General features: G+C 71.2%; 58 protein-coding genes (2 of these 58 running past the window's edge). 37 read left to right on the top strand and 21 right to left on the bottom strand.

The features are described 5' to 3' along the window. Positions 1-1,030, bottom strand: the 5' portion of a protein-coding gene (locus tag RPQ07_RS34830) for an aromatic ring-hydroxylating dioxygenase subunit alpha (RefSeq protein WP_313948245.1). The gene continues 191 nt to the left of window position 1, outside the view; the window shows 1,030 of its 1,221 coding nt (coding positions 1-1,030); its start codon is at positions 1,028-1,030; the stop codon falls past the left edge of the window. 366 nt (positions 1,031-1,396) lie between these two features. Between RPQ07_RS34830 and RPQ07_RS34825 the strand changes: the two genes are divergently transcribed. The 8 genes from RPQ07_RS34825 to RPQ07_RS34790 all read left to right on the top strand — a co-directional run bounded on the left by RPQ07_RS34825 (position 1,397) and on the right by RPQ07_RS34790 (position 9,516). Further along, positions 1,397-1,885: a hypothetical protein gene (locus tag RPQ07_RS34825; protein WP_313948244.1), complete on the top strand. Its 489-nt coding sequence runs from the start codon at positions 1,397-1,399 to the stop codon at positions 1,883-1,885. Beyond that, complete coding sequence (locus tag RPQ07_RS34820; RefSeq protein WP_313948243.1) at positions 1,882-3,168, top strand: NADH-ubiquinone oxidoreductase-F iron-sulfur binding region domain-containing protein; 1,287 nt, start codon at positions 1,882-1,884, stop codon at positions 3,166-3,168. Before RPQ07_RS34825 ends, RPQ07_RS34820 begins: the two co-directional genes overlap by 4 nt. Then, on the top strand, positions 3,165-3,356 hold the full coding sequence (locus RPQ07_RS34815) for a ferredoxin (protein ID WP_313948242.1): 192 nt from the start codon (positions 3,165-3,167) through the stop codon (positions 3,354-3,356). The genes RPQ07_RS34820 and RPQ07_RS34815 overlap by 4 nt, the downstream gene beginning before the upstream one ends. A gap of 1 nt (position 3,357) precedes the next feature. Next, positions 3,358-5,418, top strand: coding sequence for an acetate--CoA ligase family protein (locus RPQ07_RS34810; RefSeq protein WP_313948241.1), 2,061 nt, complete (start codon positions 3,358-3,360; stop codon positions 5,416-5,418). A gap of 34 nt (positions 5,419-5,452) precedes the next feature. After that, complete coding sequence (locus RPQ07_RS34805; protein ID WP_313948240.1) at positions 5,453-6,625, top strand: acyl-CoA dehydrogenase family protein; 1,173 nt, start codon at positions 5,453-5,455, stop codon at positions 6,623-6,625. Positions 6,626-6,678: 53 nt separating this feature from the next. After that, positions 6,679-7,848: an acyl-CoA dehydrogenase family protein gene (locus tag RPQ07_RS34800; protein ID WP_313948239.1), complete on the top strand. Its 1,170-nt coding sequence runs from the start codon at positions 6,679-6,681 to the stop codon at positions 7,846-7,848. An 85-nt stretch (positions 7,849-7,933) separates the two neighbouring features. Then, positions 7,934-8,797 carry a 3-hydroxybutyryl-CoA dehydrogenase gene (locus RPQ07_RS34795; RefSeq protein WP_313948238.1) on the top strand — a complete coding sequence of 288 codons (864 nt, stop codon included), beginning with the start codon at positions 7,934-7,936 and terminating at the stop codon, positions 8,795-8,797. 113 nt (positions 8,798-8,910) lie between these two features. After that, entirely contained in the window at positions 8,911-9,516 is a 606-nt protein-coding gene (locus tag RPQ07_RS34790; protein WP_313948237.1) for a TetR/AcrR family transcriptional regulator, read from the top strand. A 28-nt stretch (positions 9,517-9,544) separates the two neighbouring features. Here the strand turns inward: RPQ07_RS34790 and RPQ07_RS34785 are convergent, their stop codons facing one another. Then, positions 9,545-10,036: an MSMEG_6728 family protein gene (locus RPQ07_RS34785; protein WP_313948236.1), complete on the bottom strand. Its 492-nt coding sequence runs from the start codon at positions 10,034-10,036 to the stop codon at positions 9,545-9,547. 243 nt (positions 10,037-10,279) lie between these two features. On the opposite strand from RPQ07_RS34785, the gene pgm reads away from it, so the two are divergent. From pgm to RPQ07_RS34750, 7 genes are all read left to right on the top strand, one after another. After that, on the top strand, positions 10,280-11,920 hold the full coding sequence (gene pgm / locus RPQ07_RS34780; protein ID WP_313948235.1) for a phosphoglucomutase (alpha-D-glucose-1,6-bisphosphate-dependent): 1,641 nt from the start codon (positions 10,280-10,282) through the stop codon (positions 11,918-11,920). Between the two features lie 336 nt (positions 11,921-12,256). Beyond that, positions 12,257-13,207, top strand: a complete 951-nt coding sequence (locus tag RPQ07_RS34775) for an alpha/beta hydrolase family protein (protein WP_391841058.1) — start codon at positions 12,257-12,259, stop codon at positions 13,205-13,207. A gap of 213 nt (positions 13,208-13,420) precedes the next feature. Next, positions 13,421-16,435 (top strand): helix-turn-helix transcriptional regulator, encoded by a 3,015-nt coding sequence (locus RPQ07_RS34770; RefSeq protein ID WP_313948234.1) that lies wholly within the window; start codon positions 13,421-13,423, stop codon positions 16,433-16,435. 105 nt (positions 16,436-16,540) lie between these two features. Further along, on the top strand, positions 16,541-17,809 hold the full coding sequence (locus RPQ07_RS34765; protein ID WP_313948233.1) for a helix-turn-helix domain-containing protein: 1,269 nt from the start codon (positions 16,541-16,543) through the stop codon (positions 17,807-17,809). A gap of 278 nt (positions 17,810-18,087) precedes the next feature. Beyond that, the gene (locus tag RPQ07_RS34760; RefSeq protein ID WP_313948232.1) at positions 18,088-18,855 is read left to right on the top strand and encodes a hypothetical protein; all 768 of its coding nucleotides are present in this window, start codon (positions 18,088-18,090) and stop codon (positions 18,853-18,855) included. A 175-nt stretch (positions 18,856-19,030) separates the two neighbouring features. Then, entirely contained in the window at positions 19,031-19,735 is a 705-nt protein-coding gene (locus tag RPQ07_RS34755; protein WP_313948231.1) for a class F sortase, read from the top strand. Between the two features lie 188 nt (positions 19,736-19,923). Further along, entirely contained in the window at positions 19,924-20,088 is a 165-nt protein-coding gene (locus tag RPQ07_RS34750) for a hypothetical protein (RefSeq protein WP_313948230.1), read from the top strand. Between the two features lie 127 nt (positions 20,089-20,215). On the opposite strand, the gene RPQ07_RS34745 is transcribed toward RPQ07_RS34750, so the two are convergent. Next, positions 20,216-21,184 carry an SDR family NAD(P)-dependent oxidoreductase gene (locus RPQ07_RS34745; protein WP_313948229.1) on the bottom strand — a complete coding sequence of 323 codons (969 nt, stop codon included), beginning with the start codon at positions 21,182-21,184 and terminating at the stop codon, positions 20,216-20,218. A gap of 138 nt (positions 21,185-21,322) precedes the next feature. Between RPQ07_RS34745 and RPQ07_RS34740 the strand changes: the two genes are divergently transcribed. Then, positions 21,323-21,814 carry a peptidylprolyl isomerase gene (locus tag RPQ07_RS34740; protein ID WP_313948228.1) on the top strand — a complete coding sequence of 164 codons (492 nt, stop codon included), beginning with the start codon at positions 21,323-21,325 and terminating at the stop codon, positions 21,812-21,814. 195 nt (positions 21,815-22,009) lie between these two features. On the opposite strand, the gene RPQ07_RS34735 is transcribed toward RPQ07_RS34740, so the two are convergent. Together RPQ07_RS34735 and RPQ07_RS34730 are read right to left on the bottom strand one after the other, a co-directional pair. After that, on the bottom strand, positions 22,010-22,324 hold the full coding sequence (locus RPQ07_RS34735) for an AzlD domain-containing protein (protein ID WP_313948227.1): 315 nt from the start codon (positions 22,322-22,324) through the stop codon (positions 22,010-22,012). Next, complete coding sequence (locus tag RPQ07_RS34730; RefSeq protein ID WP_313948226.1) at positions 22,321-23,115, bottom strand: AzlC family ABC transporter permease; 795 nt, start codon at positions 23,113-23,115, stop codon at positions 22,321-22,323. Before RPQ07_RS34730 ends, RPQ07_RS34735 begins: the two co-directional genes overlap by 4 nt. Positions 23,116-23,172: 57 nt before the next feature. Here RPQ07_RS34730 and RPQ07_RS34725 point away from each other — a divergent pair, with 57 nt between their 5' ends. Together RPQ07_RS34725 and RPQ07_RS34720 are read left to right on the top strand one after the other, a co-directional pair. Then, a complete protein-coding gene (locus RPQ07_RS34725; protein ID WP_313948225.1) occupies positions 23,173-23,796 on the top strand; it encodes a CGNR zinc finger domain-containing protein in 624 nt (207 codons plus the stop codon). 16 nt (positions 23,797-23,812) lie between these two features. Beyond that, positions 23,813-24,610 (top strand): glycosyl hydrolase family 95 catalytic domain-containing protein, encoded by a 798-nt coding sequence (locus RPQ07_RS34720; RefSeq protein WP_413777863.1) that lies wholly within the window; start codon positions 23,813-23,815, stop codon positions 24,608-24,610. A 72-nt stretch (positions 24,611-24,682) separates the two neighbouring features. Here RPQ07_RS34720 and RPQ07_RS34715 read toward each other — a convergent pair whose 3' ends face one another. Further along, positions 24,683-24,922: a DUF2630 family protein gene (locus RPQ07_RS34715; RefSeq protein ID WP_313948224.1), complete on the bottom strand. Its 240-nt coding sequence runs from the start codon at positions 24,920-24,922 to the stop codon at positions 24,683-24,685. A gap of 310 nt (positions 24,923-25,232) precedes the next feature. Between RPQ07_RS34715 and RPQ07_RS34710 the strand changes: the two genes are divergently transcribed. Continuing rightward, on the top strand, positions 25,233-27,122 hold the full coding sequence (locus RPQ07_RS34710; protein ID WP_313948223.1) for an ABC transporter ATP-binding protein: 1,890 nt from the start codon (positions 25,233-25,235) through the stop codon (positions 27,120-27,122). 16 nt (positions 27,123-27,138) lie between these two features. On the opposite strand, the gene RPQ07_RS34705 is transcribed toward RPQ07_RS34710, so the two are convergent. Beyond that, complete coding sequence (locus RPQ07_RS34705; RefSeq protein WP_313948222.1) at positions 27,139-27,429, bottom strand: SCO0607 family lipoprotein; 291 nt, start codon at positions 27,427-27,429, stop codon at positions 27,139-27,141. A gap of 199 nt (positions 27,430-27,628) precedes the next feature. On the opposite strand from RPQ07_RS34705, the gene RPQ07_RS34700 reads away from it, so the two are divergent. The 3 genes from RPQ07_RS34700 to RPQ07_RS34690 all read left to right on the top strand — a co-directional run bounded on the left by RPQ07_RS34700 (position 27,629) and on the right by RPQ07_RS34690 (position 28,972). Beyond that, positions 27,629-27,988 carry an STAS domain-containing protein gene (locus RPQ07_RS34700; RefSeq protein WP_313948221.1) on the top strand — a complete coding sequence of 120 codons (360 nt, stop codon included), beginning with the start codon at positions 27,629-27,631 and terminating at the stop codon, positions 27,986-27,988. A gap of 158 nt (positions 27,989-28,146) precedes the next feature. Beyond that, the gene (locus RPQ07_RS34695) at positions 28,147-28,602 is read left to right on the top strand and encodes an ATP-binding protein (RefSeq protein WP_391842024.1); all 456 of its coding nucleotides are present in this window, start codon (positions 28,147-28,149) and stop codon (positions 28,600-28,602) included. A gap of 142 nt (positions 28,603-28,744) precedes the next feature. Beyond that, positions 28,745-28,972 carry a DUF5133 domain-containing protein gene (locus RPQ07_RS34690; protein WP_313948219.1) on the top strand — a complete coding sequence of 76 codons (228 nt, stop codon included), beginning with the start codon at positions 28,745-28,747 and terminating at the stop codon, positions 28,970-28,972. A 16-nt stretch (positions 28,973-28,988) separates the two neighbouring features. On the opposite strand, the gene RPQ07_RS34685 is transcribed toward RPQ07_RS34690, so the two are convergent. After that, positions 28,989-29,543 carry a cysteine hydrolase family protein gene (locus RPQ07_RS34685; RefSeq protein WP_413777806.1) on the bottom strand — a complete coding sequence of 185 codons (555 nt, stop codon included), beginning with the start codon at positions 29,541-29,543 and terminating at the stop codon, positions 28,989-28,991. 208 nt (positions 29,544-29,751) lie between these two features. Between RPQ07_RS34685 and RPQ07_RS34680 the strand changes: the two genes are divergently transcribed. Next, positions 29,752-30,240 carry a hemerythrin domain-containing protein gene (locus tag RPQ07_RS34680; protein WP_313948218.1) on the top strand — a complete coding sequence of 163 codons (489 nt, stop codon included), beginning with the start codon at positions 29,752-29,754 and terminating at the stop codon, positions 30,238-30,240. A 180-nt stretch (positions 30,241-30,420) separates the two neighbouring features. Here the strand turns inward: RPQ07_RS34680 and RPQ07_RS34675 are convergent, their stop codons facing one another. After that, positions 30,421-30,870: a hypothetical protein gene (locus RPQ07_RS34675; protein ID WP_313948217.1), complete on the bottom strand. Its 450-nt coding sequence runs from the start codon at positions 30,868-30,870 to the stop codon at positions 30,421-30,423. A gap of 415 nt (positions 30,871-31,285) precedes the next feature. Here RPQ07_RS34675 and RPQ07_RS34670 point away from each other — a divergent pair, with 415 nt between their 5' ends. The 5 genes from RPQ07_RS34670 (at position 31,286) to RPQ07_RS34650 (ending at position 34,754) form a co-directional block, all read left to right on the top strand. Continuing rightward, the gene (locus RPQ07_RS34670) at positions 31,286-31,489 is read left to right on the top strand and encodes a cold-shock protein (protein ID WP_030228921.1); all 204 of its coding nucleotides are present in this window, start codon (positions 31,286-31,288) and stop codon (positions 31,487-31,489) included. A 337-nt stretch (positions 31,490-31,826) separates the two neighbouring features. Continuing rightward, a complete protein-coding gene (locus RPQ07_RS34665; protein WP_313948215.1) occupies positions 31,827-33,359 on the top strand; it encodes a DEAD/DEAH box helicase in 1,533 nt (510 codons plus the stop codon). Positions 33,360-33,592: 233 nt separating this feature from the next. Beyond that, the gene (locus tag RPQ07_RS34660; RefSeq protein ID WP_313948214.1) at positions 33,593-33,898 is read left to right on the top strand and encodes an SCO5918 family protein; all 306 of its coding nucleotides are present in this window, start codon (positions 33,593-33,595) and stop codon (positions 33,896-33,898) included. A gap of 11 nt (positions 33,899-33,909) precedes the next feature. Continuing rightward, the gene (locus RPQ07_RS34655; RefSeq protein ID WP_313948213.1) at positions 33,910-34,287 is read left to right on the top strand and encodes a hypothetical protein; all 378 of its coding nucleotides are present in this window, start codon (positions 33,910-33,912) and stop codon (positions 34,285-34,287) included. A 224-nt stretch (positions 34,288-34,511) separates the two neighbouring features. Beyond that, on the top strand, positions 34,512-34,754 hold the full coding sequence (locus RPQ07_RS34650) for a DUF6411 family protein (RefSeq protein WP_313948212.1): 243 nt from the start codon (positions 34,512-34,514) through the stop codon (positions 34,752-34,754). Between the two features lie 239 nt (positions 34,755-34,993). Here RPQ07_RS34650 and RPQ07_RS34645 read toward each other — a convergent pair whose 3' ends face one another. Beyond that, positions 34,994-35,356 carry a MerR family transcriptional regulator gene (locus tag RPQ07_RS34645; RefSeq protein WP_313948211.1) on the bottom strand — a complete coding sequence of 121 codons (363 nt, stop codon included), beginning with the start codon at positions 35,354-35,356 and terminating at the stop codon, positions 34,994-34,996. Between the two features lie 849 nt (positions 35,357-36,205). Between RPQ07_RS34645 and RPQ07_RS34640 the strand changes: the two genes are divergently transcribed. Continuing rightward, positions 36,206-36,631, top strand: coding sequence for a VOC family protein (locus RPQ07_RS34640; RefSeq protein ID WP_313948210.1), 426 nt, complete (start codon positions 36,206-36,208; stop codon positions 36,629-36,631). A gap of 69 nt (positions 36,632-36,700) precedes the next feature. Here RPQ07_RS34640 and RPQ07_RS34635 read toward each other — a convergent pair whose 3' ends face one another. Continuing rightward, positions 36,701-38,062 (bottom strand): NAD(P)/FAD-dependent oxidoreductase, encoded by a 1,362-nt coding sequence (locus RPQ07_RS34635; RefSeq protein ID WP_313948209.1) that lies wholly within the window; start codon positions 38,060-38,062, stop codon positions 36,701-36,703. 258 nt (positions 38,063-38,320) lie between these two features. Continuing rightward, positions 38,321-38,524 (bottom strand): cold-shock protein, encoded by a 204-nt coding sequence (locus RPQ07_RS34630; protein WP_313948208.1) that lies wholly within the window; start codon positions 38,522-38,524, stop codon positions 38,321-38,323. A 200-nt stretch (positions 38,525-38,724) separates the two neighbouring features. On the opposite strand from RPQ07_RS34630, the gene RPQ07_RS34625 reads away from it, so the two are divergent. Both RPQ07_RS34625 and RPQ07_RS34620 read left to right on the top strand, forming a co-directional pair. Then, complete coding sequence (locus RPQ07_RS34625) at positions 38,725-39,654, top strand: oxygenase MpaB family protein (protein ID WP_313948207.1); 930 nt, start codon at positions 38,725-38,727, stop codon at positions 39,652-39,654. 76 nt (positions 39,655-39,730) lie between these two features. After that, positions 39,731-40,447, top strand: coding sequence for a PH domain-containing protein (locus tag RPQ07_RS34620; RefSeq protein ID WP_313948206.1), 717 nt, complete (start codon positions 39,731-39,733; stop codon positions 40,445-40,447). 98 nt (positions 40,448-40,545) lie between these two features. On the opposite strand, the gene RPQ07_RS34615 is transcribed toward RPQ07_RS34620, so the two are convergent. The 3 genes from RPQ07_RS34615 to RPQ07_RS34605 all read right to left on the bottom strand — a co-directional run bounded on the left by RPQ07_RS34615 (position 40,546) and on the right by RPQ07_RS34605 (position 43,711). Beyond that, positions 40,546-41,274, bottom strand: coding sequence for a beta-glucanase (locus RPQ07_RS34615; protein ID WP_313948205.1), 729 nt, complete (start codon positions 41,272-41,274; stop codon positions 40,546-40,548). 185 nt (positions 41,275-41,459) lie between these two features. Continuing rightward, a complete protein-coding gene (locus tag RPQ07_RS34610) occupies positions 41,460-43,124 on the bottom strand; it encodes an RICIN domain-containing protein (protein WP_313948204.1) in 1,665 nt (554 codons plus the stop codon). A 230-nt stretch (positions 43,125-43,354) separates the two neighbouring features. Beyond that, on the bottom strand, positions 43,355-43,711 hold the full coding sequence (locus RPQ07_RS34605; RefSeq protein ID WP_313948203.1) for a VOC family protein: 357 nt from the start codon (positions 43,709-43,711) through the stop codon (positions 43,355-43,357). 153 nt (positions 43,712-43,864) lie between these two features. Between RPQ07_RS34605 and RPQ07_RS34600 the strand changes: the two genes are divergently transcribed. Further along, positions 43,865-44,065 carry a DUF4236 domain-containing protein gene (locus RPQ07_RS34600; RefSeq protein ID WP_313948202.1) on the top strand — a complete coding sequence of 67 codons (201 nt, stop codon included), beginning with the start codon at positions 43,865-43,867 and terminating at the stop codon, positions 44,063-44,065. 108 nt (positions 44,066-44,173) lie between these two features. On the opposite strand, the gene RPQ07_RS34595 is transcribed toward RPQ07_RS34600, so the two are convergent. Both RPQ07_RS34595 and RPQ07_RS34590 read right to left on the bottom strand, forming a co-directional pair. Continuing rightward, entirely contained in the window at positions 44,174-45,073 is a 900-nt protein-coding gene (locus RPQ07_RS34595) for an alpha/beta hydrolase (protein ID WP_313948201.1), read from the bottom strand. A 98-nt stretch (positions 45,074-45,171) separates the two neighbouring features. Continuing rightward, the gene (locus tag RPQ07_RS34590; protein ID WP_313948200.1) at positions 45,172-45,678 is read right to left on the bottom strand and encodes a mycothiol transferase; all 507 of its coding nucleotides are present in this window, start codon (positions 45,676-45,678) and stop codon (positions 45,172-45,174) included. A 243-nt stretch (positions 45,679-45,921) separates the two neighbouring features. Here RPQ07_RS34590 and sigK point away from each other — a divergent pair, with 243 nt between their 5' ends. From sigK to RPQ07_RS34565, 5 genes are all read left to right on the top strand, one after another. Beyond that, a complete protein-coding gene (sigK, locus tag RPQ07_RS34585) occupies positions 45,922-46,512 on the top strand; it encodes an ECF RNA polymerase sigma factor SigK (RefSeq protein ID WP_313948199.1) in 591 nt (196 codons plus the stop codon). Beyond that, positions 46,509-47,249: an anti-sigma factor gene (locus RPQ07_RS34580; protein WP_313948198.1), complete on the top strand. Its 741-nt coding sequence runs from the start codon at positions 46,509-46,511 to the stop codon at positions 47,247-47,249. Before sigK ends, RPQ07_RS34580 begins: the two co-directional genes overlap by 4 nt. A gap of 292 nt (positions 47,250-47,541) precedes the next feature. Continuing rightward, positions 47,542-48,822: a lycopene cyclase family protein gene (locus tag RPQ07_RS34575; RefSeq protein ID WP_313948197.1), complete on the top strand. Its 1,281-nt coding sequence runs from the start codon at positions 47,542-47,544 to the stop codon at positions 48,820-48,822. A gap of 12 nt (positions 48,823-48,834) precedes the next feature. Further along, the gene (locus RPQ07_RS34570; protein WP_313948196.1) at positions 48,835-49,569 is read left to right on the top strand and encodes a class I SAM-dependent methyltransferase; all 735 of its coding nucleotides are present in this window, start codon (positions 48,835-48,837) and stop codon (positions 49,567-49,569) included. Between the two features lie 56 nt (positions 49,570-49,625). Continuing rightward, positions 49,626-51,119, top strand: coding sequence for an FAD-dependent oxidoreductase (locus tag RPQ07_RS34565; RefSeq protein ID WP_313949123.1), 1,494 nt, complete (start codon positions 49,626-49,628; stop codon positions 51,117-51,119). Positions 51,120-51,243: 124 nt separating this feature from the next. Here RPQ07_RS34565 and RPQ07_RS34560 read toward each other — a convergent pair whose 3' ends face one another. The 4 genes in view from RPQ07_RS34560 to RPQ07_RS34545 are tightly spaced (at most 12 nt apart) and all read right to left on the bottom strand, a layout consistent with a single transcriptional unit that may run on beyond the window. Further along, positions 51,244-52,269, bottom strand: coding sequence for a DUF5914 domain-containing protein (locus RPQ07_RS34560; RefSeq protein ID WP_313948195.1), 1,026 nt, complete (start codon positions 52,267-52,269; stop codon positions 51,244-51,246). Further along, entirely contained in the window at positions 52,266-53,297 is a 1,032-nt protein-coding gene (locus tag RPQ07_RS34555) for a phytoene/squalene synthase family protein (protein ID WP_313948194.1), read from the bottom strand. Before RPQ07_RS34555 ends, RPQ07_RS34560 begins: the two co-directional genes overlap by 4 nt. Positions 53,298-53,309: 12 nt before the next feature. After that, positions 53,310-54,857 carry a phytoene desaturase family protein gene (gene crtI, locus RPQ07_RS34550; protein WP_313948193.1) on the bottom strand — a complete coding sequence of 516 codons (1,548 nt, stop codon included), beginning with the start codon at positions 54,855-54,857 and terminating at the stop codon, positions 53,310-53,312. Further along, on the bottom strand, positions 54,854-55,036 hold the end of the coding sequence (locus RPQ07_RS34545) for a polyprenyl synthetase family protein (protein ID WP_313948192.1). 1,005 nt of this gene lie beyond the right edge of the window; the window shows 183 of its 1,188 coding nt (coding positions 1,006-1,188); its start codon lies off the right edge, out of view; it ends in the stop codon at positions 54,854-54,856. The genes crtI and RPQ07_RS34545 overlap by 4 nt, the downstream gene beginning before the upstream one ends.

Genomic DNA, 55,036 nt, shown 5'->3' with positions numbered 1-55,036 from the left:
CCTCGTCGTTGGTGATCCAGCCGATGTGGATGTTGAGCCGCCGGGCGAGGCGGGTGCGCAGTCCGGTGCCCCGGCGGGTGTAGAAGGCGCCGGGCACGGCCACCTGGTCCACCGCCGTGGGGATCGCGGTCCAGGCAAGCACATGGTCGGGGTAGAAGTCGATGAGTGTGTTGGGGTAGATCACGGCGTACCGCCACACCCTGCGGTCGGCCTCGGCGAGACCGGGCATCGGGGCGGCGATCCGCTGGTAGAGGCGTTCCGCCCAGTTCGAGGACGGCTTGTCGCGCAGGGGTGAGGCGAAGAGTGCGTACGCGTCCTCGATCTCGCAGGTGTAGCCCTGGTAGTCGAGGAGGCGCATCAGGCCCGGGTGGGCCACGGGTACGTGGTAGCCCTCCAGGTAGTTGTCGACGGCCACCTTCCAGTTGGCGTTCTGGACCTCGGCGCCTTCCAGATCATGGATCCGGCTGCGGCCCACGGGCACCAGGTCGGTGCCGGCGTAGTGGCCGACCGCTTCGGCGAGTCCGGCGCACTGCTTGGCCAGCGGTACGGCGTCCCGGTCGAGGTTGACGAAGACGAACCCGAGGAAGGACTCGACGGCCACCGAGTGGAGGCCGAGCTTCGGCTTGTCCAGGCAGGGGATCTGCCGTGCCTCGGGAGCTCCGACGAGGCGTCCGTCGAGCTTGTAGGTCCAGCCGTGGTACGGGCAGCGGATGGCTTTGCCACTGGGCTCGGGGGCCGTGACCAGCCGCGTTCCGCGGTGCCTGCACACGTTGAGATGGGCGGCGAGAGAGCCGTCCTCGGTCCTCACCACGAGGACTTCGCGTCCGGCGACGGACGCGGCGAGACGGGCGCCAGGTCCGGGCAGATCGGATTCATGACACGCGAGCTGCCAGGACCTGGCGAAGATGTTCCGGGTCTCGGCGGCTGCCGTGTCGGGATCCGTGTAGTAGCGGGCCGACAGCGCCTGACCCGGGCTTTCCTGGGTCTGACGGGTCGGCGGTGTCATGGTGACGGGAATGTCGGGCTGCATCGGCTGTCTCCTCCATGCCACGGGTGCGGCGATCGGTGTTGAGGCGGCCCACAGGCGGTCAGTGGGCCGGGGCGGGGGACGCCGGAACCGCACTAACTAATTGGTCAGTCAGGTTGCTGGCGGGTTTCCGCAAAGTCAAGGCTTGCGGACTGACTAATTGGTTAGTTAGTTTAGTGGGTGTCGCCGGGTCCGGCATGTCACCGGCCCTCGCAGCGACCGCCCGGTGGCGCACCGGGCCCCTATCACCGGAGTCGCACGGCGTTCTCGCCCTGCACCGAGCCCCGCCGGACAGCACTTCGTCCCCGAGGCTCCCCGCCGCCCGGTCACGCCGGGCCGGCTTCCCTTCCCTCTCCCCCGGAGGCACGCATGAGCGGTCGTCGGAGTCTGGTCTGGCTCGGGCTCACCCCCGAACCCGAACGGGAACTGCCCCGCAGCGTGGCTGCCCTGCGCGCTCCCCGGCGCGATACGGCCGCCGTACCGCCGGAGCTGGCGGACGCCGAGCACCGCAGGGTGCAGCGCCTGATCCTGCGCGGTACCCGCCGCAGCTGGCTGCGCTACCTGGCCGAGGTCACCCATCTGGTGACCGCTGTCGCCGACGGCTCCCGGCCGGGCGACAGGCGCGCGGCACTGCTCGCGGGCGAGGTCGTGCTCGACCACCACCACATGCTCATCGGTCTCCCCGGTCCCGGCTACGACAGCACGGCCGCGGACCGGAGTGCGCTGGAGGAAGCGGTACGGGCCCTGCGGACGGGCACCACGGCCGGGACCGACAGCACCGGCACCAGCCGCACCGGCATACCGGCGTCCGTCACCGGCGCGGAGACCACGCACGGCACAGCAAGGGGACGCGCATGACAGCGACGACCATCCTCTCCCTGATGGCGGAGCTTTCGGGCACCGTGCTGGGAACAGCGCCCCACACCACCGAGAGCGCCGACGACTACCTGTCCGCGGGCGGCTATCAGGAGCTCGCCCACCCGGACCGGCTGCTGGAGCACATCGCGGACTCGGGTCTTCGCGGCCGCGGCGGCGCCGGCTTTCCGGCCGCCGTGAAGCTCCGTGCCGTCCGGGACGGCGGCGCACCCCCGGTCGTGGTCGCCAACGGCGAAGAAGGTGAACCCGGCTCGGTCAAGGACCGTTGGCTGCTGCGCGCCCGGCCGCATCTCGTACTGGACGGTCTGGCCCATGCCGCCGCCGTCACCGGAGCCACCCGCGGCTGCGTCTATCTCTCCGACCCCGTGGCAGGTGACGCCGTACGGCGGGCGCTCGCCGAACACGAGCAGCCCCTGCCCATCGAGATCGTCGAGACCCCGCACACCTACGTCGCCGGTGAGGAGAGCGCGGTCGTCCGCAGGATCAACGGCGGCCCCGCCCTGCCCACCGCGAAGCCGCCGCGCCCCTTCGAGCGCGGCGTCGAGGACCGGCCGACCCTGGTGTCCAATGTCGAGACACTCGCCCGGATCGCACTCATCGCGTCCCGGCCCGACGTACGACGGCGCACGGCAGGCTCCACCCTCGTTTCGCTCTCCGGCGGCGACGGTGCCGCTGTGCTCGCCGAAGTCCCCTACGGCGTCACCCTCCGCAGCCTCGCCACCCTCCAGGGCACGCACGAGCCGTCGGGGGCACTGATGGGCGGACTGTTCGGCGGCCTGGTCGGTGCCGCGTCCCTCGATCTGCCGCTCGAACCCGAAGCACTCACCGCCGCGCGGACCGCGGTGGGCTGCGGCGCGATCCGCTTCCTCGGCGCCGGTGAGTGCCCGGTGTCCGTCGCCTCCGATGCCGTGGGCCATCTCGCTGCCGAGAGCGCCCGGCAGTGCGGCGTCTGCGTGGCCGGTACCGGCTCGATCCGCGACACCCTGCACGCGCTGCACCTCGGCACAGCGGCTCCCGACGCCCTGGCCAAACTGCTCCGCTGGTCGGAGGGACTGCCGGGACGCGGAGCGTGCGGCCTGCTCGACGCGGCCGCCGGCAACGCGGGCAGCCTTCTGCGCACCTTCCCCGACATCACGCGGGCCCACCTCGACTCCCCCTGCCCGGCCTGCGCCGCCGCCCCCGGCGGCCGCGGTCTCTCGGTGCCCCTCCCCGAGATCGCCCCCTCCCCCGCCACGCCCGTGCCCGCACTGAAAGGAACACCGTGAAACTCCTCCTCGACTCCACGCTCTGCCAGGGCTACGGGCTCTGCCAGGAAGAAGCCGCCGACCTCGTCGAGCTCGACGAGTGGGGCTACGCCGCGGTCATCGCCGTCCCGGTGCCCTCCGGCCGCGAAGATGCCGCCCGCGTCTGCGCCGATGCCTGTCCCAACGCCGCCCTTCGCCTGGAGAAGTGACATGGCACGTGATCTGAGCGCACTCTTCGACCCGAAGTCCGTCGCCGTCGTCGGCGCCAGCGACGATCCGGCGAAATACGGCCACTCGGTCGCCGCACAGGCACTGCGTGCCCCCGACAGGCGACCGGTCCATCTGGTAAACCGCCGCGGCGGCACCGTCCTCGGCCGCAAGGCGGCCACCAGCCTCCTCGAGATCGGCGAGCCCGTCGACCTGGTGGTGATATCCGTACCCGGCCCCGGCTTCGAGGCCGCCGTCGACGACGCACTCGCCTGCGGGGCCCGCGCCATCGTCGGCATCACCGCGGGCTTCGCCGAAACCGGTCCCGCCGGCCTCGCGCGCCAACAGGCCGTCGCCGCCCGTGTGCACGAAGCGGGAGCCGTGCTGGTTGGACCCAACTGCCTGGGGATCGCGGACAACACGACCGAGCTGTACCTGGCGTCCGACAGCTTCGCCCCCGGCGGGATCGCCCTGCTGAGCCAGAGCGGCAACCTCGCACTGGAGCTCCAGATCCGGTGCGCCCCGCACGGACTGGGCTTCTCCCGCTTCGTCTCCCTGGGCAACCAGGCCGATGTCACGCTGGTCGACCTGGTCGAGGACTGCGCCCGGCACGACGCCACATCGGCCATCGGCGTGTACGCGGAGGACTTCGGCGACGGCCGCGCGTTCGCCCGGGCGGCGGCAGCCGCGGGCAAGCCCGTCGTCCTGCTCACCGCGGGCCGCGGCACCGCGTCCGCCCGCAGCGCTCAGTCGCACACCGGCGCCCTGACCTCGTCGTCGGACGTGGTGGCAGCCGCCTGCCGGGACGCCGGGGTCCACCTGGTCACCACACCACGGGAGATGACCGTGGTCCTCGCCGCGTTGCACTCCGACTCCCGCGGCAGGGGCGTGCGCACCGCGGTCCTCACCGACGGCGGCGGCCACGGTGTCATCGCCGCCGACGCGGCCGAGGCATCGGGACTCGACGTCCCCGAGCTGACCGCCGGCACCCAGGCGCAGCTCAAGGACTTGCTGTGGGAACAGTCGGCCGTGGGCAACCCGGTCGACCTGGCCGGAATGGGCGAGCAGAACCCTCTCTCGTACGCCACGACCGTCGGCGGGCTCCTCGCGGCCGACGAGGTCGACACCGTCCTGCTGACCGGGTACTTCGGCGGCTATGCGGCCTCCGGCGGCGGACTCGGTGGCGGGGGCGCCGCGCTCGGGGCCGGTGAGGCCCAGGCGGCGCGGGAGATCGTCACCCGCTGGCGGGCGAAGCCCAAGCCCCTGGTCGTCCAGTCGATGTATCCGCAGTCACCGAGCTGCCGGACACTGGCCGAGGCCGGAATACCGGTCTTCGCCGCCACGGAGGACGCCGCCCGCGCGCTGGCGGCGACGACGGTGCGCCCCGTCGGCGGCCCACCCGGTGTGGCACCGCTGCCACCGGCCGCGCCGCCGCTGGTTGATGCCGGGTACTACGGCATCCGGTCCGTTCTCGGTGCGGCAGGTGTGCCCTTCCCCGCATCGCGCGAGATCACGGACGAGCACCAACTCCTCGCGGCAGCCGACGCGTTCCCGGGCCCGTACGTCCTGAAGGCCTTGCACGTCCTGCACAAGTCCGACGCGGGCGGGGTGGCGCTGCGGCTCCACGACAAGGCCGCACTGCTCGCCGCGTTCCGGGAGATGGACGCCCGTCTGGGCGCGGCCGCCTACTCGGTCGAGGCGATGGCCGACCTCTCGGACGGCGTCGAGCTGATCGTGGGCGTCAACCGCGACCCCCGCTTCGGTCCCGTCGCGATGGTCGGGCTCGGCGGCATTTTCACCGAGACCTTCCACGACGTCGCCTTCTCCCTGGCACCGGTGCCCGCGGAACGCGCCGAGGCCCTGCTGCGGAGCCTCAGAACGGCCGCGCTGCTCTCCGGCGTCCGTGGCCGGCCGGCCGTCGACATCGCCGCGGCGGCAGCCGTCATCGAACGGATCACCGGCGTCGCCGCCGCGCACCCCGAGATCGCCGAACTCGAGGTCAACCCCCTACTGGTCCGCCCGGACGGCGTGCTCGCCCTCGACGCCCGAGCCGTACTCGCCTGACCTCCCGCACCCACCCCTCCCGGAGGACACCACCATGGAGTTCCGCTACACCCCCGAACAGGCCGACCTCAAGGCCCGGTCCGCCGCCTACTCCCGGCTGCTGATGCAGTACGAGGACCAGTCCGAGCAGGCCGGCGGGCCGCTGCCCGCCGAGACCGTCCGCGAACTGACCCGTGCCGCCATCGACGCCGGCGTCTACGCGATCAACATGCCCGCCGAATGGGGCGGTGCGGGACTGTCCCTGCTCGATCAGGTCATCGTCGAGGAGGAGTTCGGGAAGGTCACCAACTGCCTCTGGGACATTCCCTGGCGGCCCGCCAACGTCCTCGCGTACGGCACCGAGGCACAGCGGGAGAAGTACCTGCTCCCCGTGATCCGTGGTGAGCGCTTCGACGCGTTCGCGGTGACCGAACCAGGGGCGGGGTCGGACCCTGGCTCGGGCACCAGCACCGCCGACCGTACCGACGGCGGCTGGTTGCTCAACGGCGAGAAGTGGTTCGTGACCTGCGGCGACATCGCGGACTTCCTGTTGGTGCAGGCGGACGCGGGCCCCGAACGTGCGCCCACGCTCTTCTTCGTGGACAAGCAGGCGCCGGGGGTGAAGATGACACGGGTGCCGCGCTTCATGCACTCCGCGGTCAACGGCCACCCCGAGTTCGTCTTCACCGATGTCTTCGTCCCGGACGAGGACGTGCTCGGCGGGGTGGGCAACGGATACGACCTGACCAAGGAGTGGTTCACCGACGAGCGGCTGATGATCGCGGCGCGCACGACGGGGGCGGCGGAACGTGCGCTCGAACTGGCCCGGGACTGGGCCGTCGAACGCCGCCAGTTCGGCTCCCGCATCGCCGACTTCCAGTTGATCCAGGGCATGCTCGCCGACTGCGCCGTCGACATCGCGGTCTGCCGTGCGTACACGCACCAGGTGGCCTGGGAGGCCGACCAGCCGCTCACCGACCGCAAGACGCTGCACGCCAAGGCGTCGACGGCGAAGCTCGCGGCGAGTGAAGCGGCGGGACGTGTCATCGACCGCTGCGTCCAGATCTTCGGCGGACGCGGCTACGACCGCTCCTACCCCGTCGAACGCCTCTACCGCGAACTGCGCGTCGACCGCATCTGGGAAGGCACCTCCGAGATCCAGCGCCTCATCATCGCCAACGAGCTGATCAAGCGCGGTACCCAGGCGCTCGCCCTTCCCCTGCACTGACGCCCCCCGCTTCTGCCCGCGTACGCACCGACCGCCGAACACAGAGGAACACCATGGACTTCCGTCTCACCGCCCGTCAGGAGGAGCTCAGGAGCTCCGCGCGAGGGCTCACCGAGTTCATCATGAAGTACGAGCTCGACTGCGAGGCGAACAACGGCCTGCCCGCGCAGGCCCACGCGGAGATCCGCGACGCCGTGCTGGACTGCGGTCTTCAGGCGGTCAACATGCCGGCGGAGTGGGGCGGGGCCGGGCTCACGATCCTGGAGCAGGCCACCGTGCAGGAGGAGCTCGGCCGGCTCACCGGCGCCTTGTGGGACATGGTGTGGCGTCCCGCCAACGCGCTGCGTTTCTGCACGCCCGAGCAGCGCGAGCGCTACCTCGTGCCGGTGATCCGGGGTCAGCGCCGTGACTGCTACGCGGTGACCGAGCCGGAGGCCGGGTCGGACCCGCAGAACCTCAGGACGACGGCAACGCGCACGGCGGACGGCTGGGTGCTGAACGGCGAGAAGTGGTTCGTCACCGTGGGCGACCACGCCGACTTCATCATCGTGCTGGCCGCGGCCGGCGAGGACGGCGCTCCGACGCTCTTCCTCGTCGACAAGGAGACTCCGGGCGTCGAGATGACGCGGGTGCCGCGCTTCATGCACACCTTCGTCTACGAGCACCCCGAGTTCACCTTCTCCGATGTCCGCGTCTCCGAGGACGCCGTGCTCGGTGGCATCGGCGAGGGGTACGACATCACCCGGTCCTGGTTCACCGAGGAGCGGCTGATGATCGCGGCGCGCACGACGGGCGCGGCGGAGCGTGCGCTCGAACTGGCCCGGGACTGGGCCGTCGAACGCCGCCAGTTCGGCTCCCGTATCGCCGACTTCCAGCTCATCCAGGGCATGCTCGCCGACTGCGCCGTAGACATCGCCGTCAACCGGGCCTACACGCACCAGGTGGCCTGGGAGGTGGACCAGGGTCTGGCGGACCGCAAGACCCTGCACGCCAAGGCGGCCATCGCCAAGCTGTCGGCCAGTGAGGCGGCCGGTCGTGTCATCGACCGGTGCGTCCAGATCTTCGGCGGACGCGGTTACGACCGCTCCTACCCCGTCGAACGCCTCTACCGCGAACTGCGCGTCGACCGCATCTGGGAAGGCACCTCCGAGATCCAGCGCCTCATCATCGCGGGCGAACTCATCAAGCGCGGCACGGGCGTTCTCCAGATCCCGTCCGCCTGACGGCCCGGGGAGGTCCCGTGTCCGACGGCACGGGACCTCCTCCGCACCCCGAGAGATCTCGCATCCCCGAGAGAAGTGAGGACAGATGGACGGCATCGAGCGGGTCGGGATCGTCGGCTGCGGTCTGATGGGCTCCGGTATCGCCGAGGTGTGCGCACGCGCCGGCCGGGACGTCGTCGTGGTCGAGTCGGACGACGCGGCCGCCGATGCCGGGCGACGGCGCATCATCGCCTCGCTGGACCGGGCCCTGGCCGCCGGAAAGACCGACGCGGAGGGCCGGGACACGGCACTGGCGCACATCACCACGACCGCGGACATGGACCGGCTGGCGGACCGGGACCTGGTGGTGGAAGCGGTGGCCGAGGACGAGGCCGCCAAGCTGGCGGTGTTCGCACGCCTCGACGCGACCGTGCTGCGCGAGGACGCGATCCTGGCGACCAACACCTCCTCCATCCCCGTCATCCGGCTCGCTGCGGCCACCACCCGCCCGGAGCACGTCGTCGGCCTGCACTTCTTCAACCCGGTGCCGGTGCTGCCCCTGGTGGAGCTGGTGCCGTCCCTGCTGACGGCCGGGAGCACCGCGCTGCGTGCGGAGGAGTTCGCCTCGGAGGTACTCGGCAAACAGGTCGTCCGGGCGAGGGACCGGGCCGGGTTCATCGTCAACGCCCTGCTCGTCCCGTATCTGCTGGCCGCCGTGCGCATGGTGGAGTCGGGCACGGCGTCGGCCGAGGACATCGACCGGGGTATGACGCTGGGCTGCGCTCATCCCCTGGGGCCGCTCGCGCTGACCGACCTCATCGGGCTGGACACCACCCAGGCCATCGCGGAGTCGATGTACGACGAGTTCCGGGAGCCCCTCTACGCACCGCCCCCGCTGCTGGCCCGGATGGTGGAGGCGGGCCTGCTCGGCCGGAAGTCGGGCAGGGGGTTCCACACGTACCGCCCATGACGGCCCGGCCCCGGGCGGTCATGCTCGGCCGTACGCGAAGATGGAAGCCGGCGCGGCCGACGGGCGGCCCGCCGGGACCGGCACCGGACGACGCGGGGAGCAGCAACGTGGCCATGGCAGAACGCACGCGGGAAACACGTGAGCGGATTCTCGCCGCGGCGTGCGAAGTGATCGCCGAGGTCGGTTTCGAGAAGATCCGGATGCGCATGGTCGCCGAGCACGCTGGTGTCTCGACGGCGCTGCTGCACTACCACTTCGAGAACCGCGAGAAGCTGTTCACGGAAGCGATGACGCACTCCTTCGCCCAGACGGGCACCGAGCTGGAGCGGGACGCCGATTCGGTGCCCGCATCGGTCGTGCTGGCGCGGATTCTGCACAGCCTGCTCCCGACGGATCCGGAGCTGCGGCAGGACTGGCGGCTGTGGCAGGAGCTGTGGGTGAGGGCCCTGCGGGACGAGGCGGCGCAGCACCTCGCCGTCGACCTCTACGACCAGTTGCACACCTGGGTCGGCCAGGCGATCAAGCGCGGTATCGACTCCGGAGAGTTCACCGACTGCGACATCGACGCGACGAGCACCCTGCTGCTCGCGCTGTGCGACGGTTTCGGCATCCGGCTGATGCTGGGTGACCCGAAGGTCGATCTGGACAGCGCACAGGCGACGATCTGGGGAGCGGCCGCCGCCGCGCTCGGAACGGGCCCGGAATTCCCGGCGCTCTGACGCCGTCGCGGGTGCCTCGGTCCGGTCCTCAGGTCGGCGGCTGATCGGTGGCTTCGGGGTCGCGGTCGGAGCTCGGCCATACGTACGGCAGGTCGTCCGGCACGTCCGGGAACAGCTCGCGGTAGAAGTCGGGGTCCTTGCGCAGCAGCGCCGAACGATGGCTGCGGTGGAACGCCTCATTCCCGAGCCAGGGCGGGAGATCGCCCTCCGAGGCGAGTTCCTCCTGGGAGCGTACGGCGGCATCCGGGCGTACGGCGTGGAAGTCGTCGACCATGGTGACGGCACAGGTGTCGTTCCGTCCCGCGTCGGTCCACACGCGGCACATCTCCAGTCCGTACCGGACGAGGGCCTCCTCGTACCCCGTCCACATGCGCACGGCAGGGTGGTGCCGCCATCCGTAGCCCGGCACGGTGAGCCCGCGCAGGACCTGGAGCGCCTCGACGCGCTGTTTGCCGAGGCGCCGCTGGTCGAGAGCCTCGGCGGACTCCGAGAATCCGGGATGGGGCAGGAAGGTCTGCATAGAAGGTGCATACCGTGCGGGGCCACGCCTTCACGCACCGCGCGCTGATCTCCTCCCCCGGCGACGGAGGCGCAACCGGCCACCGGCCCGCCCGAGCGCCGGCAATCGCCGTGCGGAACGGATGTCCCGGCGCGCGCTGGGCATGCCCCACATGAAGGACCGGGCCGAGCCGCAGCCGGAGGAATCGCCCTCCGCGCGCGATCATGGCCCGTAGGACACCGGTCGACATGGAGGAGTGGGCGAATGCCGAACGAGCGCGCGGGACAGCCGGCGCGGCCGGAGGATCTCATCGACGTGGCCCGGCTGGTGACCGCCTACTACGCCCTGCATCCCGATCCGGCCGATCCGGCCCAGCGGGTCGCCTTCGGGACGTCGGGGCATCGCGGGTCCTCCCTCTCGACCGCGTTCAACGAGGACCACATCGCCGCGACGAGCCAGGCGATCTGCGAGTACCGGGCCCGGCAGGGCATCGACGGGCCGCTGTTCCTCGGCACGGACACCCACGCGCTGTCGGAACCTGCGCGGGTGACCGCGATCGAGGTCTTCGCGGCCAACGACGTGACGGTGCTCCTCGACACCGCGGACGGATACACCCCCACCCCGGCGGTGTCGCACGCGATTCTGGCGCACAACGCCGGACGCACCTCGAAGATCGCCGACGGTGTGGTGGTCACGCCCTCGCACAATCCCCCGGCGGACGGCGGCTTCAAGTACAACCCGCCCAATGGTGGTCCGGCCGGCTCCGAGGCGACCGGATGGATCCAGGAGCGCGCCAACGAGATCATCACGGGGGGCCTGAAGGACGTCCGCAGGATCCCCTACGCCCGGGCGCTGGCGGCTCCGACGACGGGACGGTACGACTTCCTGGGGTCCTATGTGCGCGATCTTCCGTCGGTGGTCGACCTGGACGCCGTGCGCGCCGCGGGGGTGCACATCGGCGCCGACCCCCTGGGCGGCGCGTCGGTCGCCTACTGGGGCCGCATCGCCGAGGAGCACCGCCTCGATCTGACGGTCATCAACCCGCGGACGGATCCCACCTGGCGGTTCATGACGCTGGACTGGGACGGCAAGATCCGGATGGACTGCTCGTCGCCCTACGCGATGGCGTCGCTGATCGAGGGACGCGACCGGTTCGGGATCGCGACGGGCAACGACGCCGATGCCGACCGGCACGGCATCGTCACCCCGGACGGTGGGCTGATGAACCCCAACCACTACCTGGCCACAGCGATCTCGTACCTCTACGCCAACCGCGAGCAGTGGCCGGCCGGCGCGGGCGTGGGCAAGACGCTGGTCTCGTCGAGCATGATCGACCGTGTGGCCGCCGAACTCGGCCGCGAACTGGTCGAGGTACCCGTCGGGTTCAAGTGGTTCGTCGACGGACTGGCCGACGGCAGCATCGGCTTCGGCGGCGAGGAGTCCGCGGGCGCTTCCTTCCTGCGCCGCGACGGCTCGGTGTGGACCACCGACAAGGACGGCATCATCCTGGCGCTGCTGGCGTCCGAGATCCTTGCCGTGACGGGGCGTACGCCGAGCGAGCACTACGCCGCGATGACGGAGCGGTTCGGTGAACCGGCCTACGCACGGGTCGACGCGCCCGCGACCCGGGAGGAGAAGGCGGTGCTCGGCCGGCTCTCGCCCGAGCAGGTGACCGCCGACTCGCTCGCCGGCGAGCAGATCACCGCCGTGCTGACCGAGGCGCCCGGGAACGGCGCGCCGATCGGCGGCATCAAGGTGACCACGGAGAACGCCTGGTTCGCCGCCCGCCCTTCGGGCACGGAGGACGTCTACAAGGTGTACGCCGAGTCGTTCCTCGGCCCGGACCACCTCGCCCGTGTCCAGGAGGAGGCCCGTTCGGTGGTGTCCGCGGCTCTGAACAGCTGATGTCCCTGCGGGGTCAGCCGCGTCCCTGCGGCTGATCCCCCGGGTCGATCCCCTCCGGCGCTCCGACGAGTCTGCTGCAAGCGCCGTCCCTCCACTTCGGCGGTCGGCGCCGCCTGCGATGGTCCGCCATGCCGGCAGAGCCCGGACCGGCGCCCGGCCGAGGACGCCAAGACCGGTGATTACACCGATGCCGCACGGGTGGAGACGCCGTGACAGTGGCACCGCCAGCGAATACGGCGATGCCACGCGGACCCACCGGCAGCCGCACCCGGCCCGGCGCCGGGTCCCGGAGAGGTCCGCCTGAGCGGTCGCCACGACCGAGAGGACGACTCCGTCGTGCAGCAGAGCAACCGCGCCACCCCCCACCCGCACCTCGGCCGCGCCCCGTCCGGGGCTCCCCACCAGGACGGCAGGCCCCGCTCCCGTCGGTGGACGGCCGCCCTGGCGGCCCTGGTCGCCGTAGGACTCGGCACCGCCCTGACCCCGGGCGCGCAGGCCGCCGACAATCCCTACGAACGCGGTCCCGCCCCCACCACCGCGAGCATCGAGGCATCGCGCGGGTCGTACGCCGTGTCGCAGACCACCGTGTCGTCGCTGAGCGTCAGCGGATTCGGCGGCGGCACCATCTACTACCCGACGTCCACCGCCGACGGGACGTTCGGCGCCATCGCCATCTCCCCCGGCTACACCGCAAGCCAGTCGTCCATCGCCTGGCTGGGCCCGCGCCTGGCCTCCCAGGGCTTCGTCGTCTTCACCATCGACACCCTGACGACCCTCGACCAGCCCGACAGCCGCGGCCGGCAACTCCTCGCGGCCCTCGACCACCTGACCCAGCGCAGCACCGTCCGCACCCGGATCGACAGCAGCAGACTCGGTGTCATGGGCCACTCGATGGGCGGCGGCGGCACGCTGGAGGCGGCCAAGAGCCGCCCGTCGCTTCAGGCCGCGATACCGCTCACCGGCTGGAACCTCGACAAGTCCTGGCCCGAGCTCAGGACGCCCACGCTCGTCGTGGGGGCGGACGGCGACACGATCGCACCGGTCTCCTCGCACTCCGAGCCGTTCTACACGTCCCTGCCGTCCTCGCTCGACAAGGCGTATCTGGAGCTGAACAACGCCTCCCACTTCACGCCGAACTCGTCCAACACGACGATCGCGAAGTACAGCATTTCGTGGCTCAAGCGCTTCATCGACAATGACACCCGCTTCGAGCAGTTCCTCTGCCCGCTCCCCCGTCCGAGCCTGACCATCGAGGAGTACCGCGGCAACTGCCCGCACACCTCCTGACGGACACCACCGGTGGCGGCCGCGTCCCTCGGCCGCCACCGGCCTGTGCCGCCGCACAGCCGTGGCGCGACATCCTTGGGAGCCGCCCCACGGATGGAGCCGGCCGATGCCGTCCCGGCGTACCGTTCTTGCAGCTCAGAGGGCCGAAGCGGGAGCGAGTGGCCCGCGGACTCACGGTTTCCGCCCTGGGTGACACGGCCGTAACGTGACGGTGTGACCGGAAGGACGCCCGCACGACACTCTCTGCGGCTCTACGGCCGCACCACCGAACTGGCGGCCCTGGCCGCCCTGGCGGACCGGGTCCGGTCCGGGCGAGGCGCGGCGCTGGTGCTTGCCGCGGAGCCGGGTCTCGGGCGAACCGCCCTGTTGGAGCGGGCCGTTCGCGACACCGATGCCGGGACGGTACTGCAGGTCCGGGCGGCGCGGGCCGAGCGCGACCTCTCGTACAGCGGGGTGAATTCGCTCCTGGCCGGCGCTCCCCCGCAGCTCGACCCACCGGGCGAGGTACCGCCCGCGTGCACCTCGCCCACCGGGCTCCTCGATGCCCTGCGGCGCGGCGATGCCCGTGAACCCCTCCTCGTCTGCGTCGACGACGCACATCTGTGGGACGCCGCATCGCGCGCGGCTCTGGGATACGCCGCCCGGCGCGCCGGTTCGCTGCCGGCCGTCGGGCTGCTGATGTCGGTGGCCGCACACCGGGCGGACGCCGCGGACTTCGCGGGTCTCCCGGTCGTTCGCCTCGGTCCTCTGGCGGAGGAGGCCGCGGCGACCCTGGTGGACGAGCTGGCGGAGGAACTGACCGGTGGCCCTGCCGACCCGGACGTACGGGCGGCGGTGCTGCACGAGGCGATGGGCAATCCGGCCCTGCTCTTCGCCGTCGTCCGGCGGCTGTCCGCGGCTCAGCTCGCGGGGCACGCCCCATTACCGAGGCCGCTCGCCGACGGCGCCGCGCTGGTGCATGTCGTCGGCAGCAGACTGGATGAACTGCCCTTAGCAACAAGGCAGTTGCTTCTTCTGGTCGCCGCCGCGCAGGAGCAGGATCCGGACGGTGCCGGGGCGGACGCGACACTGCTGATGCGAGCGGCCCGGGCCGCGGGCCTCGACCCCGCTGCCCTGGATGCCGCCGAGGCAGCCGGGGTGACACGCAGCGCCGGGAATCGGATCCGGTTCGACGACCCGCTGCTGCTTCGTGCCGTGCTCAGCGGTGCGGCCCTCTCCCGGCGCCGTGCCGCGCATCGCCTGCTGGCGGCCGTGCTCGGCGGCGAACGCCACCGGCTGCCGCGCCTGCTGCACCGCGCCCTGGCCGCCGACGGTCCCGACCCCGCTCTCGCCGCCTGTCTCGCGGCCGCCGCCGACTCCCCCGATGTACGGGCGACGCCCCTCGAACGGTCCGTCGCCTTCGGCCGCGCGGCCCGCCTCACGCCTCCCGGCAGTGCCCGCACGTCCCGGCTGACCGCCGCCGCCGAGCATGCGTGGTTCGCCGGAGACCCGGGCAGAGCCCGCGATCTGCTCGCGGCGGGGCGGCAGGAGTCGGCGCACGACGCCGTGCGGGGCTGCGCCGAACTGGTGCGCGGCACCCTGGCATTGCACGACGGGCCGGTGGGGGACGCGTACGAGATCCTGATGCTGGCCGCCGCGCTGCTCGGCCCGTACGACCAGGAGCGCATGCTGACGGCGAGGCTCGGCGCGACCGAGGCGGCGTGGTCGGCGGGTGACGTTCCGGCCTGCCTCGTCGCGCTGGGCGGCGCCCCTCGAACGGCGCCCGCGCCCGGCGAGGAGAGCCCCACCGGAGAGCGTGCGCACCCCGAACTGCCGGCACGGTGGCGGAACGTCCGGCAGTCTGCGGAGACCGTCCCGGACACCGCGGGCCCGGACGGTCTCGGGGCGAACCCGTCGCCGCTGTCCCGGACGTCCTCGGCCGACTCCCGCGCGGCCGCCGGCTCCTCGCCGACGGAGTTCCGCACGCCGGCAGCCTGGGCGCCCGGTGACCGTGCCGAAAGGCCCGGCGGCGACGGCGACCTGTTCCAGGACTACCGGGCGGGCATGCTGCACGCGCTCGGCGCACGCCTCGACGAGGCGCGGCGGCCGCTGCGGCGCGTACTCGACCGTGCCGCCACCGATCACGACCCGGCGCGGCTCGTACGGGCCGGTGTCGCGGCCCTCGTCCTCGGGAACATCGCCGCCGCGTGCCATGTCAACGCCCGTGCGCTGGCGGCAGCGCGGGCACGCAACCTCGTACCCCTCGTCCCGCAGATCCTCGAACACCTCGCCTACGCCGAGCTGCGGGCCGGACGGCACGCCCGCGCACGGGCCCACGCCGAGGAGGGGCTGCGCGCCGCCCACCGCACCGGCCGGCGCAACTCGGTCGCCCATCACCACGCCATCCTGGCTCTGGCCGCATCGGTCGAGGGGGACGGCGAAGCGGTCGCCGCGCATGCCGAAGCCGCCTTGGCCATCGCAGGCCCGCACGGACTCGCCCAGGCCGCCACGCTCGCCGAATGGGCTCGCGCACGGGCCGATCTGGGACGTGGCAGGGCCGCCGACGCCGCCGCCCGGCTGGGTCCGCTGGTGCGGCCGGGCCACCGGCGCGGCCACTTCGCCGTACGCATGCTCGCGGTGCCTTGTTACGTCGAGGCCGCCGTGCTCGCCGGGGAGCCGGAGGACACCGCCACGGCGGTCGAGGAGTTCGCCGTGTGGGCGGCCCAGGGAGCGGATCCGCAGGCACCCGCCCAACTCTCGCGCTGCCGCGCCCTGCTGGCCTCGGCGCAGGAGACCGAGGCGCTGTACGAGCACGCCCTGGTCCGGCACGAACTGGCGGGCGGCGACTTCGAACGCGCCCGCACCCTGCTGCTGTACGGGAAGTGGCTGCGGCGACGGCGCCGATTGCGGGAGGCCAGGGGCCGGCTCAGGGACGCGCTGTTCGCCTTCGAACGCTCCGGTGCCCTGCTCTGGGCCGAGCAGACGCGGGCGGAGCTGCGGGCGACCGGCGGCGCGGGCCCGCGGGAACAGCAGCCCGGTCCCCTGGCGGGTCTGACACCGCAGCAGCTGCGGATCGCCCGGTGCGTCGCGGACGGCGCGACCAACCGTGAGGTGGCTCTCCAGCTCTCCGTCAGCCCGCGCACGGTGGACCACCATCTGCGCAATGTCTTCGCTCTTCTCGGGGTCCGATCCCGTGTCGAGCTGTCCCGCCTCGTGGACCAGGCGGAAAAGAATCGTCCGGACCCCTAGGGACCGACCGGACGGTATGCCATTCTTCGGACTCAACGAACGTCCCGGCCACGGAGCGGTTCCGCTGCGTGTGCCGGACGGAGTCGACCTTGGCGGAGGGCCGCGATGCAGCACATCGTACGAACCCGGATCCAGGTACCCACGGCAGTTCCGGCCACGGCCGCGCGAGGCACGGTCCGGGTCCGATCGCAGGTCGACAAGGAGGCACGCGACGTGCTCCACCGCGCCGCCCGGGTGCTGCTGGACGGCCTGCCGGAACTCACCGACCAGCTGCTGGCCGCGCTGCGGGAGCAGGAGCCCGCCTACCGGGCGGCGATCGAGGCGGACGCCGCCGATGTGTGGCAGGAGACCCACCGGTCGCTGCGGCACAGTGTCCATTCGCTGCTCGATCCGCGGGAGAACCGGGAGGCGGCCCACCGCTGCTCCCGGAAGATCGGCGCGGCCCGCGCCGAACAGGGCCTGCCCCTGGACGCGTTGCTGCACGCCTTCCGGCTCGGCGGCGGCATGGTCTGGCAGGGGCTCGTCGACGAGACGACCCGTCACTGTCCCGACGACGTCCGGCTGCTCGTGCATGTGGCGGCCGATGTCTGGAACTTCGTCGACGAGCACTGCGCCCTGGTCGCCGAGGCCTACCGGCAGGTGGAGCGCCGGCTGACCTGGCGGCGCGAGAACCGGTTGCGGGTGATGACAGCGGCGCTGCTCGACGGCACCACCCGCATCGGCGACCTGCCGGAGGTGGCCGACGCCCTCGGCCTCCCGGAGGACGGCAGGTACGCGGTCGTCCTGATCGACGGCGGGCAGAGCTCCGCCTACGCGGGGGCGCGGCCGGCGGCCCGGGCTCCCGGCAGTCGGACGGTGTGGCACACCGGCGCCGACGCCGAGCACGCGATCGTGCTGATCGGCGACGGCGGTCTCGCACGGCTGACCGAGGACATGACCGGTCCGCCCGGCGCCCGCATCGGTATCAGTTCGGCCGTCGACGGCCTGGCCGCCGTCGGTGACGCCCGTCGTCTCGCTCAGACAGCGTTGCGCGCCTGTCCCGCGAGCGGCGGCACCGTACTGCTCGACGAACATCTGCCGGCCGCTCTCGTCGTCTCGAGCCCGGCGCTCGGCACGGCGCTCGCCGACCGAGTCCTCGGTCCCCTGCTGCGGCTCGACCCGTCCGACCGCGACCTGCTGCTGGACACACTCGCCGTCTGGCTCGACTGCGAAGGATCGGCCCAGCGCGCGGGCGCCCGGCTCTACTGCCACCGCAACACCGTGCTCAACCGGCTGCGCCGCTGCGAGCAGCTCACCGGACGGTCCCTCACCCGTCCTGCCGACGTCGTCGAGTTCACGCTGGCCCTCACGGCACGGCGCCTGCTGCGCGACTGAGGACAGACAGGGTCGGGGGGCGGGACCGCTGAGGGCGCCGAAAAGGAGGCAGCGCCCCATAGGGCGTCACGAACGGCGAAACATGCCCTCGGCGTGGCGTGCCGCCCACCGGGTGAACATCGGGCCCACTCCACTCGAAGGGGTCAAGAAGCGGCTCCCGAACCGATCTCTCCAGTGGTGGGAATGCCGCATTCGTCTGACGGTAGATCATGTCGCCACTGCGGACCCCTGAGCGGACGATGTGTCAGCCTACGTAGTAGCGGCGGAAGGACCCTCTCATGCGCTCTGCCCGCATTCTGCTCGCCTCGGCCGCTGTCACGGCGGCCCTCTCGATCTCGGCGCCGTCCGCGTACGCCATGACGTTCGGCGACGACTGGGAGAAGGACAAGGGCTCCTCCTCGAGCAGCGACCACCACGACGACTCGTCCAAGCACGACGACGAGGACTCGGGCAAGCACGACAAGCCGAAGGGCGGCGTCCACACCGGCGGCGGCGCGCTCGCCACGGTGTCGAACGACGACTGGGAGAAGGACAAGGACAAGGACAAGGAGAAGGACAAGGACTACGACTCCTCCTCCAAGCACGACGACGACGACTCCGGCAAGCACGACAAGCCGAAGGGCGGCGTCCACACCGGCGGCGGCGCGCTCGCCACGGTGTCGAACGACGACTGGGAGAAGGACAAGGACAAGGACAAGGACAAGGACTACGACTCCTCCTCCAAGCACGACGACGACGACTCCGGCAAGCACGACAAGCCGAAGGGCGGCGTCCACACCGGCGGCGGCGCGCTCGCCACGGTGTCGAACGACGACTGGGAGAAGGACAAGGACAAGGGCGAGGAGAAGGACAGCGGCTACAGCAAGAGCGACGAGGACAAGTCGTGGAAGCACGACAAGCCGCAGGGTGGCGTGCACACCGGCGGTGGCGGCCTCGCGGTCTCCGGCAGTGGCGCGGCCGCGGGCACGGTTCTGCTCCTCGGTGGTCTCGGTGCCGGCGCGTACATGCTGCGTCGCCGTGGCTCGATCGGCGCCAACGCCGCCTGATGGTATGACTCGCACGTGAAGTAGCGCGCTGCCGTGGCCGGCTGGAAAGGCGGCCACGGCAGCGCCGTATCCCGTTTCACCGTCACCTCTCTCGTACCACCGTCTCCCGCATCACCCGTTCGTCTCCGTATCAGTGCGTTCAGAACGTCCGCCGCACAAGGAAAGGCGCTCCGTCATGGCCGGTCAGTTGTCCCCGGTTGAGGGTTCGTCCTGGTCCGATCGCGCGTCACGCAGCGTCGTCCGCCGGCTGATGTGGCCGGCCGCCGCGATCGGACTCGGCCTGGTCCTGATCACCGGCTCCTTCGATACCTCGGCGCAGACCACGGCCCAGGGCATCACGCAGGGCACGACGAGTGCCGTCCCGCCCGTGGTCGCACAGGCTCCCGAACAGGACGCCGCCGCGGAAGAGAAGCCGGCGATGCCACCGTCCGCGCCGACGCGGCTGTCGATCCCCGCGATCGGCGTCGACGCGCCCTTCACCGGGCTGGCCATCGGGAAGTCCGGCCAGCTCGACGCTCCCCCTGCCGCCGACGACAATCTGGTCGGCTGGTTCAAGGACGGCGTCGCCCCCGGGGCGCGCGGGACGGCGATCGTCGCCGGTCATGTGGACACCAAGACCGGCCCCGCCGTGTTCGCACAGCTCAGTTCGGTGCTCCCGGGCACGAAGATCGACATCAAACGCAAGGACGGTACGACCGCGTACTTCCTTGTCGACTCGGTGGAGAGCTTCAGCAAGGCCAACTTCCCCAACGACCGTGTCTACGCCGACGCTCCGGACGCCCAGCTGCGGCTGATCACGTGCGGCGGCGACTACGACCACAAGGCCAAGGACTACACGGAGAACGTGGTCGTCTTCGCACACCTCGACGCAGCCGCATAGGGCAGGTCGGGAGTAGGGCCTCCGGGCCCCGATCCGAAGAGAGCCAGGGGCCGCAGGACGGGCCCCGGCCCCAACCGGGTCGGGGCCTCGGTCGTGCCCGGGCGCGGCCGGTGGCATGGATATGCGTGGACAGGCAACAAGCGAAGGGAACGGGATTCGAACGCAGTCGGATGGCGGAGGGACACGTCATGAGCCAGACAGTTCTGGAAACCTTCCCCGCCGGTTCTCCCCGCGGGTCGTGGGACGCCGAGGAGTTCGCCGCCGAGCAACAGCAGCAGGGCGTCGCCGCCACCGTGGTGATGGACCTCGACACCGACTCGTTCGTCGTACGCGTCATCGACGCCGACGGCTGAGGGCTCTCTCTCATCGTCGGGCGCGACCGCGTCAGGCAGTCGCCGCTCGTCGGTTCGGCTGTGCCAGGTGGTCGCCGTTCGCCGGTTCGACTGTGTCAGGCGGTCGCCGTTCGCCGGTTCGACTGTGTCAGGCGGTCGCCGCGAAGGCATCGACGCCCGTGAGTTCGGCCGACAGGACCCACAGCCGTGCCGCTTCCTCGGGATCGGTCGCATACGCCTTGACCCCGCTGGTCATCACGGCGTCGTCCGCGGCCGGTTCGGCGACATCGCAGTCCTCGCAGTAGAGGCCGCCCATTCCGTCCAGTTGCGCAGACGTCGCCGCCCACACCTGTGTCGCGGCGCCCTGCACCGGGGTCTTGAGGCCCTCCATCGTGACATTGCCCTCGGCGTCCACCCAGCCGGCGGCGATCATCTCCTCCCGCGGGAGGTGGCGGACGAGCGCGGTCGCGATGCCTCCCGGATGCAGGGAGAACGCCCGCACTCCGGAACCCTGGCCCAGGGCGTCGAGCTGCACGGCGAACAGCACGTTGGCCGTCTTCGCCTGTCCGTACGCCTGCCACTTGTCGTAGCCGTGCTCGAACTGGACATCGTCCCAGCGGATTCCGGAGAACTGGTGGCCCCTGGAGGACACCGAGACCACGCGTCCGCCGCCCTGCGCGATGGCCGGCCACAGCCGGTTGACCAGGGCGAAGTGGCCCAGGTGATTGGTCGCGAACTGGGACTCCCAGCCCGGGCCGACACGCGTCTCGGGGGCGGCCATGATCCCGGCATTGTTGATCATCAGGTCGATGCTGCGGCCGGAGGCGACGAAACGATCGGCGAACGTCCGTACGCTCTCCAGGTCGGCGAGGTCCAGTTCGTCCACTTCCACGCCGGCGATTCCCTCGAGCGCCTCCTCGGCCCGGGCAACCCGTCGTGCCGGTACCACCGCACGGGCGCCGGCGCCGGTCAGGGCGCGCACGGTCTCCAGCCCGATTCCCGAATAGCCGCCGGTGACGACGGCGAGTCTCCCGGTGAGGTCGATGCCGGCCAGGACGTCGTCCGTGGTGCTGAGTGCTCCGAACCCCGATCCGATGCTGTGCTGTCGTGGGTCCATACTTTTCAGCCTACGCGCGGGGGCGCGAGCCCGCGCGTAGGCTGGATCGGCGCCCGGCCGGGCACACACCGCAGCCGCCGCGCCACCCTGTGTCGATGAATTGTCGACCCGCACGGTCGAGATGTCAGGATGAGGACTATGACGATCAAGGTGTACTTCGACATCAGCATCAATGACGCACCCGCCGGCCGGATCGAGTTCGATCTGTTCGACGACGTGGTGCCCAAGACCGCGGAGAACTTCCGCGCGCTCGCCACCGGCGAGAAGGGCTACGGCTACAAGGGCGCGCCCTTCCACCGGGTCATTCCTCAGTTCATGCTCCAGGGTGGCGACTTCACCGCGGGCAACGGCACGGGCGGCCGCAGCATCTACGGCGCGAAGTTCGAGGACGAGAACTTCCAGCTCAAGCACGACAGGCCGTTCCTGCTGTCGATGGCGAACTCGGGTCCGAACAGCAACGGCTCGCAGTTCTTCATCACGACGATCCCCACCCCGTGGCTGGACGGCAAGCACGTCGTGTTCGGCGAGGTCACGTCGGGCCAGGACCTCGTGACGAAGATCGAGAGCTACGGCTCGCAGAACGGGCGTACCTCCGCGAGCATCGCCATCACCGAGTCCGGGACGCTCTGACCCTTCGCCCGGCACAGGTCCAGGGCAGGGGGCGCGATGCCCCCTGCCCCCGGACCGGCACATGACACCCTCCTCACGGCCGGGCGCCGCGAGCGCCTGCGCCCTGCAACAGCCGTACCACGGAACGCTGTTGCACACGCCCGTCGATGCCGGCGGCGCAAGCCGTCTCCGCCGTACGGCAGCGGCAGCGGCAGCTCAGACCCACAGCCTGAGCAGTGCCGTCACCACGACCGCCGCGAGCAGTGAGACGACGAGCGGGACACGCAGCAGCCGCAGCCCGAGCGCGACACCGAGACCCGCGAGCAGCGTGAGATCCAGGTCGCGCCAGCCGGGGCCGACCGTCTCCACCAGCACGAATCCCGCCAGCAACGCGGGCGCGAGCAGCGCGATGACGGACCGCGCACGGTCGGGCAGTTCCCGGCCCCCCAGGACGACGGGGCCGACGGCCTTGAAGGCAAAGCTCACCAGGGCTGTCGCGGCTATGGCGATCCAGAGGGTGGTCATGGTCATCGCGCTGCGTCCTCCGTCTCGGCCGACTCCGTCTCGGCGGACCCGGTCTCGTCCGACCCGGTCTCGGCCTTGGCTTCCGCGCCCGCAGGCTCAGCCTCGCCTGGTGTGCCGGCCCTGCTCCCCGACGTCTTCCGCGGTACGAACAGGGCGATCAGAGCGGCCGACGCCGACCCGATCAAGGCGGGTCCTGTCGGCAGGAAGATCACCAGAACACCGGCGACGACGGCACCGAGCACGGCCGCGGCACGATTCGCGCGCTCCTTGCGCACCTCGTCGAGCAGGAGCGCGACGAAGAACGCCGGAGTGAGCACGTCCAGACCGAGCGTATGGAGGAGATCCGCGTCCGGCGCCAGCACGACACCCACGACGGTTCCGCCGATCCACGCCGGCCACTGGACCGCGGTCGCGCCGAGGAGCAGGTCACGGTCGAATCGGCCGCCGCCGCGGTGTGCGGCGACCCAGGAGCCGTCGACCACGGTCTGTCCCTCCAGCGATCGGCGCACCGGCCCGCCCCGCAGATCACCGGCCACGGCGATACCCATGGGCAGGAACCTGCTGTTGATCAGAGCCGCGGCGGCGACGGCCGTCACCACTCCGCCGCCCGCGCCCAGCGTCGCGAGCAGGGCGAACTGCGCCGAGCCCGAGAACACGATCACCGAGCACACGATCGGGGCGACCGTGCCCCAGTCCTGGGTCTGCGACAGGGCGCCGAAGCTCACGGCGAGCGCGAACGCCGCCATGGCGAGCCCTGATCCGACGGCCATGCCTTCCCTGAACCGTGCAGCGTTCATGCCTTCAGGCTAACACCCATGAGGCCCTTATGGTCGTTAGAGAGGTAGGCTGGTCCCGTGAATGAGGAAGGTCCTGCGACCACGGCCGACGTCGCGATGATCGGCGGACACCCGGTGCTCGATTTCGTCAACACCGTCGCCTGGCGCCATGACGATGCACGCCGAGCGGATCGCGTGAACGGTGCGGACGGATGGGCCCGTTGGGGTGTCGCGGCCGGGGTGCTCCGGTCCGGAGCAACCGCCGGGCAGGACGCGGACGAGCCGGCGCTGCTCGCCCTGGTCGAGCTGCGCGAGGCCCTGTGGGCCGTCCTCGACGCCCTGGTCGATGACCGGCCGCTGCCGCGGCCCGCATGGGATTCCGTACGCCGCGCCCTGGTCGAGGCCAGAGCGACGGCCGCACTGCCCCCCACCCTTCCGCTGCGCTGGCAGCCCGCCCCGCCCGGCCTCGCCGCACTCCGGGGCACGCTGGCCCTGCAAGCCGAGCAACTCCTGGCAAGCGACGACCTGCGCCGCATCCACCGCTGCGCGGGCCCCGGCTGCGGCTGGTTCTTCCTGGACCGCAGTCGCGCGGGCACACGCCGCTGGTGCAGCTCCGGCGACTGCGGGAACAGGGACCGCGCGCGCCGGCACTACGCCCGGAAGCACCCGTCGGCAGGCCCGCAGGGCAGCAAGGCGCCCTGAGACACGCGCCGACACGATCCCGCGGACCAACCAGCTTCTGCGCGATCTGTTCGACGCCGTCACCGGTGCCGCCGAAGTCCTCGGTGTCGACGCCGACTTCCGCACCCAGGCCCGGTCGGCGCGGGCCCGGCTCGCCGTGATGAAGGTCGGCGCGCACGGACAGCTCCAGGAGTGGCAACAGGACTGGGACGCCGGCGCCCCCGAGCGGCAGCACCGGCACATCTCTCATCTGTACGGGCTGCATCCGAGCAACCAGATCAGCCGCACCCGTACGCCCGAGCTGTTCGCCGCCGCCCGGACGACCCTGGTGCAGCGCGGGGACGCGGGCACGGGCTGGTCGCTCGCCTGGAAGATCAACTTCTGGGCGCGGCTCCAGGAGGGCGAGCGTTCCCATCAGTTGCTGTCCGACCTGCTCACACCCGAGCGGACCGCGCCCAACCTGTTCGATCTGCATCCGCCGTTCCAGATCGACGGCAACTTCGGTGCCACGGCCAGGATCACGGAATGGTTCGTGCAGAGCCAGCACGATGAGGTGCAGCTGCTGCCCGCACTGCCGCCGGGCCTGCCGAACGGCAGTGTCCGGGGTCTGTTGGCGCGCGGCGGCTTCGAGGTCGATGTGACCTGGGCGGGCGGCGTACTGACCGAGGCGGTGCTGCGGGCGCGGGCGAGCGGGCCCGCGCGGCTCCGTACTGCACGCGCCGTGACGGTGACGACGTCCACCGGGGTACAGGTGCCGGTCACGCGTCCGGAGTCCGGTGTCACGGCCTTCACCGCGGTGACGGGCACGCACTATCGAATCCGCCCCGCGCAGTAGGCCATCGCATCTGCTCCCGCGTGCGTCACACGGGAGCAGGTGCACGTCCGGCCCGGCGGGCTCGCGCCCTCGCTACTGCTGGTACGACTCGACCTCGTCGATCGGGCGCGCCCGGGCGTCCGCCGGGTCCTCGCCCGCCTCGACACGCGCACGGCGCTGGCGGAGCAGGTCCCAGCACTGATCGAGGCGCTGTTCCAACTGCTCCAGCCTGGCCCGCTCGGCGGCGTCCAGACCCGAGCCGGGCGCCTGGGAGCGGAGCTGGTGCTCCTCCGCGACCAGGGCGTCGATCGTCTGAAGAATGTCATCCGGCATCGTGTGCTCCTCGGAGTGACGTGTCATGGGGGAGATCGCGGTCGCCCTCTTCACGACTGTAGCCCTCCCCCGGGCACCGGACGCGGTCGGCGGCGGCCGGGCGGGAACGCACCATGAGGTCTCGCGCCGACCCCTACGGTGGCCACCGTGCACCCGACGCTCTCCACCGCACCCCGACCGGGCCCGAGCATCCGACTCCCGACGCAGTTGACCTCAAGTTTGGTTGAGGTCCTAGCTTTGTCCGTGCGCCCCGGGCCATGCCGGCCGACGGGATCCGAGCGCCGGCCCACACTCTCCGGAGGCACCGCCCATGGACATGGAAGTCACCGCGTGGACATCGCTGCACAGCGCGATGAACGCCCAGGAGGACAGGAGGCCGTTCTCCCGGGCCACCCTCCGCCGCATCGGCGCATTCGCCCGGCCCCATCGCGGCGAGGTCTACCGGTTCCTGCTGCTGAGCGTGATCACCGCCCTGCTCGCCGTCGCCACGCCGGTGCTCGCGGGGCGGGTCGTGGACGCGATCGTCAAGGGACATGACTCGGGCACGGTCACCCGCCTCGCTCTGCTGATCGCCGTCATCGCGGTCGCGGAGGCCGGGCTCGGTCTGCTCACCCGCCGTCTGTCGGCGACGCTCGGCGAGGGCCTGATCCTCGATCTGCGGACGGCGGTCTTCGACCACGTGCAGCGGATGCCGGTCGCGTTCTTCACCCGGACCCGCACCGGCGCACTCGTCAGCCGGCTCAACAACGACGTCATCGGAGCGCAGCGGGCGTTCAGCAACACGCTTTCCGGTGTGGTCTCCAACCTCGTGACCCTGTTGCTCACCCTCGCCGTGATGGTGAGCATTTCCTGGCAGATCACCCTGCTCGCGCTCGTTCTGCTGCCGGTGTTCGTCATCCCCGCCCGCCGTATGGGTGCCCGGATGGCCCGGCTCCAGCGTGAGGCCGCGCAGCACAACGCCGCCATGGGGACCCAGATGACCGAGCGTTTCTCCGCCCCCGGCGCGACGCTGGTCAAGCTGTTCGGCCGGCCCGCCGACGAGTCGGCCGAGTTCGCCGCCCGAGCCCGCCGGGTGCGGGACATCGGCATCCGTACCGCCATGGCCCAGTCCGTCTTCATCACCGCGCTCACCCTGGTGTCCGCGCTGGCGCTCGCCCTGGTCTACGGGCTCGGCGGCTACTACGCGCTCCGCGGCACTCTGGAGCCGGGCGCCGTGGTGGCCCTCGCACTGCTCCTCACCCGCCTCTACGCCCCGCTGACCGCACTGGCCGGCGCGCGGGTGGAGGTGATGAGCGCCCTGGTCAGCTTCGAGCGGGTCTTCGAGGTCCTCGATCTGAAGCCGCTGATCGCCGAGAAGCCGGACGCCCGCCGCGTACCGGACGGGCCCGTTTCGGTGGAGTTCGACGGCGTGCGCTTCGGCTACCCCTCCGCCGACAAGGTCTCTCTCGCCTCGCTCGAAGAGGTGGCCACGCTCGACTCCCGCGGTGGCACGGAAGTGCTGCACGACGTTTCGTTCCGCGCCGAACCCGGACGGATGGTCGCCCTCGTCGGCTCGTCCGGCGCGGGCAAGTCGACGATCGCTCAGCTCCTGCCGAGGCTCTACGACGCGGACGCGGGCTCGGTCCGCCTGAACGGCGTCGATGTGCGCGACCTGACCGCGGACTCGATCCGCGACACGATCGGCATGGTCACCCAGGACGGCCACCTCTTCCACGAGTCCGTCCGGGCCAATCTGCTGCTCGCCCGGCCGGACGCCACCGAGGACGACATCTGGGACGCACTGCGGCGTTCGCGTCTCGACGGACTCGTGGCCTCACTGCCCGACGGTCTGGACACCGTCGTGGGCGAGCGCGGCTACCGTCTCTCCGGCGGAGAACGTCAACGGCTCACGATCGCCCGCCTGCTGCTGGCCCGTCAGCGGGTCGTCATCCTCGACGAGGCGACCGCCCATCTCGACTCCACCTCGGAAGCGGCCGTCCAGGAAGCGCTGGCGGAGGCGCTGGAGGGGCGTACCGCCGTCGTGATCGCCCACCGGCTCTCCACCGTACGGGCGGCCGATCTGATCCTCGTGGTCGAGGACGGCAGGGTCGTCGAACGGGGCACCCACAGCGAGCTGCTGGCCGAGGGCGGCCGCTACGAGCAGTTGTACCGGACGCAGTTCGACCGCCCGGGCACCGCGGAGGCGCAACCGGTCCGCTGAACCGGCGGATGCGCCGTCAGTCCTTGACGACGTTCCCGTTCTCGTCGACGACGACCGTGCTCCAGTACTTGTCCCACTTGTCGTCGACGTGCTCGGGAACCTTGCCCTTCGGGTAGCGGACGTATCCCTTGGGCGGTTCCTCGTCGTCGGGGACACAGGCGCTGCCGGTGGTGCCCCCGACGGCCTTGACCGGGTACTCGCCGTTGCTGCAGATGGCGTCCTCCATCGAACAGCCGGTGACCAGGAAGGCCGCGGCCACCCCAGCCGCGGCAAGGGAGGAGTACCGGAGTCGTCGGTGCTTCAGCATTCTCAAGAGCCTCTCTCGTCGGTCCGGTCAGTCTGTCCGTGAACGCGGTGCCCTTGATGAGTACGCGTACTCAACTGCGATGGGTAGGCGACCGGGGGCCGGCCGGAACGGGCTCCCCTTCCGTCGGGTTCTGTCATTCGGTGATCTCGTCCCCTCATGTCCTTGCGGATCGACTGGCATATTCGCTTCCATGGGCGCCATGACAAGTGAAGAGTTGCCGTCCGGCAACAGATCGGCCTCCACGGGACCCCTCGACACGCAGTACGCCGTCGGCGACGTCTGGGTCGTCGTCGCCCGGGGCGAGGTCGATCTCAACAACCTCCCGCCGCTCACCGAAGCCCTCACCCAGGCAGCCGAAACGCATGCCACGGTCGTCCTCGACGCCTCCGGCATCACCTTCGCCGACTCCACGTTCCTCAACCTGCTCCTGCGCATCCACCAGGCCACCGACCTGCGCATCGCGGCGCCGGGCCCGCAACTGGAGCGCCTTCTCGACCTGACCGGCGCCGACGGGGTCCTCGATCTCCGGCCGTCGGTCGACGAGGCCACCACGCGATAAGGGGCACCGCGCCACGCGGCCGGTGGGCCCACGGGATTGCCCAACCAGATCTCACGGGCCTGCGGGGAGTGCGACAGTGGAAGGCGGGTAGAGGCCGCCACAGTTATGTGTGGCGTGAATGTTGTGGGACATGGTGTGGGACACAGGGGCCGTGAATGATGGATACGGGGGCCGATGGCAGTGCGACGGACGCCGTCGCCCGCAAACCCGCCGCCTGGGCCGGCGCCGCGTACGACGGCGCACCGGGCTCCATCGCAGCGGCCCGGCACTTCGCCGCCCATTTCCTGACCCGGCTCCAGGTCCGGCACGGCATCGCCGTCGCGCGTGACGCCGTCGGCGCCGTCCAGCTGGTCGTCAGCGAGCTGATCACCAACGCCTGCAAGTACGCCCCCGGCCCCTCCTCGCTGAGCCTGGAGCTCGCCGGACGGGTACTGGAGATCACCGTGTCGGACTCCAGCCCCGCGCTGCCGCTCGTGCGAGGCCCCGAGCCCACCCGTGTCGGCCAGCACGGCCTCGAGATCGTCATGGCGCTGTCCGAGGGCTTCCAGGTGCAGCGGGAACCTTTCGGCAAGAGGATCAAGGTCCGGGTGCCGCTCGTGCCCGGCTCGCCCTGACGTTTCCGGGCCGCCGAGCCGAAGGAAATCCACCCAGGTCGCCGCACCCCCATATGTGTACGGGGCATGGAGATGCAGGGATCGGGCAGCCGGTCCACTATCAGGGGCAATTGGGCGTTTGTGGCGGACAAGGAGACCTGCCGTGCTGATGGCTCACCCTGCGGTTCTGAAGAACCTGATCGACCGGTACGAAACGCTGAGGACGCTGCACGCCGAGACCGGCAGCGCCCGGGTCCGGCAGCGGATGGACGACATCGCCTACACCCTGTGCGTCTCCACGGGCACCCGCGATGTGACGGCCGCGCTCATCGCGGCCCGCCGTCAACTCCCCGGCGCCTGCCCTGAGGGCGAGTCGCTCGTCGTGAGCTGAGCCGCCCGCGCCCTCGTCAGAACTCGATGCTGTCCGTACCTCGGATCTCCACGTTCATGTTGCGGTCCATCATCCGCAGCGCCGCTTCGGCCAGATCGGCATGGATGTGCGCGACGGCGTCGTCCGGCACCGTCACCCGCAGATGCCGGATGTGGGCGTCCAGGGCCGAGTACAGCACGCATTGCTCGGTGACCTGACCGCACAGGACGATGTGGTCGACGCCGAGCTGGCCCAGCAGATAGGACAGCGGAGTCTCGAAGAAGATCGAGTGACGTGCTTTGACGACGAACAGCGACTCGTCATCGGGCCTCAGCGGTTCGACCAGGTCCGCGTGGGGGCCCGACAGAGCGGCTTCGAGGAGCTCGCCGTGGTGGGAGCGCCACTGCCCGAAGTTGTCGTTGACGTAGATGACCGGGACCTTGTGCTCCCGGGCGCGTTCGATCAGTCGCACCACCGCGGGGACGGCCTGCTCGGCGGACGGGATGAGCAGATCCGCGTCGCGGTGATCGTAGGTGTTGATCATGTCGATCACGATGACGGCACGGTTGCCCAGGCTCTCCGTGGTGGTCATGGTGCCCATGGTTCCACTCCCGTCATGATCATGCAGGGGAGGCATTCCAGGAGCATCCCGACGCCCGCGGAGCCCTCGCCGAACGGATGGTCGGCCCGATCACCCGGAGTGCCGGTCACGTCGCGGGGAACACGGTCGACACATCGAAGGTGGCGCCGGGCCCGGCCACGAGTCCGGGCCGACGGCGCGCAGGAGAGGAGTGGCCGTCATGGCTTCTGACGACGTGGTGGAACTGATCCTCGAGGACCACCGGAGCATGGAGGACCTGTTCCGCCGGATGCGCAGTGTGGACGAGGACCGCGCGAAGGCGCTGCGGGAGTTCTCCGCACTCCTCGTCGCGCATGCCGAGGCGGAGGAGTCCGAGGTCTACCCGGCACTGAAGCGGTACAAGGACATCGACAACGACGAGGTCGAGCACGGCTCGGAGGAGCACGACGAGGGCCATGAGGCGCTGCTGCACCTGCTGGAGGTCGAGGACACGGGCGGCGAGGAGTGGGACGAGAAGCTGGAGGAGCTGTCCGAGGCCGTCGCGCACCACCTCGACGAGGAGGAGCGCACGCTGCTGAACGACGCCCGGGAGAACGTGGCCGGCGATCGCCGCACCGAACTCGGCAGGGCGTTCATGAAGGCGAGGGCCGACCAGCTGGCGTCCGACTGCGGCGACATCGAGAACGTACGCCGTCTCGTCCGGGGCTGAGCCTCGCCCGGGGCCGGCGTCGGGCGCCTCGGCGCGGGGCTGAGCCTCGTCGGGTCCGCGGGCGGCCGCCTCGACGCGGCCGCCCCTCGGCCGCGTGCCGGCCTCGAGGTGCCCGCCCGGCCCCGGCTCCCCGGCACCCGCGCTGATTCTCACCCGCCCGGCCCGGCTCCCCGGCGCCCGTCAGGAACCCGGCGGCAGCGCCGTGTGATCGGGGTGCCGCGGGGTCCGGCGGGCCTCCTTCATCTCGGCCTCGTACAGATGGTCACGGCCCTCGGCGAGCTGATCGCGCACCTGACGCTCGACGTCCTGGAACGGCCGGTAGTAGGACTCGTTGTAGGCCTCGACGATCTGGAAGGTCCAGTGGCCGGGAATGACATTCCGGCCCAGGATCTCCCGCTCGACGAGATCGGCCAGGCGATCGTGGCCGGCTTCGCGCAGGAGACGGACGGCGTCGTCGAGCTGCAGGTCCGCCGAGCCGGTCAGCTGATGGAATCCGTACAGATGCCCGCGCGCCCGCTCCGTGGTCTCCAGCGCCTTCGACAAGGCACCCAGCGCCTCGACCGTCTTGTCACTCACGCCCACCGGGCGCCGGTGCGCCGCGTCGGGGCCGTCGTTCCGTTCGTCACTCACCCTTCACGTGTCCCCTGCCGCCATCGCCGTATGTTCGGCACTTCGGGTGGTCTTCGCTGCGGGCCGGGCAGCACAGGGGGTCCGAGGAGCAAGACCACGCACCGGCCGGCCGGCGCCTGCCCAGGCCCCGGAAATATTTCTCCTACGGCAACTGGAGAATTAGCCTCCACGGCCGCAATAATTTTGGCCGCCATTTCCCGGCGACAAGCAACGTCACGAGCACTCGCGGCGCCACCGTGCTAATGTTGATCTCAGTTGCAGTTGTGGTTCCCAAAGACTTCAAGTGCCCTCAGCGGTTTTCTGAACCGGCGAGAGCACTTTTGCATTTCCGGTCCTCCGGAACGGGGCAATCATCACGGCGACTCGAGGTCCGCACAGTGCGGTCCTCTGGGCAACGCCCCGAAGGAGATATGACATGGCCAGTGGCACCGTGAAGTGGTTCAACGCGGAAAAGGGTTTCGGCTTCATCGAGCAGGACGGTGGCGGCGCTGACGTCTTCGCCCACTACTCGAACATCGCCACCCAGGGCTTCCGTGAGCTTCAGGAAGGCCAGAAGGTGAACTTCGACGTCACGCAGGGCCAGAAGGGCCCGCAGGCCGAGAACATCGTTCCCGCCTGACGCTGACACGTACGACGCAGCTGGGGCCCGCACCTTGGGGTGCGGGCCCCAGCTCGTTGCTTTTCGCAGCATCTGCACGCGGGCGCCATGCGGGGCCGATCCGGCCCCCGGCAGCCCGCAGCGGGTGAACGCGCCCCTCCATGGCGAAAGGCCCGACCGGGTCCGTTCAGCCCGCACTTTCCCTGCCTTCAGGCGAATTCTCGCCTCCCGCAGACAGACGAGGCAGCCGTATTCCCCCTGTTTCGCTCCATCTTTTTCCGGTCCGTTCCTGCGAATCTCCGTGCGGCATGCCGCTGCCGGAATTCCTCGATACGTACCGCATCGAGGAAGGTTCTTCATGAACCGCACGACTCGCACGAACGACCGCTACTCCCGCACCAGCGGCGGCTCCGGCAGGGGCGGCTACCGCTCCCAGACCGGCGGCCGCTCGGGTGCTCCCAACCGCTCCGGCGCCCCCAACCGCTCCGGCGGCTACGGACGTCGACCGGCCGCGCTCCAGGGCGAGTTCGCTCTCCCGGTGACGATCACCCCGGCGCTGCCCCCGGCCGCGGCCTTCTCGGACCTGGACATGCCGGCTCCCCTGATGGCCGCGCTGACCGCGGAAGGCATGAGCGTGCCGTTCCCGATCCAGGCCGCCACCCTGCCCAACTCCCTTGCCGGACGCGACGTGCTGGGCCGCGGACGCACCGGCTCCGGTAAGACCCTGGCCTTCGGCCTGGCCCTGCTGGCCCGTACCGAGGGTCAGCGCGCCGAGCCGCGGCGGCCGCTCGCTCTGGTCCTCGTCCCCACGCGTGAACTCGCGCAGCAGGTCACCGACGCGCTCACCCCCTATGCCCGGTCGCTGAAGCTGCGGCTGGCGACCGTGGTCGGCGGGATGTCGATCGGCCGTCAGGCCGGCGCGCTGCGCGGCGGTGCCGAGGTGGTCGTCGCGACCCCCGGACGTCTCAAGGACCTGATCGACCGCGGCGACTGCTCGCTGGAGCGGGTCGGCATCACCGTTCTCGACGAGGCGGACCAGATGGCCGACATGGGCTTCATGCCGCAGGTCACCGCGCTGCTCGACCAGGTGCGCCCCGAGGGCCAGCGGATGCTGTTCTCGGCCACCCTGGACCGCAATGTGGACCGTCTGGTGCGCCGCTACCTGCACGACCCGGTCGTCCACTCCGTCGACCCCTCGGCGGGCGCGGTGACGACGATGGAGCACCACGTGCTGCACGTCCACGTCACCGACAAGTACGCGACGACCACCGAGATCGCCGCGCGCGACGGCCGGGTGATCATGTTCCTGGACACCAAGCACGCGGTCGACGGGCTCACGAAGCATCTGCTGAACAGCGGTGTACGGGCGGCGGCGCTGCACGGCGGCAAGTCCCAGCCGCAACGCACGCGTACCCTCGCCCAGTTCAAGGAGGGGCACGTCACGGTGCTCGTCGCCACGAACGTGGCAGCGCGCGGTATCCACGTCGACAATCTCGACCTGGTCGTCAACGTGGACCCGCCGAGTGACCACAAGGACTACCTCCACCGCGGTGGGCGCACCGCCCGAGCGGGTGAGTCCGGCAGTGTCGTCACGCTGGTTCTGCCCAACCAGCGGCGCGATATGATGCGGCTGATGGCGGACGCCGGCATCACCCCGCAGACCGCGCAGGTCCGTTCCGGTGAGGCCGAACTGAGCCGTATCACCGGCGCGCAGGCGCCGTCGGGTGTTCCGGTCACCATCGCCGCACCGGCGGCGGAGCGTGCCAAGCGCGGTGCGTCCTCCTCCTCGCGCGGCAGGCGCAGCCGGCCCGCCCAGGCCCGCCGTGCGGGCAGCACTTCCCGGACAGCGTCCGGCAGTTCGCAGCGGCCGGTCCGCGGCGCGGCCGCCTAGGGAGTGTCCTTGCGGACACGCCCCAGGGACACGACTGCGGTTCACGAGGACCTGTCCGGTTCATGAACCACCCGTACCGGCAGGCTCCGTCGACGCGGCTTCACGTGAAGTCACCGTCTCCACGGCGCCTGCCGGTGCACAGTCGCACCCGGCCACCGGCCATCGCCCGTACCGTGTACTCCATCCCGCGGACCGCACCCCGGCCCTGCCTTCCCCTCGACCTGTGAGGCATCATGCGCTGCGTCATCGCCCGTTTCCCGTTCGACCTCTTCAAGAACGAAGTCCAGGACGCGATGAAGGGCATCAAGCCCGAACCCATCACGGGAGAGTCCGTGATCATCGGCCGACGGCACTACCCCGTCAAGCAGGTCGGTGAAGTCATCACCCGGCAGGACCGCCGCGACTTCACCGCCGCCGAAGTGACCCGGGCCCTGGTCCGCCTGGGCTTCACCTGCCGCGCCGTCCCAGTTGAGGAGCCGGCGGTCGCGCTGACTCCGGTCGAGAACGCCTCAGCGCTTCTCGGCACTCCCGCACAGTAGAATCGCTGCCCATGTCGAAGCCTGATGATCTGCTCGTCGATGTCGCCGCGATGGTGGAGTCGGAGCAAACCAATCAGATGTCCCTGACCGTGGTCGTACACGGCGCTGTCATCACCGGCCGCCTGGCCCCCGAAACCGTGTGGAGGCAACGGGTCGCCGAGGTCCTCAAGGACTCGGACCGGCTGGGACCGTTCTCCAGCATCTTCATGAAGACCGACGTCGCCGCCCACCGTCGCGAGGAGGGGCAGCCGCCGACGCATCTGCACTTCCACGTCGCCCGGATCCTCCAGGGCACGCTCGGTATCCCGGAAACCGGTGGCATGTACCGCATCGCCATCAAGGACGTCAGCGCCTGGACGGTCGGGGACTTCAGCTACTCGGACAACTGACAGCACCCCTGTGCCCGGCGGTGTCCGGGCACAGGGGCGGACCGAGCGCACGGCGCACGGATCGCAGGGTTCCGCAGGGCCGGTACGGATTCGTCCGAGGGCTGCACGGCGGTGACGCAGGCAAGTCCGCTGGCCAGGGCGACGGACCCCACACGCGCCGACGAGCGTAGATGCATGCATGACGGGCACGCGGCAGACACCGCACCCTTCGAAAGGATTCCGTCATGGTTATCGCAGGCGTCATCGCCCTCTGTGTCGTGCTCGCCGTACTCGCCTTCCTCCTGCCGCGCCTCTCGCGGCACCCCGAGCGCGGTACGCAGCGTTCGCTCGGTATGGGGGCACGCGCGGGCAGCAAGGCTCCCGGCCTGCTCGGGCGGCTCTTCAGCAAGCCGTTCCACAGCAGCTCGCGGGCTGTCGGCAAGAGCGGCTCCGCCGGCCGTCGCGCGCGTCGCAAGATGCCGTTCTGACAGCGACACGACCCGGGAGACGACACAAGTGAAGTTTCTGCTGCTCGCCGGCGTGATCGTGCTGGTCGTACTCGCTTATCGCCACCGGTCCCGGCGACCCCGGAACCGTCCTGGTGGCAGTGACCGCGGACGGGACGGCTGACCGGCCCGGGCCTGTCCCGACGGCCGGCGTCCGACCGGGTCAGGCGCGCGACGCGCGCCTGCTCCCCGGCACGACGGAACCGCGGCAGGCCCACCGGTCAGGCGTCGGCCTTCGGATGGGACCCGGCAGCGGGGCGGCGCAGTTCCTCGTTGATACGCATGGCTTCTTCGAGCTGGTCCTCGAGGATGATGATGCGGCAGGCGGCCTCGACCGGCGTCCCCTGGTCCACGAGCTCGCGCGCCCGCGCGGCAATACGCAGCTGGTAGCGGGAGTACCGCCGGTGGCCGCCCTCGGAACGCAGCGGCGTGATGAGACGGGCCTCACCGATGGCCCGGAGGAAGGCGGGAGTCGTCCCGATCATTTCGGCGGCTCGGCCCATGGTGTACGCGGGATAGTCATCGTCGTCGAGACGGTCGTGCGGGCCGGGCATGTTCTCTGCGGTCACTGACACCTCATCCATTGGAACGCGTCGAGGGGCCCGGGTACCGAGTGGCACCCAGGCCCCGAGGGGTTTTCAACACCATCTGCCGGTCTGTTACAGCACCGGCTCTCTGTTTCCGCGTACCAGTCCTTCAGGACGGGCGTGCGGGGATCGCATATGCGTGACCGGGGACCACCTTCCAATCCGGGGCCTGCGGTACCCGGGCGCTTCGAAGTCCGCCCGGGGGATCCTGATGGCGTCTGCCTCCTTGCCTCTTTCTGATCCTTCTTCGGTACTGGGGTGATGCATGGCCCCTCGGGCCACCTGGTCCGGCAGTCAGCCATGGGACCCACTCCTGCGTCCGGCCCCATCACTCCACTGCCGTGCCACTCCTGCATGAGTCCTGCCGCGCGGCAGTTCGTGTCTGCCGCGCCTCACTCACTTTGTGGTCTCAGGGGAGACTGTAGTCCTCGACCAAGAGCATGTCTACCGTCGCCACGACAGTTTTCCTCATGGCCGGGAGCTCGAAGTTCTGGCGTCATCCGGTGAGGCACGTCGGGCCTGCCGACCCGTCCGCCGCCGGTCGTCACTGCCTGTCGGCGGGGACGGCGTGCGGCGCGTACGGAGGAACCGGCCGGGCGCGTCCCTGGGGCTGTCGTGTGGACCGGGCCAGGCTCGAGGAGCCTGGCCCGGTCCACACGACAGCCCCTAGATGATCACGATCAGGAGTGCCGTGATGATCGTGGCGACAGCGACCGCGGTCATCAGCGCCCAGGTGCCGGGAACGTCCTGCCTGCTCGTGTGCATCCTCGTATCCATGACGACCGGGTACCCGCGATGCCCTCGCTCATCCCGGCGCCGGGCCCGCTCGGCGTGCACAGTGGAGACATGAACGCAGACGACACGAGCATGCTGGGCCGCTCCCGCGTGGCCACCCGGCTGCCCGCCCAGGATCTGGACCGAGCGCGGCTGTTCTACGCGCAGAAGCTCGGCCTGGAGCCGGTCGACGAGCGTCCGGGCGGGCTGCTGTACCGGTGCGGGGGCGTCGATTTCGCCCTGTTCCTCTCCGCCGGCGGGTCGCCGGGGACCTTCACGCAGATGGGCTGGGAGGTCGAGGACATCGAGTCCGTCGTCGCCGAACTGCAGCGGCGCGGCGTGGTGTTCGAAGCGGTCGATCTGCCCGGGCTGCGCACGCGGGGCGCCATCGCCGACATCGACGGGAACTACCCGAGCAAGGGGGCGCGCGGCGAACGGGGCGCGTGGTTCCGCGACAGCGAGGGGAACATGCTGGGCATCGGGCAGTTGGTCACCTGACGCCGCGCGCACGGCAGCGGGCCGGGTCGCCGCGGGACGGCGGTCCGGTCCCGCGGCTGACCGGCTCCCTCAGGTTCGCGCGCGCAGGGAGGCCGTGTGCTCCCGCACCTGCTCGGGCGTCAGATAGGCATCCGTGTGCTCGAAGTCCCGCAGGGTGGACGGGCCGCGCATCAGGAAGCCGGTACGGACGAAGTCGTCGCCGGCGACGGCGTTGAGCATCCAGTTCGTCAGCACACGCGTCTTGGCGACATGCGTCCTCAAGGCCGACCAGTGATAGCCGCGCGCCACGAGCTGCGCGGGCAGTCCGCGCAGCTCGATGCCGAGCGGCTTGGAGACGGCGTCCTTGCCTCCGAGGTCCACGACGAGGCCCAGGTCCTTGTGCGCGTACGGCTCCAGCGGCCGGCCCTGGAGCTGGGCGATGACGTTGTCGGCGACCTTGCGGCCCTGCCGCAGGGCGTGTTGGGCGGTGGGCGGGCAGATCGCGTCGTCGCCCTTGGCGAGGTCCGGCACCGCGGCGGCGTCGCCGAGCGCGAAGACACCGTCGGCCCCGGGGACGGTCATGTCGGGGCGCACCACCAGCCGTCCGCGGGCGGTCTCCGCGTTCAGCGTGCCGACGAGCGGGCTGGCGGCGACGCCGGCCGTCCAGATGAGCGTGCGGCAGGGCAGTACGCGTCCGTCGGTGAGCGTCACCTTCTCCGGACCGACGTCGGCGACCGACACCCCGAGGGACACCTCGATACCGCGCTTGCGCAGGATCTCCAACGCCGCGAGGCCCAGCTTGTCGCCGAGTTCGGGCATCAGCTTGGGGGCGATGTCGATCAGATGCCACTTGATCTGTTCGGGGTTCAGGCGCGGATACCGCTTCACGGCGTTCTGGGTGAGCCGCTGCAGGCACGCGGCCGTCTCGGTCCCGGCGTAACCGCCGCCCACGACGACGAACTGGAGGCGGGAGGCGCGCTCCGCCTCGTCGTGGCTGGCGTCGGCGAGGTCGAGCTGGGCGATCACATGGTCGCGGATGTAGGTGGCTTCGGCGAGCGTCTTCATCCCTCGTCCGTGCTCCACGAGTCCGGGGATGTCGAACGTCCGGGTGATGCTGCCGGGAGCCAGCACGAGGTGGTCGTACGGCTGATTCACGATCTCGTCCGTGATCTTGCGGATCACACAGATCTTTGCCTTGGTGTCCACACCGATCGCGCCGCCGGGAATGATCTGCGTGCGGTGCTTGGCGCTGCGGCGCAGGGAGACGGCGACCGACTGGGGCGTCAGCACACCCGCGGCCACCTGGGGCAGCAGCGGAAGGTAGAGCTGGTAGGAGAACGGCGTGACCAGGGAGATCTCGACGTCCGTACGGGAGAGCTTGCGCTCCAGCCGGCGTACGCAATCGATGCCGGCGAAGCCGGCCCCCACCACAAGAATCCGCGATCGTGCCACGATGCCCGTCCTTTCTCCGCCCGGCAGGTCTTCTCGTCGGCTGCCCAGCCTCGGCGGTCTTGCACACCCCATCCTTCCGGCGCCTGGGACACCCGCAAGTCTTCGGCCGCCACCACGTCGGTCGACGCGGCGCCCGGGCCGACGGAATGAGGGGTCGACGGCATACAAGGCGGACGGGATACAGACGGACGGGATACAGACGGACGGGATGCGGGGCTGCGAACCGGACGGATGCAGCCCCGCGGCGAGAGGTGCCGTTCAGCCCCGGACGATGTTCTGCGCCTGCGGACCCTTCTGGCCCTGACCGATGTCGAAGGTGACGTGCTCGCCCTCGGTCAGTTCGCGGTAGCCGTTGCCCTGGATCTCGGAGTAGTGCGCGAAGACGTCCGGTCCACCACCCTCCTGGGAGATGAAGCCGAAGCCCTTCTCGGAGTTGAACCACTTCACTGTGCCACTGGCCATGCTGGTGTGTGTCCTTCTGTGTCCATGCCCGAGGCGGACCGGGTCCCGGACCGCCTCAGCTCCTTCGGGGGAGCCGAGAACAGCCATACCCCTGGGCGGTTGCAGTCATGTCATCCTTCTGCGGCCGGCGCCCCGAGCCCACGGACGGACCCGCGTCGCGCGGATCCGGGCGTCCGGCTGTCCGGGTGGATACTTGAGGGGTGAACATCCCCGTGCCCCGGGTCTCCGGCCTGCGCGAGCGCCTGGGCAGCAGCCTGTTCACCCGCGTCGCAGGCCCCGCGGGTCCCGACAACCGTGCGCGTATCCACGGCACGCCGGGACCCCGCTGGTTCGGTCCTGAGCGGCCCATCCGGACCGTCCACGGGGACGCGTCGATGTTCATCGGCGGGCTCAGGGCGCTGCTGCTCCAGTCCCTGCATCCGCTGGCCATGGCCGCGGTGGCGGCCCACTCCGGCTACCGCGGCGATCCCTGGGGCCGGCTCCAGCGCACCAGCACCTTCCTGGCGGTGACGACCTACGGCACGGCCGACGACGCCCAGAGCGCCGTCGACCGCGTTCGGGCGGTGCACAGCCGCGTGACGGGGACGACGGCCGCCGGTGAGCCGTACCGCGCCGCCGATCCGCATCTGCTCGCCTGGGTGCATGTCGCCGAGGTCGACAGTTTCCTGCGTGCCCATCAGCGGTACGGGCGACGGCCCCTGGACGGAGCGGGGTGCGACGCCTACGTGGCCGACACCGCACGCGTGGCCCGGGCACTCGGCATCTCCGACCCACCGCTCGACCGTGCCGGTCTCGCCGAACAACTGGCCGCGTACCGGCCGGAACTCCGTGCGACCCAAGAGGCCCGCGAGGCCGCCCGGTTCGTCCTGCGGCACCCGCCCCTGCCGTGGGTCGCCCGCGGTCCGTACGCCGTCCTGGCCGCCAACGCGGTCTCCACCCTTCCCCCGTGGGCGCGCGAGCTGCTGGGACTCCCCCATCTGCCCAACGTCGAGACAGCCTTCGTCCGGCCCGCCGGACACGCTCTCACCTCGACCATCCGATGGGCGATGAAGCCACCCGCGCGACCGGCCGTCCGGCCGCCTCGGGAATCGGCTGCCACTCCCAACTCACCTGCCTCACCTGCTCGTTGACGCTCTGGCCGCACCGACCGTACGTCCCTACACTGCCAGTCCCAATGCGGCACGATTGCGACTACGGGGGTAGGGCGTGAGCTACGAGAGACTGCCGCTCGAATACCGGATGAGCTCCGGACGTCTGCGCTTGTTGATCACCATGATCCTGCTCGCGACACCGGCGGCGCTGCTGCCCGTGCTGACCATCGAGGAGATACCGACGGGCATCAGGACCGTCGTCTCGCTGGCCGTCGTGGCGCTGTTCGGCTGGCTGGTGTACGGCTCCCGGCGCTGTGCCACGACGGCCGACATCAAGGCCATCGGGGTCCGGGGATTCTTTCGGCGCCGAAGGGTGGCCTGGGAGGACGTCCAGGACATCCGCGCCGAGCTCAATCCTGCCGCGGCCATGCAGAGCGCCGCTCCGACCTACATCACCTTCGTCTATGGACGGGACGGCAGAAAACTCCAGCTTCCCTACGTCGACGACCAGCACGTGTCCATGGAGCGGGAGATGGCACTGCTGCTCGACATCTGGACGGAACTGCGCGGGGACGACTGGGCACCCGACGCACGGGCCGCCGTTCTCATCGACCGCAGAAACGCCCGGCAGGCCGCGCTCCTGTCCGGTATGTCGTGGGCCATGCTCGGATTTCTGCCGCTCATCGCCATCATGCTGGTGCCCCTCTTCACGGACCTGCCGGAAGGGCTGGAATCAGTGCTGAGCCCATGGGCGGTCATGGGTGTCGGCCTGCCGTTGATCTTCGTCCTGACGGCGCTCGCGTCGTATCGCCGCAGCCTGCGGAACCTCTGAGTCCGCAGGCGCGGTCGGACTGTCGGTGCTCGGTACTCGGTGCGGGCCGGGCTCACCTGGCCGGGCCCGCATGTCGGCCGTGCCCGGCCCCGGGGTTGTCAGGAGCGGTACACGCGCAGCCGCCGCACCTCGTACGACAGGGACGTCCGGCCCGGTTCCGGCGCGGGGTGGTAGGTGCCGTCGGCGACGGAGAGGTTCACGATGAGATACGCGCGCCAGTCACGGTCGAGGCCGGCGTCGTCGGTGAAGGCCCGGACGCCGTTGACCCACCAGACGACGGACCGGGCGCCGAGCTCGACGCGGAGGTTCACCCATGCGCCGGGACGGATGGCGGGATCCCGGTGGTAATGGCCCGCGCCGCTCATGTGGTTGGAGAGTTCCAGCAGGTCGGGGTTGTCGGGGTGGTACTCGAAGGCGTCGATCTCGTTGCCGCCCTCCCACCAGGTCCAGATCGCGGGCCACGCACCCACCTCACGGGGCAGGCGTACCCGGGCTTCGAGCACATCCCCCGTACGCACCATGAAGTCGTCGCGGCTGCCCTCGGTGGTGAGCAGTCCCGCGTACCACGTCCCGTCGGGGCCCGGCGTCGCGCGGAACACGCCGCGGCGCGAGTAGGCGGGGTCCGACACCAGGTGGTCGAGTTTGTGATCACCGGGGTTGGTGGGGCCGCCGTTCGGATAGGCCCAGGAGCGGCCCGCGACCCACTGGTCCGTCGACGAGAAGTCGGCGGTGAACACCAGCCGGCCACGCGGTCGTCGCGGGCCGGGGATTGCCCCGGTGAGCCGCTGCCTGATCCGGCCGAACACCGACAACGCCTGGTCAGTCATGCTGCCTCATTTCCGACAGCAACAGCGCATGCCGGGTGCTCACGCCGAGGATGCTGTCCGCCACCTCGTTCAACGAGCGAGGGGGCGTCCTGACGCGGCCGGTCCGCCGACTCCGGTCACGGTCGTCGGCAGATCGCGACCTCATGCCGTGACTGGGGTTCGGCGCGGAGTGCACCGGCGAAGCATCAGGTACCGGCGGTCCAGCGCTGGTCGCTGTTCCCGTCCGCCGGGTCGAAGCCGAGTGAACTGCCCTCCGAATCGCCCGACGGTTCGAGCGCGAAGTCCAGGGCGATGTACGGCCGTACGGCTCCGGAGGCGTCGACAGTGAAACGGAGGTTCATGCCGTTCCTGCCGTCGGCGGACGAACAGGACCAGATGCCCACGCCGCGGTCGGTGTCGCCGCGCGAGTCCAGGCAGAAGTCGGGGTCGGCGTTGCTGCGCAGCAGGCCACCCGGTTCCAGACTCCACTGCTGGGTCTCGGCGCCGTTGCAGCGGACCGTGATGACATCGGTCCGGTTCTCCATCACACCGTCCTCGATGTCCAGGCAGAGCCCCGAACCGGCGTTGACGACGCGGGTGTAGCCGCCGCCCGGCACAATCGGCGCGGGTGGGGGCGGAACAGCCTTGGAGGGCGTGGGCGCCGGGGACTCAGGAGCGGACGCCGTGGGGGTCGGCAGGGGCTCGGGCGTCTTCGACGCCTCCCGGGTGGGGCTGGGTGACGGTGACGGAGACGGTGCGGGCGAGGGCGCTGACGCGGGGGGCCAGGCGGGCTGCGGCGGCGGTGTCGGACGGTCGCTCGCCACGGGTCCCGCGGTGTCCCCGGACGTGGTCGCCAGCACGGTGCCGGCGATCACCGCGGCCGCCACCGCCACGGCGGCCAGAACGACGGGCCGGGTCCGCAGCCGCGCGCCCCGCCTGGGCTCCGAGGCGGCAGGCGCCGACCGGTGGCTCGCGGCCGGCGGCCGCTCCGGCTGGGCGGGCACGGCGTCGAGCAGGGCACGCGCGGGGCGGCGGGCCGCGTACACCGCCCCACCCCACTGGAGCAGTCCTTCGGCGAACACACCACGGGGGTTGGCGGTCATACGGGCGAGGGTCGCCATCAGCCGGGTGCAGCCGGTGCATTCGGCCAGGTGGTTCGTCAGGTCGTCGCTGCGCCGCCGGTCCCCCGGCCGCACCGAGGCCTCGATGATGCGCTGGAAGCCGGCGCACCTCTTGTCGTCGGCCCGCACGAGGTAGGCCTTGATGTAGGCCTGGCGCATGGCGTCCTGCGCCTTGGTCCGCTGCTCGGACACGATGGCGGGCCGGACGCCGAGGTAGGTCGCCGCGGTGTCGTCCGGTTCGCGGTCGACCACGGAGTACCAGAGGATGCCCCGCGTCAGCTCGGGCAGCCCGTAGAAGCCGGCGAGCATCGCGGAGGACTTCTCGAACGGGGGGCGCCGGGACTCCGGCAGACTCCACTCGGCGCGATCGGCCGACTCGTCGGCCCATGCGGCGAAGTCCGGTTCGAGCCGGTCGCGGCGGTTGCCCTCGGCCCAGGTCAGGCCCACTCGCTGAACGAGCATCAGCAGGTGGTGGCGCCAGTTCCCACGCGGTTCGATGCCGCGGATCGCCTCCTGGGCCGCGAGATCGAAGGCCTGGACGGCCAGTTGATTGCCGGCGACCTGGTCTCGCCCGCAGAGCCGGGCATAGGAGAGCACGGCCGGAAGGTGGCGGCGCTTGAGTTCCTGGGTGGCAGGAAAGGCGGGCGGGGCGCCGGCGCGTATGCGTTCGGTCAGTTCCGCGTCCGACAGGGCGGCGTAGTCCGGCATGTGGTCGGCGGGGTCGGGCCCGACCTGGTGGAGCTCTGGCACCCTGTTGACTCCTCGTTCAGTACGCACCACCGACTGGTCCGCCGTCACGGAGAAAACGCATCGGTGTTACCTGCGGGAAACAAGAGCCCATAGTGATGCAGGCGGATCAGCAGGGAAAGATGTTTCCCTGGGTAAGTCCTACGAACAGAGCGCCGGGCGGCAACGGCGCGCCCACGGCCGGGCGGCCGGCGGGTGCCCATAGCCCTGTATGCCCCTGCCGGGGTGCGCGGTCATGGAGTGCGACGCGGGGCGAGGACGCAGAACTCGTTGCCCTCCGGGTCCGCCATGACGACCCACGGCACGTCTCCCTGGCCCACGTCGGCATGGCGCGCCCCGAGTGCCAGCAGTCGCGCGACCTCGGCGTCCTGGTCGACCGGCCGGAAGTCGAGATGCAGCCGGTTCTTCCCCGCCTTCGGTTCCCGCACGGGCTCGAAGATCAGTCCGGGCAGACGGTCCGGCGCCGGGCGGATCTCGAACTCGTCGTGCGTGTCGTTGAGCACGACCCATCCCAGCGCGCCGGCCCACCAGTTCCCCAGCGCTACCGGGTCGACGGCTTCCACCACCAGCTGTTCCCACTCCAAGGACATGCCGCGGAGCGTAGTGGCCGCGCGGAGCGCCGTGCCGCGGGCGCGCACGGCAGGAGCCGGAAACCTCAGGACATGGATTTCCGTCCACGGGAAACACGATGGCCAACTGGTCGCAGCCACAAGGCAATCGGCCTTCCGAACCGAGGAGGCACCATGCCGCTCACCTTCCGCAAGAGTTTCAGGATCCTGCCGGGCGTGACGCTGAACATCAACCGCAAGTCCTGGTCGATCACCACGGGCGGCAAGAACGGCCCGCGCCACACCCGCAGCAGCACCGGTCGTCGTACGACGTCCATGAACCTGCCGGGTCCCTTCGGGTGGCGCAAGACGACCGGAGGCTCCGGCCGGCACTGACCGGCAGCACCGGGCCCACGGCCCGCGATCGGGCAGGGTTCCGCACCGGATCCGGTGCGGAACCCTGCCCCGATCGCTGCGCCCTGCCGTCGCCGCGATCGCTGTGCCCTACCGCGTGCCGCCGTGGCGGGTCTGCGGGCGTCCGCCGTTCCAGAAGTCCCGCAGGGCGGCGACGAGTTCACCGGGCGCCTCCTCGGCGATGTGATGGCCGGACGTGATGGGGGCACCCTCCAGCCCGGCACCCGCCCACGCGTGCCACACGGAGAGCACATCGCCGTACAGATCGACCATGTCGTCGCCCGTGGCCCAGAGCACCTGGAGCGGGCAGCGGATGCGCCGGCCCGCGCGCCGGTCCTCCTCGTCGTGGCGCCGGTCCACGCCCAGGCCCGCGCGGTAGTCCTCGCACATGGCGTGCACCGTGGCCGGGTCGTGGATCGCACGCCGGTAGTCCTCGTAGGCCTCCGCCCCCATCGTCTGCGGATCGGCCCGGTACCAGGCGTCGGGATCGGCGTTGATGATCCGTTCGGCGGGCTTGTCGGTCTGCCCGAGGAAGAACCAGTGCCACCAGCTCGCCGCGAAGCGGGCGTCGCAGCGGTTCAGCGCCTCCCCGATCGGGACGGCGTCCAGCACCGTCAGCGAGCGGACCGCCTCGGGGTGGTCCAGCGCGAGGCGAGTGGCGACGTAGGCCCCACGGTCGTGACCGACGACGGCGAACTGATCGTGACCGAGCGAGCGCATGAGTTGCAGACAGTCACCCGCCATGGCCCGCTTCGCGTACGGCAGATGCTCCGCGTCCGTGACCGGCTTCGAGGACCCGCCGTAGCCCCGCAGGTCCGGGCAGACGACCGTATGGCCCGCCGCTGTCAGCAGCGGGGCGACCCGGTGCCACGTGGCGTGCGTCCGCGGATGGCCGTGCAGCAGCAGGACGGCCGGGCCGGCACCGCCGTGGCGCACGCGCAGCCGGGCGCCCTCTCCCTCGCGGTCCGCCAGTGTGAACCCTTCGAACACGGTCTACGCCCCTCCGTCGCCGCCGGTGTCCCCGACCGTGTGTCCGGGGCGACGGCGGCCATGCCGAACGGGCGGGCCGGTGCCGGGTATGACGGGGCTCAGCGCCGTCGGACCACGCCCCGCACGAAAGCGGCCTGGCCCGCGTGCTGAAGGTCGTCGGCGATGACGCTGACCAGGCGGACCCCCAGCGTGACCGGCGGGTTCCAGGCCTCGTCCACCACGCGGTCGAACGCCTCGTCGTCGAGCCCTTTGACGTAGGCCAGCGTCTGCTCGACGACGGCGTCGTGGTACCCCAGCAGCAGGTCGGGAGAGTCCACGCGGACGGCCGCCACCTGCTTGCTGCTGTGGCCGTACCCCGTCGCGCCCGGGCCGAAGGGCAGCTCGAACCGGTCCGCCCATCCCGTGTGCCACACCTGTTCGAGGTCTGCGGCGTCGGCGACATGGTCGTCCTGAACGCGTGTCAGGTGCCACACCAGCCAGGCGATGGAATTCGCATCCTGGTCGATCCGTGCGTTGAGCTGCTCGGCGGACAGACCGTCCACCGCTCCGTGCACCGTCTCCTGGATCCGTCCGAAGGCGTCCACCAGCGCGTCGACACTGTTCATGTCCTGCTCCCCGGCCGCGTCCACCCCGGCGGGGCCCGCCGAGGACAGCACCAATCTACTTTTCGGGCCGGGTCGGCGCGAAAGGCCCGGTGCGGGGCCTCTGCCCGCTCGTGACCGCGGGGCCGGGCCGGGCGTGACATGCGGTGGACGCCGAGCGATGTTGAGATGGATGAGTGGCTCCGCACGTGCGCGACCAGCCGTCACGCGCGCGCAGGGCCCCTGACCCGGCAGCGAGGGATCCTGGTGCCTTCCGTCAGTCATGGACCCGAGATCGGACCTCCGCACAGCGAGGACGACCTGGACAAACTGCTGCTCAGGACCGCGCAGGGCGACGAGGACGCCTTCACGGGTGTGTACGACGCGGCCAGCGGCCCTGTCCTGGGGCTGGTGCGCCGCATTCTGCGCGACACGGCGCAGTCCGAGGAAGTGGCCCAGGACGTATTGGTCGAGGTGTGGGCCACGGCGGGTCGCTTCCGGCCCGAGGAGGGCAGCGCAAAGACATGGATCATGACACTCGCCCATCACCGGGCGGTGGACCGGATCCGGTCCGCCGAGGCCAGGAGCGAGCGCGAGCAGAAGGCCGCGCTGCTGGAGCGGACCCGGCCGTTCGACGAGGTGACCGAGCGTGTCGAGACACAGCTGGAGTGGCAGCAGGTCCGCCGGTGCGTAGGCCTGCTCACGGACATGCAGCGACAGGCGGTGACACTCGCCTACTACCAGGGACTGACCCACAAGGAAGTGGCGGAAGCGCTGTCCCTCCCGCTGGGCACCGTCAAGACACGTCTCCGCGACGGGCTGATCCGCCTCAGGGACTGCCTCGGGGTGTCGAGATGACCGGCGCTGATCTGCACATGGCTTCCGGTGCCTACGTCGTGCACGCGCTTTCCCCCGACGAGCGCAGGGCTTTCGAGGCCCATGTGGCGGCCTGCGAGGCGTGCCGGGAGGAGGTCGCCGAACTGAAGGCGACGGCGGCACGCCTCGGGTCGGCGCTGGCCGTCACCCCTCCGGCCGAGATGCGTGAGCGGGTCATGCGCCGGGTGGCAGGCACCCGTCAGGAGGGCCTGCTCCCCCCGGTGTTGCGCGTCAGACGGACCGTGCAGGTGTCCCGGCTCGTTCTCGCGGCGTGCCTGGCACTCGCTGTGGCAGGCGGCGGGATCGCCCTGTGGCAGTACCAGGAGGCCGAGGACGCCAGGGCGTCGGTCAGCCGGACCGAGCAGCGGGAAGCGGGCGTGGCGGACGTGCTCGCGGCACCCGACGTCAGGCTCCAGACGCGGGAATGGGACGACGGGTCCACGGGAACCGTCGCGTACGCACCCAGCAAGGACCGCGCGGCTCTGATCGTGGCGGGTCTGTCCGAGCTGCCCGCCAGCAAGGTGTACGAGGCGTGGTTCGCCGGTACGGGAGCCACGAGGTCGGCCGGGCTGATCGGCGGTACCGAGGGGCAGCAACTGGTGCTGCTCGACGGGCCGGTGGCCGGGGCGACGGCCGTGGCGATCACCGTCGAGCCGGCCGGCGGCTCTCCGCAGCCCACTTCCGCGCCTCTCGGAGTCATCAAGGTGCCGACAGCCTGATAGGCGGTCCACATGTTCGGGCGGCTGTCCGGAGCCGCTCGGGCACGGACGTCCAAGGCTCGTGCTCAGGCGACTGACCGCGCCAGTCGCCGCCCATGGAGTAGCCCGCACCCGAACGGGTGCATCCAAGAACACCTCCGCGCGGGAATCCCTCTCAAGCGGAGAGGGCGGCATGCGGGGTGTCGTGCGGAATTCGGCGCCACGGTTGCTCTGATGGTCCCGTTGGCCGACACCGCGGGCGGTCGTGCGGGGAGTCGTGCAGGGAGACGTCAGCGAAGGAGCCGGCTTGAGCGTGCGGGAGACGGATGCCGATGTCGTGATCATCGGTGGTGGCGCCTCGGGCCTGTCGCTGGCCCATGCCCTCGCGACCTCGGACGATACGGGTCGCCACACCGGCGGCTCGGACCGGTTGTCCGTCGCGCTCGTCGAGGCACCCGAGGGCCCGTCGCGCCCCGCGGAGCGGACGTGGTGCTTCTGGGAGGAGGCGGCCGGTGAATTCGACGACGCGGTGACCGCGTCGTGGCGCCGGATCCGCGTGCACGGATCCGACGGGCAGGTGTTCGGCGGCGACCTCGGGCCCCTGCGCTACAAGATGATCCGGTCCGCCGGCTTCGAACGTCTCGTGCACACACGGCTCTCCGAACTGGATCACGTCCGCCTCCTGCGGGCCACCGCACACGAGGTGCGTGCCACTGCGGACGGCACCGAGGTGCGGTGCACCACCGCCGACGGACTGCCGGCGCGCGTGCGGGGCCGCATCGTCTACGACTCCCGGCCTCTTCCCTCGCTGCCGCCGGCACGCACCACCCTGCTCCAGCATTTCCGCGGCTGGTTCGTGCGGACCCGGCAGCCGGTGTTCGACCCCGAGGTCGCCGACCTGATGGACTTCCGCGTGCCCCAGCCACCCCATGGGCTCGCGTTCGGCTATGTGCTGCCGCTCGGACCCCGCGACGCCCTGGTGGAGTACACCCGGTTCTCGCGCGCCCCGCTGTCGCGGGAGTCGTACGACCGGGCTCTGCGGCACTACACGGCCGACGTGCTCGAGCTCGGCGAGTTGGAGATCAGGGACGCCGAACAAGGGGTGATTCCGATGACCGACGCCCACTTCCCCCGACGGGCCGGGGCCGGTGTCTTCCGTATCGGAGCCGCCTCCGGCGCCACCCGGCCGGCGACCGGTTACACCTTCTCCGCCGCGCGACGGCAGACACGGGGTATCGCGGCCGCGCTGCGCGCGGGACGGGGAGACGCCGTGCCCGCACCGTGGTCCCGCAGGGCGATGGCCATGGACGCGGTGATGCTCCGAGCCCTCGACACCGGCCGTGTGGAGGGACCGCAGTTCTTCTCCACGCTCTTTCGCCGCACACCACCGGAACGGCTGCTGCGCTTCCTCGACGGCCGTACCGGCCTCTTCGAGGATCTCCGGATCGGCCTCGCCGTACCCATGTGGCCCATGCTGCGCACCGCACTGGAGCTGCCGTTCCTCCCCCGCCGGCCCGCCGGCGCCTCCCGGACGGCCGTCGCTCAGGCACCGGTCACCGGCGTGCTTCTCCCCCATGACCCTCCTCCCCCGTGAAATGAGCAGCTGATGACCCTTCTGCGGGACCGGGATCTCACCCGGGCCTTCGACCATGCCGCGGCCGGCTACGACCGCCTCGTCTCGATGAACCCGGGCTACCACGCCGACCTGAGGCGCTCCGCACGCCGCCTGCGCCTGCCCGACCGCGGCGAGGGCCTGCGGGTGCTCGACATCGGCTGCGGCACCGGCGCGTCGACCGCGGCGCTCCTTCGGGTGGCGCCGGGGGCCGAGATCACGGCCGTCGACGCCTCCGCGGGGATGCTGGAACGAGCGGCCGCGAAGTCGTGGGCCGGGCACGTGCGATGGGTGCACGCACCGGTGGAAGAGGTCGCGCGTGCGGGAGTCCAGGGGCCGTTCGACGCCGTCTTCGCGGCCTACCTCTTCCGCAACGTGGCGCGCCCGGACGCCGTACTGGACAGGGTGCACGCCCTGCTGAGGCCGGGCGGACGGCTGGCGGTGCACGAATACAGCCTCAGCGGCTCCCCGGTGCACCACGCCCTGTGGTCGGCGGTGTGCCGCGGCGTCATCGTTCCCGCGGGCACCCTCATGGGCGACCGCGATCTCTACCGCTACCTGTGGCGGAGCGTGCTCGCCTTCGACCGGGCACCGGAGTTCGTCGACCGGCTGGTCCGCGGGGGCTTCCACGAGGCGCGGGCCCTCCCGATGCCGGGCTGGCAGACCGGGATCCTCCAGACGTTCCTCGCCCGGCGGGGCGCACCGGGTGAGCGGCGGTCCACGTCGTGAGCGCGGCGGACGTCCGTCCCGCCCGCCGGGGCAGGGACCGCAGGGCGCACATCCTCATGCCCGCCCGGGGCCGGGAGCGATGCGCGGGGGACGCGCCACGCACAGCGGTGGTCGGGGGTGGCATCGCGGGCCTCGCGGCCGCGACCGCTCTCGCCGAGCGCGGGGTGCGGGTGACCCTGTTCGAGCGGGAGGCCGTTCTGGGCGGACGGCTCGCGGGGTGGCCGGTGGAACTGGCCGACGGGTCCACGGCGACGATGAGCCGCGGCTTCCATGCCTTCTTCCGTCAGTACTACAACCTGCGCGGACTGTTGCGGCGTGCGGACCCCGGGCTCTCGGAACTCACGCCCCTGCCGGACTATCCGCTGCGCCACCGCAGCGGGACCACCGACAGCTTCGCGCGGGTGCCCCGCACCCCGCCGTGGAGCGCACTGGGTTTCGTCGCCCTGAGTCCGACCTTCGGCTGGCGGGATCTGGCCGGCATGGACCCGGTCGCGGCCCTGCCCCTGCTGGATGTGCGGGTTCCGGAGGTCTATGAGCGCTACGACGACGTCAGCGCATCGGACTTCCTCGGCTCCATCCGGTTCCCCGAGGCCGCGCGCCATCTGGCGTTCGAGGTCTTCTCACGGAGTTTCTTCGCCGATCCCCGCGAACTCTCCGCGGCGGAGCTGCTGGTGATGTTCCACATCTACTTCCTCGGATCCGCGGAGGGGTTGCTCTTCGACGTCCCCCGGGAACCGTTCCCGCAGGCGCTGTGGAACCCCCTGGAGCGCTATCTGCGGAGTCTCGGGGTCGAGGTGCGGACGGGCACGGCCGTGACGTCGCTGCGACCGGACACCGGTGACACCTTCCTCCTCGACACCGACGGGCCCGTCGAACGGTACGACGCCGTCGTCCTCGCGCTGGACGTGCGCGGTCTGCGGACGGTCGTCTCCGACTCGCCGCACCTGGGCGACGCCGTCTGGCGCGAGAACGTCGAACGGCTGCGCTGTGCCCCGCCGTTCGTGGTCTCGCGCCTCTGGCTCGACCGGCCCGTCGCCGCGGACCGTCCGGGGTTCCTGGGCACCAGCGGCTTCGGCGGGCTCGACAACGTGAGTGTGCTCGACCGCTGGGAGGGGGAAGCCGCCCGCTGGGCCGGGCGCACCGGCGGCAGCGTGGTGGAGTTGCACGGATATGCCGTCGACGAGGGGACGGACCGGCTGCGGATGCAGGAGCGGTTGGTCGGCCAGCTGCACGAGGTCTACCCGGAGACGCGCGAGGCCGAGGTCGTCGACGCCCGCCACGAGTGGCGCGCGGACTGCCCGATGTTCCCGGTCGGGGGGTATCTCACGCGCCCGGCCGTCCGTACGCCCCATCCCTCCCTGGTGATGGCGGGAGACATCGTGCGTACGGATCTGCCGGTGGCTCTCATGGAACGGGCCGCCACCACCGGCTTCCTCGCGGCCAACGCCCTGTTGGAGCGGTGGGGTGTACGGGGGCATCCGCTGTGGACGGTGCCGCGCGAAGGCCGGTCCCGGACCTTGCGCACGCTGGCGTCCCTGAGCCGTTCCTGAGCCGTTCGCCTTCGGGTGTGGGCCGACGCAGTCTCCCGTCGTCCGCTCCGAGCCGTACTCCTGACCGCCGCGAGCCGTCGGCGGCCAGGAGCCCGCGGGGCCTGCTGGGCCCTGCCTCGCAGGGTCAGCCGGGGAAGCGGCCGGAGCTGCGCAACTGCCGGCGCCGCTCCGCGTAGGCGAGATCGTCACGCCACAACCGCCCGGCGGCCCAGCGCATCAGTGGCCGCAGTGCGGGAGCGGCGGCGCGTGCTCCGACGAATCCGGGACGGTCCGAGATGGCGACGACGGCCTCGACCACGGCGGTCCGGGGTACGCCGCGGTCGTCGGTCCCCAGCGGGGTTGCGTGCGTCTCGACGACGGACCCGACTCCCTCGCCGTCGGTGATGTGCATGACCACGGTCCGGGGTTCGGGCGCGGTGAACGCGGCCCGCACCGGCACCACCAGGCGTCCGGCCACCTTGAAGGAGACATCGACGACGAAGGCATCGTCCGTGTCCGCCCCGTCACCCCCCTCCGGCCCCTCCGGGACACTCACCACCGTCAGATCGACGAACGAGTACGGGTGGAACCACGAGCCGTGCCAGGGGTCGAGCCTGTTGGCGACGACGTCCTCGGGCTCGCAGCGCCCCACCGCGGTGAACACCGCGTCCAGCGCGCCCCGTTCCGGCCGCCGCGGCACGACGGGCCGGTCCAGCGGCGTCTCCCCGCCGAGCGCGTCGAGGCGGACCCAGGCCAGCACTCCGTCGTCGTACGCCGGAAACGGCTCCCAGCCGGCGAACGGGCCGCCGTCCAGGGACAGACCGTGCCAGTGGCAGACCACCGTGCCGCAGACGACCCGGCTGTCGCGCAGCGGAGCCCCGAGGTGCGGGCAGGCGCCCGGGCCTGCCCGGAGGTCGCCGGTCCCGGAGCGCCACGCGACGATCTCCACGCCGCCCACGGTCCGTCCGAACGGCCGGGGGCCGGAGCCGATGTCGCGCGAAGCACCGATGACGTACCAGTTGCCGGAGGGCCGGGCCGCGGCGCGTTTGAGCGCGCCCGCGATCAGCGCGGGGCGGGCCGCCTGCCAGGTCGGCTGCTGCTTCTCCCACGAGACGCGGGGGCGCATCGTCAGGGGAAGGGACCGGCGCCACCGGCCTGTGCGGTCCTTCATCGGGGACGCTCCTCTCGTCCGGCGTCCGCGCCGGGGCCCGACACCGTGACAGGGGCGCCGGCCCGGGGCCGGACACCCGCGGGTGTCCGGGTGACCCGGGAGCGGGCCCGGGCACCGGCGATCCCGGCCAGGGCGGTCAGTGCCACGGCCGCCCGGCGCCTGCGGGGCACCACGGAGCGGCGGTGCAGCACGCGGTAGTCGTCCTCGGCGATCGCGTCGAGGATTCCGCCGTACAGCGTGAAGGCCGTGCGCATACAGGGGCGTACCCGCCGGTCCAGCATGTCGAGTCCCGGTTCCGCTTCCCGGTAGACGCCGCGGGTGAGCTGCGCGGCCTCCTCGAACGCCGCCCTGATCCGCGGATCCGTGGCCCCGGAGTCCCGGCTCCACTGGAGGAGTGCACGGTCCACGCCGTGCGCGGCGAGCAGATCCTCGGGGAGATACACCCGGCCGCGGTCCAGGTCCTCCCCCACGTCCCGCAGGAAGTTGGTGAGCTGGAAGGCTACGCCGAGGGCGGCCGCGTGCGGCTCCGCCTCCGCGCGCGGTACGACGGTCCCGAGGACGGGCAGCATCTGGAGGCCGATCACGGCCGCCGAGCCGTGCATATAGGCGCGGAGGTCGGCGTAGGTCGGGTAGCGGGTGACATGGAGATCGCTGCGCATGGACGCCATGAAGTCGTGGAAGAGCACGGGGTCAATGGCGTAGCGGCGGGCGGTGTCCGCCACCGCCTGCACCACCGGCTCGTCGCTGCGACCGTCTCTCAGCCCGGCGTCCAGCTGCCGGTCCAGACGGGTGAGGGCGCTGTCCCTCTCTTCGGACGTGAGGCCTTCGGCGAGGTCGTCGACGATGTCGTCGGCCCAGCGGGCGAAGCCGTACAGCGCGTGCACGGCACTACGCCGGTCCACCGGCAGGAGCCGGGTGGCCAGGAAGTAGGTCTTGCCGTGCCGGGCGTTGAGGTGGCGGCACCGGGTGTAGGCGGAGCGCAGGCAGGCGTCGGTGATGCCTGCCGCGTCGAGTTCACGTGCGGTCATCGGCTGTGCCTTTCACCGGCTGGGCAGGGAGATGTCGGAGGTGTACGGGGAGACGCGGGTGACTCGCCGCGGCGCGCGGCCCTGTCCGGTGATACGGGCGGCGGCGAGCTTGCCGGAGATGAGGACGGTGGGGACGCCGACGCCCGGTGTCGTGCCACAGCCGGCGAGTACGGCGTTGTCGATGCCGCGGACGAGGTTCCGCGGCCGGAACGGGCCGGTCTGGGCGAAGGTGTGGGCCGCGGAGAAGGGCGTGCCGGCCGCGTGACCCTGCTCGGTCCAGTCGACCGGGGTGACCAGGCGTTCGTGTTCGACCGAGTCGCCGAATCCGTGCAGCCCGCGTCGCTCCAGCTCGGCGACCAGGCTGTCGCGGTAGCGGGGGGCTAGGTCGTGCCATTCCCGGACGCCCGGTCCCGTCCGGGTGTTGGGGCAGGGAGCGAGCACGTAATGCAGGTGCTTCCCCTCGGGGGCGAGCAGCGGATCGTGTGCCGTCGGCCGGGTGATCAGCAGGGAGGGGTCCGTCATCAGACGGCCGGTGCGGGTGATCTCGTCGAAGGTGCGCTCCCATGCGCCTCCGAACGACAGGGTGTGGTGGCCCAGTTGGGGCCAGGTGCGGTCGGTGCCGGCGTGCAGGACGACGGCGGACGGCGAGTGCCGCAGGGTCACGGCCCGCTGTGGCTCACGACCGAGCAGCCGGTAGGTGACGGGCAGGTCGGGGGTGAGGACCACGGCGTCGCAGGCGAGCTGTTCGCCGGTGGAGAGCGCGACGGTGCGGACCCGCCCGCCGGACCGGTGCAGGGCGGTCACCTCGGTGCCGTACCGGAACTCCGCCCCCGCGTCGCGTGCGCTGTCGGCCATGGCGCGCGGCAGGGCGTGCATCCCGCCCCGGGGGAAGTAGACCCCCGCCACGGTGTCCATGTAGGCGATCACGGCGTACGCGGCGAGGGCGCGGGCCGGCGGCACGCCCGCGTACAGGGCCTGGAAGGAGAACACCCGGCGCAGGCGCGGGTCGGAGATGAAACGGCCGATCCGGGCGTCCAGCCGTCCGAAGCCGCCCAGTGCGCAGAGCCGGGCCAGGTCGGGATGGAGCAGTTGCAGGGGCGAGTCGAAGTTGGTGTCGATGAAGCGGCGCATCTGGGCCCGGTAGAGGGCCTGGAGCCAGTGCCGCAAGCGCCGGTAGCCTGCCGCTTCGCCCGGCCCGGCGAAGCGGCGGACCTCCTCCTCCATCGCCTCGGCGCCGGTGTGCACGTCGAGCGCGGAGCCGTCGGCGAACTGCGCCCGGTAGGCGGGATGCAGCTCGATCAGCTCGACCCGACGGGCGAGCGAGTCCCCCACGGCGGCGAAGGCCTCGTCGGCGAGGTGCGGCATGGTGAGCACGGTCGGGCCGGTGTCGATCGCATAGCCGCCCATGTCGGCCCGTCCCGCCCTGCCGCCCGGCTCGGGCGCCCGTTCCACCACCGTCACGCTGCGGCCCGCGCCGAGCAGATGCAGCGCCGCCGCCAGCCCCGCCAGACCGGCTCCGACGACGACCACATGGTCCGTGGGCCCGGGTACGGTCCTCATGCCCGCTCTCCGGTCCGGTTGGGCTGTACGCCGGCGGCCCTGCCGACGAGGCGGGTGAGTTCGCCGACGATGTGCGGCTCGCTGTCCAGGGACTCGAGGTGGCGGACACTCAGCTCCACCAGGCGGTGGATCTTCTCCTCGACGACGGCGGGGGCGCCGGTCGACTCGATGGCTTGCCG

It is taken from the genome of Streptomyces sp. AM8-1-1 (genome assembly GCF_032229325.1).
In the GTDB taxonomy this organism is placed as follows: domain Bacteria; phylum Actinomycetota; class Actinomycetes; order Streptomycetales; family Streptomycetaceae; genus Streptomyces; species Streptomyces achmelvichensis.
The sequence above is the reverse complement of the archived record's forward strand: the minus strand, read 5'-3'. Positions and strand labels throughout refer to the sequence as shown.

Coding starts and splice junctions, on each gene's coding strand:
- RPQ07_RS34715 (WP_313948224.1), bottom strand. CDS start 24,922: ATGCCGGATGACATTCTTCAGACGATCGACGCCCTGGTCGCGGAGGAG.
- RPQ07_RS34605 (WP_313948203.1), bottom strand. CDS start 43,711: ATGTCCTTGGAGTGGGAACAGCTGGTGGTGGAAGCCGTCGACCCGGTA.
- RPQ07_RS34630 (WP_313948208.1), bottom strand. CDS start 38,524: ATGGCCAGTGGCACAGTGAAGTGGTTCAACTCCGAGAAGGGCTTCGGC.
- RPQ07_RS34800 (WP_313948239.1), top strand. CDS start 6,679: ATGGACTTCCGTCTCACCGCCCGTCAGGAGGAGCTCAGGAGCTCCGCG.
- RPQ07_RS34740 (WP_313948228.1), top strand. CDS start 21,323: ATGACGATCAAGGTGTACTTCGACATCAGCATCAATGACGCACCCGCC.
- RPQ07_RS34670 (WP_030228921.1), top strand. CDS start 31,286: ATGGCCAGTGGCACCGTGAAGTGGTTCAACGCGGAAAAGGGTTTCGGC.
- RPQ07_RS34660 (WP_313948214.1), top strand. CDS start 33,593: ATGCGCTGCGTCATCGCCCGTTTCCCGTTCGACCTCTTCAAGAACGAA.
- RPQ07_RS34685 (WP_413777806.1), bottom strand. CDS start 29,543: ATGACCACCACGGAGAGCCTGGGCAACCGTGCCGTCATCGTGATCGAC.
- RPQ07_RS34645 (WP_313948211.1), bottom strand. CDS start 35,356: ATGGATGAGGTGTCAGTGACCGCAGAGAACATGCCCGGCCCGCACGAC.
- RPQ07_RS34655 (WP_313948213.1), top strand. CDS start 33,910: ATGTCGAAGCCTGATGATCTGCTCGTCGATGTCGCCGCGATGGTGGAG.
- crtI (WP_313948193.1), bottom strand. CDS start 54,857: ATGAGGACCGTACCCGGGCCCACGGACCATGTGGTCGTCGTCGGAGCC.
- RPQ07_RS34580 (WP_313948198.1), top strand. CDS start 46,509: ATGACCGGCGCTGATCTGCACATGGCTTCCGGTGCCTACGTCGTGCAC.
- RPQ07_RS34700 (WP_313948221.1), top strand. CDS start 27,629: ATGACAAGTGAAGAGTTGCCGTCCGGCAACAGATCGGCCTCCACGGGA.
- RPQ07_RS34570 (WP_313948196.1), top strand. CDS start 48,835: ATGACCCTTCTGCGGGACCGGGATCTCACCCGGGCCTTCGACCATGCC.
- pgm (WP_313948235.1), top strand. CDS start 10,280: ATGCCGAACGAGCGCGCGGGACAGCCGGCGCGGCCGGAGGATCTCATC.
- RPQ07_RS34790 (WP_313948237.1), top strand. CDS start 8,911: ATGGCAGAACGCACGCGGGAAACACGTGAGCGGATTCTCGCCGCGGCG.
- RPQ07_RS34590 (WP_313948200.1), bottom strand. CDS start 45,678: ATGAACAGTGTCGACGCGCTGGTGGACGCCTTCGGACGGATCCAGGAG.
- RPQ07_RS34640 (WP_313948210.1), top strand. CDS start 36,206: ATGAACGCAGACGACACGAGCATGCTGGGCCGCTCCCGCGTGGCCACC.
- RPQ07_RS34750 (WP_313948230.1), top strand. CDS start 19,924: ATGAGCCAGACAGTTCTGGAAACCTTCCCCGCCGGTTCTCCCCGCGGG.
- RPQ07_RS34825 (WP_313948244.1), top strand. CDS start 1,397: ATGAGCGGTCGTCGGAGTCTGGTCTGGCTCGGGCTCACCCCCGAACCC.
- RPQ07_RS34745 (WP_313948229.1), bottom strand. CDS start 21,184: ATGGACCCACGACAGCACAGCATCGGATCGGGGTTCGGAGCACTCAGC.
- RPQ07_RS34760 (WP_313948232.1), top strand. CDS start 18,088: ATGCGCTCTGCCCGCATTCTGCTCGCCTCGGCCGCTGTCACGGCGGCC.
- RPQ07_RS34735 (WP_313948227.1), bottom strand. CDS start 22,324: ATGACCATGACCACCCTCTGGATCGCCATAGCCGCGACAGCCCTGGTG.
- RPQ07_RS34650 (WP_313948212.1), top strand. CDS start 34,512: ATGGTTATCGCAGGCGTCATCGCCCTCTGTGTCGTGCTCGCCGTACTC.
- RPQ07_RS34705 (WP_313948222.1), bottom strand. CDS start 27,429: ATGCTGAAGCACCGACGACTCCGGTACTCCTCCCTTGCCGCGGCTGGG.
- RPQ07_RS34730 (WP_313948226.1), bottom strand. CDS start 23,115: ATGAACGCTGCACGGTTCAGGGAAGGCATGGCCGTCGGATCAGGGCTC.
- RPQ07_RS34680 (WP_313948218.1), top strand. CDS start 29,752: ATGGCTTCTGACGACGTGGTGGAACTGATCCTCGAGGACCACCGGAGC.
- RPQ07_RS34810 (WP_313948241.1), top strand. CDS start 3,358: ATGGCACGTGATCTGAGCGCACTCTTCGACCCGAAGTCCGTCGCCGTC.
- RPQ07_RS34600 (WP_313948202.1), top strand. CDS start 43,865: ATGCCGCTCACCTTCCGCAAGAGTTTCAGGATCCTGCCGGGCGTGACG.
- RPQ07_RS34805 (WP_313948240.1), top strand. CDS start 5,453: ATGGAGTTCCGCTACACCCCCGAACAGGCCGACCTCAAGGCCCGGTCC.
- RPQ07_RS34615 (WP_313948205.1), bottom strand. CDS start 41,274: ATGACTGACCAGGCGTTGTCGGTGTTCGGCCGGATCAGGCAGCGGCTC.
- RPQ07_RS34560 (WP_313948195.1), bottom strand. CDS start 52,269: ATGAAGGACCGCACAGGCCGGTGGCGCCGGTCCCTTCCCCTGACGATG.
- RPQ07_RS34555 (WP_313948194.1), bottom strand. CDS start 53,297: ATGACCGCACGTGAACTCGACGCGGCAGGCATCACCGACGCCTGCCTG.
- RPQ07_RS34795 (WP_313948238.1), top strand. CDS start 7,934: ATGGACGGCATCGAGCGGGTCGGGATCGTCGGCTGCGGTCTGATGGGC.
- RPQ07_RS34755 (WP_313948231.1), top strand. CDS start 19,031: ATGGCCGGTCAGTTGTCCCCGGTTGAGGGTTCGTCCTGGTCCGATCGC.
- RPQ07_RS34695 (WP_391842024.1), top strand. CDS start 28,147: ATGGATACGGGGGCCGATGGCAGTGCGACGGACGCCGTCGCCCGCAAA.
- RPQ07_RS34565 (WP_313949123.1), top strand. CDS start 49,626: ATGCCCGCCCGGGGCCGGGAGCGATGCGCGGGGGACGCGCCACGCACA.
- RPQ07_RS34765 (WP_313948233.1), top strand. CDS start 16,541: ATGCAGCACATCGTACGAACCCGGATCCAGGTACCCACGGCAGTTCCG.
- RPQ07_RS34665 (WP_313948215.1), top strand. CDS start 31,827: ATGAACCGCACGACTCGCACGAACGACCGCTACTCCCGCACCAGCGGC.
- RPQ07_RS34820 (WP_313948243.1), top strand. CDS start 1,882: ATGACAGCGACGACCATCCTCTCCCTGATGGCGGAGCTTTCGGGCACC.
- RPQ07_RS34710 (WP_313948223.1), top strand. CDS start 25,233: ATGGACATGGAAGTCACCGCGTGGACATCGCTGCACAGCGCGATGAAC.
- RPQ07_RS34785 (WP_313948236.1), bottom strand. CDS start 10,036: ATGCAGACCTTCCTGCCCCATCCCGGATTCTCGGAGTCCGCCGAGGCT.